The sequence below is a fragment of the Pseudomonas sp. SJZ078 genome, assembly GCF_007828255.1.
In the GTDB taxonomy this organism is placed as follows: domain Bacteria; phylum Pseudomonadota; class Gammaproteobacteria; order Pseudomonadales; family Pseudomonadaceae; genus Aquipseudomonas.
In genome coordinates this window covers 1-57,671 of sequence record NZ_VIUG01000011.1, presented here as the reverse complement: position 1 = coordinate 57,671, position 57,671 = coordinate 1, and the positions used below count along the sequence as shown (strand labels likewise).

49 protein-coding genes (1 of these 49 running past the window's edge) are annotated in these 57,671 nt (G+C 62.8%); 22 read left to right on the top strand and 27 right to left on the bottom strand.

Translation table 11 applies throughout. The features are described 5' to 3' along the window. The 19 genes from FBY02_RS12660 to FBY02_RS12565 all read left to right on the top strand — a co-directional run. Positions 1–98, top strand: the 3' end of a protein-coding gene (locus tag FBY02_RS12660; protein ID WP_024779865.1) for a phosphopantetheine-binding protein. It extends 160 nt beyond the left edge of the window; 98 of the gene's 258 nt are visible here — the last part of the coding sequence; its start codon lies beyond the left edge, outside the window; its stop codon occupies positions 96–98. 9 nt (positions 99–107) lie between these two features. Continuing rightward, entirely contained in the window at positions 108–362 is a 255-nt protein-coding gene (locus FBY02_RS12655; RefSeq protein ID WP_030140951.1) for an acyl carrier protein, read from the top strand. Continuing rightward, entirely contained in the window at positions 359–904 is a 546-nt protein-coding gene (locus FBY02_RS12650; protein WP_144927972.1) for a hypothetical protein, read from the top strand. The genes FBY02_RS12655 and FBY02_RS12650 overlap by 4 nt, the downstream gene beginning before the upstream one ends. After that, a complete protein-coding gene (locus FBY02_RS12645; RefSeq protein WP_144927969.1) occupies positions 901–2,580 on the top strand; it encodes an AMP-binding protein in 1,680 nt (559 codons plus the stop codon). Before FBY02_RS12650 ends, FBY02_RS12645 begins: the two co-directional genes overlap by 4 nt. A 191-nt stretch (positions 2,581–2,771) precedes the next feature. Continuing rightward, positions 2,772–3,506 carry a glycosyltransferase family 2 protein gene (locus tag FBY02_RS12635; RefSeq protein WP_144927966.1) on the top strand — a complete coding sequence of 245 codons (735 nt, stop codon included), beginning with the start codon at positions 2,772–2,774 and terminating at the stop codon, positions 3,504–3,506. Next, a complete protein-coding gene (locus tag FBY02_RS12630) occupies positions 3,503–4,447 on the top strand; it encodes a glycosyl transferase (RefSeq protein WP_144927963.1) in 945 nt (314 codons plus the stop codon). Before FBY02_RS12635 ends, FBY02_RS12630 begins: the two co-directional genes overlap by 4 nt. Beyond that, complete coding sequence (gene hutH / locus FBY02_RS12625; RefSeq protein WP_144927960.1) at positions 4,428–5,972, top strand: histidine ammonia-lyase; 1,545 nt, start codon at positions 4,428–4,430, stop codon at positions 5,970–5,972. Before FBY02_RS12630 ends, hutH begins: the two co-directional genes overlap by 20 nt. Next, entirely contained in the window at positions 5,965–6,390 is a 426-nt protein-coding gene (locus FBY02_RS12620) for a thioesterase family protein (protein WP_144927957.1), read from the top strand. The genes hutH and FBY02_RS12620 overlap by 8 nt, the downstream gene beginning before the upstream one ends. Beyond that, positions 6,387–6,980, top strand: a complete 594-nt coding sequence (locus FBY02_RS12615; RefSeq protein WP_144927954.1) for an outer membrane lipoprotein carrier protein LolA — start codon at positions 6,387–6,389, stop codon at positions 6,978–6,980. Before FBY02_RS12620 ends, FBY02_RS12615 begins: the two co-directional genes overlap by 4 nt. Beyond that, complete coding sequence (locus tag FBY02_RS12610; protein WP_144927951.1) at positions 6,964–9,303, top strand: MMPL family transporter; 2,340 nt, start codon at positions 6,964–6,966, stop codon at positions 9,301–9,303. The genes FBY02_RS12615 and FBY02_RS12610 overlap by 17 nt, the downstream gene beginning before the upstream one ends. A gap of 51 nt (positions 9,304–9,354) precedes the next feature. Beyond that, positions 9,355–10,602, top strand: coding sequence for an NAD(P)/FAD-dependent oxidoreductase (locus tag FBY02_RS12605; protein ID WP_144927945.1), 1,248 nt, complete (start codon positions 9,355–9,357; stop codon positions 10,600–10,602). Positions 10,603–10,607: 5 nt separating this feature from the next. Further along, positions 10,608–11,336, top strand: a complete 729-nt coding sequence (locus tag FBY02_RS12600) for a class I SAM-dependent methyltransferase (protein WP_144928163.1) — start codon at positions 10,608–10,610, stop codon at positions 11,334–11,336. Next, positions 11,333–11,827 carry a DUF3261 domain-containing protein gene (locus FBY02_RS12595; protein ID WP_144927942.1) on the top strand — a complete coding sequence of 165 codons (495 nt, stop codon included), beginning with the start codon at positions 11,333–11,335 and terminating at the stop codon, positions 11,825–11,827. The genes FBY02_RS12600 and FBY02_RS12595 overlap by 4 nt, the downstream gene beginning before the upstream one ends. Beyond that, positions 11,824–13,020: a beta-ketoacyl-[acyl-carrier-protein] synthase family protein gene (locus tag FBY02_RS12590; RefSeq protein ID WP_144927939.1), complete on the top strand. Its 1,197-nt coding sequence runs from the start codon at positions 11,824–11,826 to the stop codon at positions 13,018–13,020. The genes FBY02_RS12595 and FBY02_RS12590 overlap by 4 nt, the downstream gene beginning before the upstream one ends. After that, a complete protein-coding gene (locus FBY02_RS12585) occupies positions 13,017–13,484 on the top strand; it encodes a hotdog family protein (protein ID WP_144927936.1) in 468 nt (155 codons plus the stop codon). The genes FBY02_RS12590 and FBY02_RS12585 overlap by 4 nt, the downstream gene beginning before the upstream one ends. Beyond that, positions 13,481–14,209 (top strand): 3-oxoacyl-ACP reductase FabG, encoded by a 729-nt coding sequence (gene fabG / locus FBY02_RS12580; RefSeq protein ID WP_144927933.1) that lies wholly within the window; start codon positions 13,481–13,483, stop codon positions 14,207–14,209. Before FBY02_RS12585 ends, fabG begins: the two co-directional genes overlap by 4 nt. Beyond that, positions 14,209–15,435, top strand: coding sequence for a beta-ketoacyl-ACP synthase (locus tag FBY02_RS12575; protein ID WP_144927929.1), 1,227 nt, complete (start codon positions 14,209–14,211; stop codon positions 15,433–15,435). The genes fabG and FBY02_RS12575 overlap by 1 nt, the downstream gene beginning before the upstream one ends. Before the next feature lie 30 nt (positions 15,436–15,465). Continuing rightward, entirely contained in the window at positions 15,466–15,912 is a 447-nt protein-coding gene (locus FBY02_RS12570) for an excinuclease (protein ID WP_144927926.1), read from the top strand. A 247-nt stretch (positions 15,913–16,159) separates the two neighbouring features. Beyond that, positions 16,160–20,179: a dermonecrotic toxin domain-containing protein gene (locus FBY02_RS12565; RefSeq protein WP_144927923.1), complete on the top strand. Its 4,020-nt coding sequence runs from the start codon at positions 16,160–16,162 to the stop codon at positions 20,177–20,179. Between the two features lie 130 nt (positions 20,180–20,309). On the opposite strand, the gene FBY02_RS12560 is transcribed toward FBY02_RS12565, so the two are convergent. Continuing rightward, complete coding sequence (locus FBY02_RS12560) at positions 20,310–21,224, bottom strand: LysR family transcriptional regulator (RefSeq protein ID WP_144927920.1); 915 nt, start codon at positions 21,222–21,224, stop codon at positions 20,310–20,312. Between the two features lie 120 nt (positions 21,225–21,344). Between FBY02_RS12560 and FBY02_RS12555 the strand changes: the two genes are divergently transcribed. Then, positions 21,345–22,622, top strand: coding sequence for an MFS transporter (locus FBY02_RS12555; RefSeq protein ID WP_144927917.1), 1,278 nt, complete (start codon positions 21,345–21,347; stop codon positions 22,620–22,622). Positions 22,623–22,663: 41 nt separating this feature from the next. On the opposite strand, the gene gspM is transcribed toward FBY02_RS12555, so the two are convergent. The 23 genes from gspM to FBY02_RS12435 form a co-directional block, all read right to left on the bottom strand. Continuing rightward, complete coding sequence (gene gspM, locus FBY02_RS12550) at positions 22,664–23,119, bottom strand: type II secretion system protein GspM (RefSeq protein WP_144927914.1); 456 nt, start codon at positions 23,117–23,119, stop codon at positions 22,664–22,666. Further along, positions 23,119–24,219: a type II secretion system protein GspL gene (gene gspL, locus FBY02_RS12545; protein WP_144927911.1), complete on the bottom strand. Its 1,101-nt coding sequence runs from the start codon at positions 24,217–24,219 to the stop codon at positions 23,119–23,121. Before gspL ends, gspM begins: the two co-directional genes overlap by 1 nt. Beyond that, positions 24,219–25,064 carry a general secretion pathway protein GspK gene (locus tag FBY02_RS12540; protein ID WP_144927908.1) on the bottom strand — a complete coding sequence of 282 codons (846 nt, stop codon included), beginning with the start codon at positions 25,062–25,064 and terminating at the stop codon, positions 24,219–24,221. Before FBY02_RS12540 ends, gspL begins: the two co-directional genes overlap by 1 nt. After that, positions 25,061–25,594 (bottom strand): type II secretion system protein GspJ, encoded by a 534-nt coding sequence (locus FBY02_RS12535; RefSeq protein ID WP_144927905.1) that lies wholly within the window; start codon positions 25,592–25,594, stop codon positions 25,061–25,063. The genes FBY02_RS12540 and FBY02_RS12535 overlap by 4 nt, the downstream gene beginning before the upstream one ends. Continuing rightward, the gene (gspI, locus tag FBY02_RS12530) at positions 25,587–25,970 is read right to left on the bottom strand and encodes a type II secretion system minor pseudopilin GspI (protein ID WP_144927903.1); all 384 of its coding nucleotides are present in this window, start codon (positions 25,968–25,970) and stop codon (positions 25,587–25,589) included. The genes FBY02_RS12535 and gspI overlap by 8 nt, the downstream gene beginning before the upstream one ends. Then, positions 25,963–26,430, bottom strand: a complete 468-nt coding sequence (gspH, locus tag FBY02_RS12525; RefSeq protein WP_144927900.1) for a type II secretion system minor pseudopilin GspH — start codon at positions 26,428–26,430, stop codon at positions 25,963–25,965. The genes gspI and gspH overlap by 8 nt, the downstream gene beginning before the upstream one ends. 2 nt (positions 26,431–26,432) lie before the next feature. Beyond that, positions 26,433–26,888, bottom strand: coding sequence for a type II secretion system major pseudopilin GspG (gspG, locus tag FBY02_RS12520; protein WP_144927897.1), 456 nt, complete (start codon positions 26,886–26,888; stop codon positions 26,433–26,435). Positions 26,889–26,891: 3 nt separating this feature from the next. Further along, positions 26,892–28,100: a type II secretion system inner membrane protein GspF gene (gene gspF / locus FBY02_RS12515; protein ID WP_144927894.1), complete on the bottom strand. Its 1,209-nt coding sequence runs from the start codon at positions 28,098–28,100 to the stop codon at positions 26,892–26,894. A gap of 4 nt (positions 28,101–28,104) precedes the next feature. Then, positions 28,105–29,577, bottom strand: coding sequence for a type II secretion system ATPase GspE (gspE, locus tag FBY02_RS12510; protein ID WP_144927891.1), 1,473 nt, complete (start codon positions 29,575–29,577; stop codon positions 28,105–28,107). After that, positions 29,574–31,490, bottom strand: a complete 1,917-nt coding sequence (gene gspD / locus FBY02_RS12505) for a type II secretion system secretin GspD (RefSeq protein WP_178115361.1) — start codon at positions 31,488–31,490, stop codon at positions 29,574–29,576. The genes gspE and gspD overlap by 4 nt, the downstream gene beginning before the upstream one ends. Positions 31,491–31,498: 8 nt before the next feature. Continuing rightward, positions 31,499–32,014, bottom strand: a complete 516-nt coding sequence (locus tag FBY02_RS12500) for a type II secretion system protein N (protein ID WP_144927885.1) — start codon at positions 32,012–32,014, stop codon at positions 31,499–31,501. Positions 32,015–32,080: 66 nt separating this feature from the next. Then, on the bottom strand, positions 32,081–33,547 hold the full coding sequence (gene gbpA / locus FBY02_RS12495) for an N-acetylglucosamine-binding protein GbpA (protein ID WP_144927882.1): 1,467 nt from the start codon (positions 33,545–33,547) through the stop codon (positions 32,081–32,083). A gap of 345 nt (positions 33,548–33,892) precedes the next feature. Further along, a complete protein-coding gene (gene hemE, locus FBY02_RS12490; RefSeq protein ID WP_144927879.1) occupies positions 33,893–34,960 on the bottom strand; it encodes a uroporphyrinogen decarboxylase in 1,068 nt (355 codons plus the stop codon). A 124-nt stretch (positions 34,961–35,084) separates the two neighbouring features. Continuing rightward, complete coding sequence (locus FBY02_RS12485) at positions 35,085–36,503, bottom strand: FAD-dependent oxidoreductase (RefSeq protein WP_039592434.1); 1,419 nt, start codon at positions 36,501–36,503, stop codon at positions 35,085–35,087. Between the two features lie 124 nt (positions 36,504–36,627). Continuing rightward, the gene (gene gltB / locus FBY02_RS12480) at positions 36,628–41,076 is read right to left on the bottom strand and encodes a glutamate synthase large subunit (RefSeq protein WP_144927876.1); all 4,449 of its coding nucleotides are present in this window, start codon (positions 41,074–41,076) and stop codon (positions 36,628–36,630) included. 350 nt (positions 41,077–41,426) lie between these two features. After that, entirely contained in the window at positions 41,427–42,998 is a 1,572-nt protein-coding gene (locus FBY02_RS12470; RefSeq protein WP_144927873.1) for an AAA family ATPase, read from the bottom strand. Positions 42,999–43,008: 10 nt separating this feature from the next. Continuing rightward, positions 43,009–44,109 (bottom strand): 3-dehydroquinate synthase, encoded by a 1,101-nt coding sequence (gene aroB / locus FBY02_RS12465; protein ID WP_047700487.1) that lies wholly within the window; start codon positions 44,107–44,109, stop codon positions 43,009–43,011. Between the two features lie 149 nt (positions 44,110–44,258). Next, complete coding sequence (gene aroK, locus FBY02_RS12460) at positions 44,259–44,777, bottom strand: shikimate kinase AroK (protein WP_041020548.1); 519 nt, start codon at positions 44,775–44,777, stop codon at positions 44,259–44,261. A 4-nt stretch (positions 44,778–44,781) separates the two neighbouring features. After that, on the bottom strand, positions 44,782–46,854 hold the full coding sequence (gene pilQ / locus FBY02_RS12455) for a type IV pilus secretin PilQ (RefSeq protein ID WP_144927871.1): 2,073 nt from the start codon (positions 46,852–46,854) through the stop codon (positions 44,782–44,784). Then, positions 46,851–47,375 carry a pilus assembly protein PilP gene (locus FBY02_RS12450; RefSeq protein WP_371921420.1) on the bottom strand — a complete coding sequence of 175 codons (525 nt, stop codon included), beginning with the start codon at positions 47,373–47,375 and terminating at the stop codon, positions 46,851–46,853. Before FBY02_RS12450 ends, pilQ begins: the two co-directional genes overlap by 4 nt. 14 nt (positions 47,376–47,389) lie before the next feature. Beyond that, positions 47,390–48,013: a type 4a pilus biogenesis protein PilO gene (gene pilO, locus FBY02_RS12445; protein WP_144927865.1), complete on the bottom strand. Its 624-nt coding sequence runs from the start codon at positions 48,011–48,013 to the stop codon at positions 47,390–47,392. Beyond that, positions 48,010–48,576 (bottom strand): PilN domain-containing protein, encoded by a 567-nt coding sequence (locus FBY02_RS12440; protein WP_144927862.1) that lies wholly within the window; start codon positions 48,574–48,576, stop codon positions 48,010–48,012. Before FBY02_RS12440 ends, pilO begins: the two co-directional genes overlap by 4 nt. Next, the gene (locus tag FBY02_RS12435; protein ID WP_144927859.1) at positions 48,576–49,640 is read right to left on the bottom strand and encodes a pilus assembly protein PilM; all 1,065 of its coding nucleotides are present in this window, start codon (positions 49,638–49,640) and stop codon (positions 48,576–48,578) included. Before FBY02_RS12435 ends, FBY02_RS12440 begins: the two co-directional genes overlap by 1 nt. 206 nt (positions 49,641–49,846) lie before the next feature. Between FBY02_RS12435 and FBY02_RS12430 the strand changes: the two genes are divergently transcribed. Beyond that, the gene (locus tag FBY02_RS12430) at positions 49,847–52,291 is read left to right on the top strand and encodes a penicillin-binding protein 1A (RefSeq protein WP_371921419.1); all 2,445 of its coding nucleotides are present in this window, start codon (positions 49,847–49,849) and stop codon (positions 52,289–52,291) included. Positions 52,292–52,440: 149 nt separating this feature from the next. On the opposite strand, the gene FBY02_RS12425 is transcribed toward FBY02_RS12430, so the two are convergent. From FBY02_RS12425 to rpmE, 3 genes are all read right to left on the bottom strand, one after another. Continuing rightward, positions 52,441–53,709 carry a malic enzyme-like NAD(P)-binding protein gene (locus FBY02_RS12425; RefSeq protein WP_144927853.1) on the bottom strand — a complete coding sequence of 423 codons (1,269 nt, stop codon included), beginning with the start codon at positions 53,707–53,709 and terminating at the stop codon, positions 52,441–52,443. Positions 53,710–53,890: 181 nt separating this feature from the next. After that, entirely contained in the window at positions 53,891–54,676 is a 786-nt protein-coding gene (locus tag FBY02_RS12420; RefSeq protein ID WP_144927849.1) for a thermonuclease family protein, read from the bottom strand. 41 nt (positions 54,677–54,717) lie between these two features. Beyond that, entirely contained in the window at positions 54,718–54,936 is a 219-nt protein-coding gene (rpmE, locus tag FBY02_RS12415) for a 50S ribosomal protein L31 (RefSeq protein ID WP_007936818.1), read from the bottom strand. A 289-nt stretch (positions 54,937–55,225) separates the two neighbouring features. Between rpmE and FBY02_RS12410 the strand changes: the two genes are divergently transcribed. Then, positions 55,226–57,445, top strand: a complete 2,220-nt coding sequence (locus FBY02_RS12410) for a primosomal protein N' (RefSeq protein WP_144927846.1) — start codon at positions 55,226–55,228, stop codon at positions 57,443–57,445. The last annotated feature ends 226 nt before the right edge of the window (positions 57,446–57,671 follow it).

The window sequence follows — 57,671 nt, the reverse complement described above, 5'->3', positions numbered from 1 at the left end:
AGTACGGCATCAAGATAGATGCCGACGCCAAGGACACCCGCAACCATTTCAGCAATGTGGCAAGCCTTGCGGCCTTCGTCACTGCAAAACGCGCTTGAGACCGGACCATGCAAACTCGTGACGACATTTTCAACACCCTGCGCGATGCCCTGGTGGAGCTTTTCGAACTGGACCCTGAGCGCGTGACGCTGGAATCGAACCTGTATCAGGACCTGGAAATCGACAGCATCGACGCGGTCGATCTGATCGACCACATCAAGCGCCAGACCGGCAAGAAAATCGCGGCTGAAGAATTCAAATCAGTACGCACCGTCAACGACGTGGTCGAGGCGGTCTATCGACTGGTCCAACCGGCCGCATGAGCCGGCTGATTGGCCTTGGCCTGCTATTGGCGGGCCTGCTGTACCCCTTTGCGGTGTATTTCGGCATGGAGCACTTCGCCCCCTGGCAGTTCGGCCTGCTGCTGGGTAGCCTGTGGCTGGCCCGGGCATTGTTGGTTGACCGCGGGCCCGGCAATCTCTGGATGGCGGTCGCGGCGATCGTGTTCTGCGGGTTGCTCGCGCTGTTCGATAACCCGCTCCTGCTGCGTTGGTATCCGGTACTGATCAGTGCCTTCATGCTCGGGATGTTCGCCCTGAGCCTGAAATACGGCCCGCCGATGATCGAGCGTATAGCCCGCCTGCGTGAACCGCAGTTGCCGGTAAAAGCGGTGGTGTATACCCGCCAGGTCACAGTGGCCTGGAGTGTGTTTTTCCTGTGTAACGGTTTGCTCGCCGCTGCCCTGACCCTCTGGGCGCCGCTGAGTTGGTGGATGTTGTACACCGGCCTGATTTCCTACGGATTGATGGGGCTGCTGTTTGCCATTGAATGGCTCATACGACAAAGGGTAAGAGGCCGCCCATGAATTGGATAAAACTTGAGCAGATATTGCTCAAGGCTCAGCCGGAGCGCGCAGTGGCAGTCGATCCGGGACTCAGTCATTCACAACTGCGGGACGAGGCGCTGTGCCTGGCCGCAGGCCTGCGCGCTCGCGGTGTACAGCGTATGGCCGTGCATCTGGAAGATGCCGCCGACCTGGCGGTCGCCCTGCTCGGTGCCTGGCGTGCCGGGGTGCGCGTCCTGCTCCCCGCCGACCTGCAGGCCCAGACCCGCCAGCGCTGGTCGGCCGAGGTCGACCTATGGCTGACCGAGCAACCTGGCGACACCCATCCTGGCGACTTGCGACGGCCCCCCTTGGAGCCTGTCGAGCTGGACCTCGACCAATGCTGGCTGAGCCTGTGCACCTCCGGTTCCAGCGGCGAGCCCAAGCGCATCGAGAAAAACCTGCGCCAGTTGAGCAATGAAGTACAGGCCCTGGAGCAGTTGTGGGGCGCCGCGCTGGGCCCGGCCTGCATGATCGGCAGCGTCGCCGCCCAGCACATCTACGGCCTGCTGTTCCGGGTCCTGTGGCCGCTGTGCGCGGGGCGGCCGTTCGTGCGCCGGCAATTGGCGTTTCCGGAAGACCTGCAACGTGCCAGCCGCGAACACCCGGTCTTCGCTTGGGTCGCCAGCCCGGCGCTGCTCAAGCGCATGGGCGACAACCTCGACTGGACGGCCTTGAGCAGCGTACGCCGGGTGTTTTCCTCCGGCGGTGCCTTGCCAGCCGAAGCCGCCCAAAGCCTGCGGCAGCGCCTGGGCCAATGGCCGACGGAAATATTCGGCAGTTCGGAAACCGGCGGCATCGCCTGGCGTCAAGGCGATGAACGGTGGCAGCCCTTTGCCGGCGTCGAATTGAGCCAGGACAGCGATGGCGCCTTGCTGATCGCATCGCCCTATCTGCCGCCCGGCCATGTGGAACACACCGCCGACGCGGCGCGGATTGGCGCCGATGGGCGCTTCGAACTGCTCGGACGCCTGGACCGCATCGTCAAGCTCGAAGAAAAGCGCATCTCCCTGCCGATGCTGGAACAGGCGCTGGTGGCCCACGACTGGGTGAGCGAAGCGCGGCTGGGGGTGGTGCGGGAGAATCGTGCCTCCCTCGGCGCGCTGTTGGTACTGAATGAAACCGGCCTCCGCGCCTTGCGTAACCAGGGTCGTCGCGCCGTAACCGAAGCCTTGCGTCGCCACCTGAGCGGGCATTGCGAAACACTGGCCCTGCCACGACGCTGGCGCTGGCTGCGCCAGTTGCCGCTCAACGCTCAAGGCAAGCTGCCACAAGCAGAGGTCGAAGCCTTGCTGATAGCGCCGCGCCCAAAAACGCCTGACGTGCTGGAGCAGATCGAGACCGACGGCGAATGGAGCCTGCAATTGGTTGTGCCGCCGGACCTGGCATATTTCAGCGGCCACTTTCCTACTGCCCCGGTGTTGCCCGGCGTGGTGCAGGTCGACTGGGCCCTGAACCTGGGCCGACAACTGCTGGATCTGCCGCCGCGCTTCATCGGGATGGAAGTGCTGAAGTTCCAGCAACTGGTACGTCCCGGCGATGAAGTCCAGCTACACCTGCGCTTCGACCGCGAGCGCGGCAAGCTGTATTTCGCCTACCGCAATGATACGGCGGCGTGTTCCAGTGGGCGGATTGTGTTGGGGGCCGCTGATGCCTGAATTTCCTGAGTACATCGCCCCATTGTGGCGAGGGGATTTATCCCCGCTCGAGTGCGAAGCGCTCGCCAACAGACTGTGGTGTTGCACCGGACTTGGGGTCGCTGCGCAACCCAGCGGGGCAGTGCGACGTTTCGCTAAATCCCCTCGCCACAGGGAAGCGGTGCACAGCGGATCGGTAAGAGGCAGGAACCATGCATAACCCCTGCGCCGTCATCCCTGTCTATAACCACGAAACCGCCATCGCCTCGGTAGTCCAGGCATTGCTCGCCAACGACCTGCCCTGCGTATTGGTCGACGACGCCAGCAGCCCGGCCTGCGCCGCTGTGCTGGAGCGGCTGGCTGTGGATGGGCGGGTTCACCTGGTCAGGCTGGCGGTCAACCAGGGCAAGGGTGGCGCTGTCATGACCGGCCTGCGAGAGGCAGCACGCCTGGGTTTCAGCCATGCCTTGCAAGTGGATGCCGATGGACAGCACGACCTCAGCGACGTGAAAACCTTCATTGACCAGTCCCGCGCCCACCCGGACGCGGTGATCTGCGGCTACCCGCAATACGACGCCAGCGTGCCGAAGGGTCGCCTGTACGCTCGCTACCTGACCCACGTCATGGTCTGGATCAACAGCCTGTCCCTGCAGATCCGCGATTCCATGTGCGGTTTCCGGGTCTACCCCCTGCCGGCGACCCTGGCGCTGATCAACTCGTCGAACATTGGCAAGCGCATGGATTTCGATTCGGACATCCTCGTGCGACTGGCCTGGCGTAACCAGCCGATGTGCTGGCTACGCACCCGGGTCCACTACCCCCAGGACGGGGTTTCGCACTTCCGCCTGTTCCACGACAACGTGCTGATTTCCAGCATGCACACCCGCCTGTTCTTCGGCATGCTGGTACGTTCTCCCCTGATTCTCTGGCGACGGTGGCGGGCATGAGTCTTCAGGCAGACAAGCAGCATTGGGCAGATCGCCAGGAGCGCGGCAGTTTCTGGTTGATGAAATTCACCGCGTTCGCCGCCAGAGTGCTCGGCCGTCGTCTGCTGAGCCCGCTGCTGTACGGCATCGTCCTGTACTTCTTCATTTTCGGTCGCAGCGCTCGCCAGGCAGCCTGGCAGTATCAACAGCGCCTGGCCGACTGGAGCGGCCGTATCGAGCTGCGCCCCACCCACCGGAAAGTTTTCGAACAGTTCATGGCGTTCGCCGACTCGCTGCTGGACAAGCTCGACGTATGGAACGGCAAGCTGAGCATCGACCAGATCGAAATCGTCGATACGGCACTGCTGCGCAATCACCTGCGTGGTGCCCGCGGCCAGATGCTGGTGGGCGCGCACCTGGGCAACCTGGAAATGTGCCGGGCCCTGGCCGAGCTGGGCGAAAAAGTCACCATGAACGTGCTGGTGCACACCAAGCATGCCGAACAGTTCAATCGCCTGCTGGGTGAAGCCGGCGCCACGCACCTGCGGCTGATCCAGGTCAGCGAACTGGATCCGGCGGTGATGCTGCAACTGAGCGAGCGCCTGGAGCGTGGCGAGTGGCTGGCGATTGCCGGCGACCGCGTACCGCTGCATGGCGGACGCAGCGTGACCGTGGACTTCATGGGGCACCCGGCCGCGTTCCCCCAGGGACCGTGGCTGATGGCCGGCCTGCTGAAATGCCCGGTCAACCTGCTGATGTGCCTCAAGCACGAGGGGCGCTATCGCGTCACCCTCGAGCCCTTCGCCGATGCCGTGGTGTGGAAACGCACCGAACGCGAGCAAGTGATCGCCCACTGGGCCGGTCGCTACGCCGAGCGCCTGGCGCAGTATTGCCTCCAGGCCCCCCAACAGTGGTTCAACTTTTACCCTTTCTGGAAGACCGATGACGATGCCCACTCTTGAGCCGGTAACCTTCGGCGAACGCGCCCTGCGCATCGAAGACGTGCTGGCCCTGGCCAACCGACAGGCGCCGACACAATTGCAGGATGATCCGGCGTTCCGCCAGCGCATCGCCAAGGGTGCGCAATTTCTCGACTCCCTGCTGGACAAAGAAGGGGTGATCTACGGCGTGACCACCGGTTACGGCGACTCCTGCGTGGTGGCCGTGCCGTTGCACCACGTCGAGGCCCTGCCGCGCCACCTGTATACGTTCCACGGCTGTGGCCTGGGCAAGCTGCTGGACGCCCAGGCCACCCGCTCGGTGCTGGCCGCGCGCTTGCAGTCGCTGTGCCACGGTGTGTCCGGGGTTCGGGTGGAACTGCTGGAACGGCTCCAGGCGTTTCTCGAACACGACATCCTGCCGCTGATTCCAGAGGAAGGTTCGGTGGGCGCCAGCGGCGACCTGACGCCGCTGTCCTATGTGGCCGCGACACTCTCCGGAGAACGTGAAGTCATGTACCGTGGCGAGCGCCGGCTGGCCGCCGATGTACACCGCGAACTGGGCTGGACACCGCTGGTGCTGCGGCCCAAGGAAGCCCTGGCCTTGATGAACGGCACCGCCGTGATGACCGGCCTCGCCTGCCTGGCCTTCGCCCGGGCCGACTACCTGCTGCAACTGGCGACCCGCATCACCGCGCTGAACGTCGTCGCCTTGCAAGGCAACCCCGAACATTTCGACGAGCGCCTGTTCGCCGCCAAGCCACACCCGGGGCAGATGCAGGTCGCCGCGTGGCTGCGCAGGGACCTGGCGATCGACGCCCCGACCGCACCGCTGCACCGCCTGCAGGATCGCTACTCCCTGCGCTGCGCCCCCCATGTGCTCGGCGTGCTGGCCGACAGCCTGAGCTGGCTGCGCGCGTTCATCGAAACCGAACTCAACAGCGCCAACGACAACCCGATCATCGATGCCGAAGCCGAGCGGGTGCTGCACGGCGGGCACTTCTATGGTGGGCACATCGCCTTCGCCATGGACAGCCTGAAGAACCTGGTGGCCAATGTCGCCGACCTGCTCGACCGCCAACTCGCCCTGCTGGTGGACGAACGTTACAACCATGGCCTGCCGAGCAACCTGTCCGGCGCCAGCGCCGAGCGGGCGATGCTCAACCATGGCTTCAAGGCCGTGCAGATCGGCGCAAGCGCCTGGACCGCCGAAGCCCTGAAAAACACCATGCCGGCCAGCGTGTTTTCGCGCTCCACCGAGTGCCACAACCAGGACAAGGTGAGCATGGGCACCATCGCCGCCCGGGATGCGATCCGCGTGCTGGAGCTGACCGAACAGGTCGCCGCCGCGACACTGCTGGCGGCCAACCAGGGCGTGTGGCTGCGCAGCCGTGCCGAGGACGCGCGTCCGCTGCCACCGGCCCTGGCCACCATGCACGAACAACTGGCCGCGGATTTCCCGCCGGTCATCGAAGACCGTGCCCTGGAAGGCGAACTGCGCCTGTGCCTGCAACGTATCGCCGAGCAACACTGGAGGCTGCATGCGTAGCCAGGGCGTGCTGCATGTCGAGACGCAGATTGTCGTGCCGTTTTTCGATGTCGATTCGATGCACGTGGTCTGGCACGGCCACTACGTCAAATACCTGGAAATGGCCCGCTGCGCCTTGCTCGATGAGATCGGCCACAACTACAACGACATGCTCGCCGCCGGGTATGCATGGCCCGTGATCGACCTGCAGCTGCGCTACGTGCGCAGCGCGGTGTTCGGCCAGGCCCTGACCGTGCGCGCCAGCCTGGTGGAGTGGGAAAACCGATTGAAGATCAACTACCTGATCAGCGACTCGCTCACTGGCGAACGCCTGACCCGTGCCAGTTCGGTGCAGGTGGCCGTGGACGTCACGACCCGCGAGATGCTGCTGGCCTCGCCCAAGGTGTTTGTCGACGCCGTCGGAAGGAAACTGTCATGAAACGCCTGCCCCTCTGGTTGCTGCTGTTCTGCCTGTCGCCCCTGGCGCAGGCCTTCGACTTGCAGCAACTGAGCGAACAGCTGGCCCGCCCGGATGTCATCCACGGCCAGTTCATACAGGAAAAGCACCTGCGCGCCCTGCCCCAACCGCTCGTCAGCAAGGGGAGTTTCGTGCTGGCGAAAAAACAAGGTCTGCTGTGGCTACTGCGGACGCCGCTGCAACAGGACTACCGCATTACCCCTCAGGGCATCGCCCGACGGGATGGCAGCGCCTGGCAAATGCTGCCGAACAAGAGCGCCGGCGCCGAGCAGAACCGTCTGTTCCTGGCGGTGTTGCAGGGCGACAGCAGTGGCCTGCTGCGGGACTTCGAACTGAGCCTGTCGGGCGAGCCGCAACAGTGGAAGTTGACCCTGACCCCGCGCTCGGTGCTGCTCAAACAGGTGTTCAACCAGATCAACATCGACGGCGGCGAGCTGGTGCAGCGCATCGAGCTGCTGGAAACCCAGGGCGACCGCACGGTGCTGCGCATGCAAGATAGCGTCGCCACGCAACCCTTGAGCGAAGCGGAGCAACATGACTTTGCCGAGTGAACGCAACCTGCCACGGCTGTTCCTGATCCTGCTGCTGGCGGTGCTGGCCCTCGCCGGCTGGCAATGGCGCAGCGGTGCGCCACTGTCGGTCAATCTCATGGAGCTGGTGCCGGGCACGTCCCCCGATGCCCTGGAGCTTGTCGCAGAGCAACGCATGCAGGAACCGCTGAATCGCGAGGTGCTGGTGCTGGTCGGTCATGCCGACCGCCGGCAAGCCATCGCCCTGGCGCAAACCCTTGGCGAACAATGGCAGGCCAGCGGTCTGTTCGATAAGGTCCAATGGACACTGCAAGCCGATTTGCCGGCGCTACGCACGCAACTGCTGAACGGGCGACTGGCGATGCTCTCGATTGCAGACCGTCAGCAACTGATCGAGCAGCCCCAGGCGTTCATCCAGCAGCGGGTGCAAGCCCTGTTCGACCCGTTCAGCGGCTTCAGCCTGGTACCGAGCCAGGATGACTGGCTGGGCTTGACCGGGCGCATCCAGAACAGCCAGCCCCAGCGCGGCGCGATACAGCTGGATGTGGGCAGCGGTGCATTGATCGCCGATGCCGACGGCAAAAGCTGGGTGATGCTACGGGCTCGCGCCCAAGGCAACGCTTTCGACATGAACCTGCCGCTGCAAGTGGCCGATCTGCTGCAGCGCAGCCGCGACCAGGCAAGCCAGGCCCAGGGCCAACTGTTGGCGGCCAGCGGCCTGCTGTACGCCGCCAGCGGTCAGCAACAGGCATCCAGAGAAATCACCTGGGTCGGCGGTGGCGCCACCGTCGGCATTCTGTTGCTGTTGTTGCTGGCTTTCCGACGCCTGCGGGTATGGCTGGCGTTCGTACCGGTGCTGGTCGGCATGCTGTTCGGCGCGGTGGCCTGCGTGGCGCTGTTCGGGCGCATGCATGTCATGACTCTGGTGCTGGGCTCGAGCCTGATCGGTGTGGCGGTGGACTATCCGCTGCACTACCTGTCCAAGAGCTGGAGCCTCAAGCCGTGGCGCAGTTGGCCGGCCCTGCGCCTGACCCTGCCGGGGCTGAGCCTGAGCCTGGCGACCACTTGCATCGGCTACCTGGCCTTGGCCTGGACGCCCTTCCCGGCCCTGACCCAGATTGCGGTATTTTCCGCCGCAGGGCTGGTCGGTGCCTACCTGACGGCGGTCTGCCTGCTGCCGGCGCTGCTCAAGGGCACGGACCTGCGTCCCGCCCAATGGCCGCTGCGGCTCTGCGAACATCTGCTCAAGGTCCGCGAAGCATTGCTGGCTCGGGTTCCCACGCCGATCCTGCTGGCGTTGCTGCTGATTTTCTGCGCCGGAGGGCTTTGGCACCTGAGCACGAAGAACGACATCCGCCAGTGGATCGGCACGCCTCAGCACCTGACCGACGAGGCCCGCGATATCGCCCGTATCACCGGTTTCCAACCCACCAGCCAGTTCTTCCTGATCCGTGCCGACAATCAATCCCAACTGCTGGAACGCCAGACCGCCCTCAACGAACGACTGGAACAGTTGATCGGCCTGGATAAACTCCAGGGCTACCTGTCGCTGAACCAACTGGTCAGCCCGCCAGCCGAACAGCAGAAGGTACGTGAAGCCCTGGCGCGGCTCCCGGCGTTCTGGCAACCGTTGCTGGACCTCGGCGTGCCGGTCGCTGCCTTGCAGGCGGAACTGGCCCAATTGCAGGCCTTGCCGGTGGAAGACATCGATGCCGCACTGTCCGGTCCGTTGGCCGAGCCGTACCGTCCCCTCTGGCTCGGCCCGACGGCGCAAGGCGTAGCCGCGATGGTCAGCTTGCAAGGCTTGAACGACGCTGCGCTGCTGCGCTTGCAGGCGGTGGACCTGCCCGGTGTGCAATTGGTGGATCGCCTGGGCGATCTGAACCGGGTGTTCGCCGCCACGCAGATCAGCGCCGCCGAGCTCAAGCTGGCTTCCTGCGTACTGATCGTGCTGGTATTGATCTGGCCGTTCGGCGCCAGGGCAGCGTTGCGCATCGTCGCCCTGCCGCTGCTGGCCGCGCTGTGCAGCCTGGCGAGCCTGGGTTGGCTGGGGCAGCCGCTGACGCTGTTCAGCCTGTTCGGTCTGTTGCTGGTGACGGCCATCGGTGTCGATTACGCGATCCTGATGCGCGAGCAGATCGGCGGCGCCGCCGTGAGCCTGCTGGGCACCCTGCTCGCGGCGGTCACCACGTGGCTGTCGTTCGGCCTGCTGGCGCTTTCCAGTACGCCGGCGGTGAGCAACTTTGGCCTGGCGGTAAGCCTGGGGCTGGCATTCAGCTTCATGCTGGCACCGTGGGCCGGGCGCCAGGCGCATGCAACGCCTGTGCTGGACCCCGCCCAATGATGATTACGCCCCCTTCTCATTCGAACATCACTGCCTCGGCAAGGAGTCCAAATGCCTGCAACTGAAATGGAACGTCGCCAGGTCGTCATCATCGGTGCAGGGCCGTCCGGCGCCATCGCCGCTGCATTGCTCAAGCGCAAGGGCCACGATGTGCTGGTCATCGAACGCCAGCATTTCCCCCGGTTCTCCATCGGTGAGAGCCTGTTGTCCCATTGCCTGGACTTCGTCGAAGAGGCCGGCATGCTCGACGCGGTGAATGCCGCCGGTTTCCAGCGCAAGAACGGCGCGGCTTTCGCCTGGGGCGAGCGCTACAGTGCCTTCGATTTCGGCGACACCTTCAGCGAAGGCAAGCCCACCACTTTTCAGGTACAACGCGCCGATTTCGACAAGCTGTTGGCCGATCAGGCCGCATTGCAAGGGGTGCAGATCCGCTATGGCGAAGCCATCGCCAGGGTCGACTTCAACCTCGCCAAGCCGCAACTCGGCGTGCAGCGCGAGGACGGCAGCGAGTACCGGATCGAGGCCGATTTCGTCCTCGACGCCAGCGGTTATGGTCGAGTGCTGCCGCGCTTGCTGGATCTTGAGGCGCCGTCGAACTTCCCGGTGCGCCAGGCCGTATTCACCCATGTCGAGGACCGCATCGATACGCCGGCCTTCGATCGGGAGAAAATCCTCATCACCACCCACCCGACCCAGCGCGACGTCTGGTTCTGGACCATTCCGTTCAGTGGCGGGCGCTGCTCGGTTGGCGTGGTCGCGGCGGCGGAACATTTTGCCGGCCGTACCGACGACCTCGACGCCTGCCTGCGGGGTTTCATCGATGAGACTCCAAGCCTGGCCAAGGTGCTGCAGAACGCCGTGTGGGACACCCCGGCACGGACCATCGGCGGCTACTCGGCCAACGTCACAACCCTGCATGGCCCAGGTTTCGCCCTGCTGGGCAACGCCGCGGAATTCCTCGACCCGGTGTTTTCCTCCGGCGTGACCATCGCCATGCGTTCGGCAAGCATGGCGGCCGACGTATTGCATCGTCAGTTGCAAGGCGAAAGCGTGGACTGGCAAAGTGAATTCGCCGAACCGCTCAAGCGCGGCGTCGATACCTTCCGCTGCTACGTCGAAGGCTGGTACGCCGGCACCTTCCAGGACGTGATCTTCTATACCGAAGGTTCTGCCGATATCCGCCGCATGATCAGCTCGATCCTGGCCGGTTATGCCTGGGATCAACGCAACCCGTTCGTCAGCGAACCCAAGCGTCGCCTGCGCATGCTCTCGGAAATCTGTGCGAGCCCGGCCCCATGAACGAGATGAACTACCTCAGCGACAACTACGTCGAAGAAACCCGCTTCGGTTTCTGGTTCCTGCGCAGCCACACCTGGCAACACCATGTGCTGCGCGTGGCGATCAATGACCTGCGCAGCCTGTTCAGCACACCATTGCCGGCCGCCCCGGTGCTGCTGGATGCCGGCTGCGGCCAGGGCAAATCGTTCCAGTACCTGCGCCAGGTGTTCGCGCCACAACGGCTGATCGGCGTCGATGCCGATCCCCACAGCCTGGCGCTGAGCGCCGAAGAAGCGGCCCGCCAGAGCATGGCCGTGGAGCTGATCGGCAGCGACTGCGCGACCCTGGCGGTACCGGATGCCAGCGTCGACCTGCTGTTCTGCCACCAGACCTTTCATCACCTGGTGGAACAGGAGAAAGCCCTGGCCGAGTTCTATCGCGTGCTCAAGCCCGGCGGTTACCTGATGTTCGCCGAGTCCACCGAGGCCTATATCGATACCTGGGTCATCCGCTGGCTGTTCCGCCATCCCATGCATGTACAGAAAAGTGCCGCGCAGTACCTGGAGATGATCCGCCGGCAAGGGTTCCAATTCGAAGCCGGCAACGTGTCCTATCCCTACCTGTGGTGGAGTCGCGCCAAGGACTTCGGCCTGCTGGAGCGTTTTGGCCTGCGCCGCCCCCGGCCGTTCGGCGAGCGGGAGGAGACCCTGGTCAACGTCGTGGCCCGCAAGCCCTCCGAAGGGGTTGGAGGATGAGCCGTACCTGCCTCAGCGGCCTGCTGATCGGCTGCCTGTTGTTGCTCGGCGCCTGCGCCAGCCACGCGCCGCTGCCCGAGCGCACGCCCACCCTGGCGCTGCCGCTGCAATTGCACATCGAGCGACAACTGGCCGGGCAGCGCCAAGACTGGCTGCTGGTGATCCAACGCGAAGACGCAGGCATTCGCTGGTCGATGATGGATCCGCTGGGTATTCCCCTGGCCCGTCAGCGCCTGATCGACGGCCAGTGGCAAGCCGACGGCCTGCTGCCACCCAACGCCGAAGCGCGGGAGCTGTTCGCCGCGCTATTGTTCGCCCTGACTCCTGAAACCGAACTGTCCGGCAATTACCCGACGGCCCGGCAACAGGCTGCGCAACGAACCCTGGATTCCCGCTGGCAGGTGCGCTACAAGCAGCCGCTGGATTTCCAACTGAGCCTGCCCCAAGGCCCCCATTACCGCATCACACCGCTGACCGAGAGCGCGCCATGACCGCCTATTTGAATGCCCTCGGTGTGATCTGTGCCCTGGGCCGCGACAAACATGAAGTGGCGCGCAACCTGTTCGCCGGCGATTGCTCGGGCCTGCGTGTCGAAGCCGGGTGGGTGGCCGAGCGTGCCTTGCCGGTGGCCTCGGTGACGGGTGTTCTGGCCCCCATCCCCGAACCCCTGGCCGCCCATGACAGCCGCAACAATCAGTTGTTGCTGGAAGCCGGGTTGCAGATTCGTGCCGAGATCGACCGGGCCATCCAGGCTTACGGTGGTGCGCGCATCGGCATTGTCCTGGGTACCAGCACCTCGGGGATCGACGAGGCCAGCCAGGGCATTGCCCACTACCTGCGCGAGCAGCGCTTCCCGGACGGTTACGACTACCAGCAGCAGGAACTCAGCGCGCCGGCCAATTTCCTCTCCGACTGGCTCGGCCTGAGCGGCCCGTCCTATGTGATCTCCACCGCCTGCACTTCCAGCGCCCGCGCCTTGATGAGCGCCCGGCGCCTGCTCGACCTGGGCCTGTGCGATGCGGTGCTGTGTGGCGGGGTGGACAGCCTGTGCAAGCTGACCCTCAATGGTTTTTCGGCGCTGGAAGCGGTATCGGACGAACGCTGCAATCCGTTTTCGGTGAACCGCAGCGGCATCAACATCGGCGAGGCGGCCGTGCTGTTTCTGATGAGCAAGACGCCGGGCAATGGGACGCCGATTGCCTTGCTCGGTGATGGCGCCAGTTCCGACGCCCATCATATTTCCGCCCCGGAGCCTAGCGGCCGCGGTGCTCGCCAGGCCATGGAAAAAGCCTTGCTCTGCGCGGGCCTGGAGGCCAGCCAGATCGACTACCTGAACCTGCACGGCACCGCCACGCAACACAACGACGCCATGGAAAGCCATGCGGTGGCCGGCCTGTTTCCCCACGGGGTACCCTGTTCCTCCACCAAACCCATGACCGGCCACACCCTGGGCGCGGCCGGAGCGTTGGAAGCGGCCTTCTGCTGGCTGAGCCTGAGCGCCGAAAACCCTGACGGGGCGCTACCGCCTCATGTCTGGGACGGCCAGGCCGACCCTGCATTGCCGGCCCTGGCCTGGACCCGCGCCGACAGCCGCCTGAACCCGACCGCCCCCCGTCGCCTGATGAGCAATTCGTTTGCCTTCGGTGGCAACAACGTCAGCCTGATTATCGGAGATGCCCCATGATTGACTGGCCACTCGCCGAGCTGCTGCCCCACGCAGGCGACATGATCCTCATCGACCGCGTCGTAGCCTTCGATGACGAACAGATCCACACCCATACCACCATCAAGCCCGGTGGCTTGTTCAACCGCGATGACGGTAGCCTGCCGGCCTGGGTCGGCATCGAACTGATGGCCCAGAGCGTTGCCGCTTTTGCCGGTTGCCACGCGCGTCGACGCGGGGACGCCGTTGAACTGGGCTTCCTGCTCGGCACCCGCAAGTTCGAATGCAACGTCGACTGTTTTCCTGCCGGCGCCGAATTGGACATCCGTGGCGTGCGCTCGCTGGAAGACGACAACGGCATGGGTGTATTCGAGTGTCATATCGAAGCGCCCGGCATCCATGCCACGGCCCGGCTGAACGTGTTCCGTCCACCCCAGTCCGCCCACTACCTCCATGAACCGTCCGCAACAGGAAACCAGCCATGACTGAATCCGTACTGGTCACCGGCTCCAGCCGTGGCATCGGCCGCGCCATCGCCCTGCGTCTGGCCCAGGCCGGGCATGACATCGTGCTGCACTGCCGCAGCGGTCGCGCCGAAGCCGAAGCCGTCCAGGCCGAGATCCAGGCCCTCGGTCGCCAGGCTCGGGTCCTGCAATTCGACGTGTCCGACCGTGCCGCCTCTAAAGCCATTCTCGAGGCCGACGTCGAAACCCACGGCGCCTATTATGGCGTGGTGCTCAACGCAGGCCTGACCCGCGACGGTGCGTTTCCAGCGCTGAGCGAAGAAGATTGGGACACGGTGATGCGCACCAACCTCGACGGTTTCTACAACGTGCTGCATCCGGTGATGATGCCGATGATCCGTCGTCGCGCCGCCGGACGGATCGTCTGCATCACCTCGGTTTCGGGGTTGATCGGCAACCGTGGTCAGGTCAATTACAGTGCCTCGAAGGCCGGGCTGATCGGTGCGGCCAAGGCGTTGGCAATCGAACTCGGCAAGCGCAGGATCACCGTCAACTGCGTCGCGCCAGGGCTGATCGACACCGCCATGCTCGATGAAAACGTACCCGTGGAAGAACTGATGAAAATGATTCCCGCCCAGCGCATGGGCACTCCGGAAGAAGTGGCCGGCGCGGTGAACTTCCTGATGTCCGCCGAGGCCGGCTACATCACCCGGCAGGTCCTGGCCGTCAATGGAGGCTTGTGCTGATGAAGCGTGTCGTCGTCACCGGCATGGCCGGCATCACCTCCGTGGGTAGCGATTGGGAGACCATCGCCGCCAACTTCGCCGCCAACCGCAGCGGCATTCGGCGCATGAACGAATGGGACCGCTTCACGGAACTGAACACCCGTCTGGCCGGCCCCATCGACGATTTCCAGGTCCCGACCCACTGGACGCGCAAACAGTTGCGCAGCATGGGTCGGGTCTCGCGCCTGGCGGTCGCCGCGGCGGAACAAGCCCTGGCCGACGCCGGCCTGTTGGGCGACGAGTCGATCAAGGACGGGCGCATGGGCGTGTCCTGCGGCTCGTCCACTGGCAGTACCGACGAGGTCAAGGCGTTCGGCAACATGCTGCTCAACAGCGTGGCCGAAGGCCTGAACGCCAACTCCTATGTGCGAATGATGCCCCATACCACGGCGGCCAATATCAGCATTTTTTTCGGGCTTACCGGACGGATGATTCCCACCTCCAGCGCCTGTACCAGTGGCAGCCACGGCATCGGCTATGCCTACGAGGCCATCAAGTTCGGGCGCCTGCCGTTGATGATTGCCGGCGGCGCGGAAGAACTGTGCCCGACCGAAGCGATGGTCTTCGATGCGCTCTACGCCACCAGCCTGAAGAACGATGCGCCGCAGACCAGCCCACGCCCTTACGACAAGGGCCGCGATGGCTTGGTGATCGGCGAAGGTGCCGGCATGCTGGTCCTTGAAGAACTGGAACATGCCCTGGCTCGCGGCGCGCGAATCCACGCCGAGATCGTCGGCTTCGGCAGCAACGCCGATGGCCAGCATGCCACCCGTCCCGAGCTGGTCACCATGCGCCGGGCCATGGAGCTGGCCCTGGAAGATGCGGGCCTCGAACCCTCTGCCATCGGCTACGTCAACGGGCACGGCACCGCCACCGAACAGGGCGACATTGCCGAAACCCTGGCCACCAGCAGCCTGTTCGGTGAACACATGCCCATCAGTTCGCAGAAAAGCTTCCTGGGCCATACCTTGGGTGCTTGCGGGGCATTGGAGTCCTGGTTCAGCATCGAGATGATGAACCGCGACCGGTATGTGCATACCTGCAATCTCGACGAAATCGACCCTCAATGCGGCCAGCTCGATTATCTGCGCAACGAGTTCCGGTCGATGAGCAACGAGTATGTGATGAATAACAACTTCGCCTTTGGCGGGGTCAACACTTCGTTGATCTTCCGTCGCTGGCACTGACTTCCCTTCCCTCTGGTCAAGGAGACCATGATGTCGCTGAAGAAAATCGCTGTTTGCGCCGCCCTGTTGCTCAGCACCCTGCCGACCCTCAGCCAGGCCCGTGATACCGCGCTGTACCTGCCTTTCGACAAGGTCGTCGCCGAAGCCATCCGCACCGGCAAGATCGATGGCAGCGTGAAGTTCTACCTGGCGGGCAACAAGCCGGCCGGCAACGTCACCGTGATCAGTCCCGGGGCGGTGACCAACAAGAAAACCAATGCCTTCAACAAGTCCGACGAAGCGGCCTGCGAATGGGTGCTGCAATCGGCGCTGATCAGTCTGCACCAGGCGGCCAAGAATGCTGGCGCCAACGCCGTGACCAACATCGTCAGCTTCTACAAGAGCAACGAGCGCAAGGACGCTACAACCTATGAATGCCATGCCGGTGCGATCATGGCGGGGGTTGCATTGAAAGGGGATCTGTCAAAGGTGCAGTGAGCCTTCCGGCATTGATGTAGCCTGGCCTGCCGCCATCGCGAGCAGGCTCGCTCCCACAGGGGTTCTGTGCCCGGCTCAGGCGTTTGGCCCACTGAGAATCCACTGTGGGAGCGAGCAAGCTCGGTTCCACAACGATCCACTGTCCCTCCTACCCTGCCCGACACCGCCACGTGCGGTATCTATCTACCACCCAGTCATCTCCTATCTCCAATAGGTTGTTCTTCCGAAAACCTCTCAGGAAGAGCACATGTTGGAGAACACCCCCTCACGGACTGATAGCCCGACAAACCCGAGTACCCCACTGTTAAACCTGCTGGAAACTTCGCAGCAACAGATGATCCGCCTGAACGGTGCCTTCCCACGTGCCTCCAGGGTGCTGGAGGAGCATCTTGATGACTGGTTCAACAGAACCTTCCCCGCCCTGCCTGACAACGTCATTGCCAAGGAAATATTCGTGTGCAGGCGAAAGGAAAAGGGCAAGACCACGACCCGCCTGGACACGCTTTTCTGGCGAGCGATTGCGGGTAAGTTGAACGTGCGCGAGTTCTTCGACGAGCCTGGCAACATTAACCTCGTCATTCATCAGAATGACGCCACGGACATGCCAGCTGCCCTGAATAGCAGCGATGCGAAGCACGAACTCAAGCAGCTGTTAAGCATCACGCCAGCCGCGTGCAAACAACTGTTGGCCCTGGCGCTGGATGACTTCTGGACCGGGCCTGCCGATTTCAGCCAGGGACGCAGCGTCAGCATCTGGCTGACCGAAGAATTGGCCGTACAACTCAAGGCCCAGGCAGACCTCCACAAGCTGGACGGCACGTTGAGCCCGTCGATGCATAAGGCCTTGGTGGAGCGCGTCTTGTCGGCGCCAGACGCGGCGTCTCGCGCGCGGATGGCGCATTACCAGCGACCCGGCGTCCATGGCTTGAGCGTGATTCCCCAGGGGTGGGCCGTCAGCGTGCCGGTACCGATGTGCGTGGCGCTGACCCAGCATGACGATGCCAGCCATTCGGGAGGCGCAGTGCTGTACCGTCCGGGCGAACCGCTGTACATCCACGAGGACCTTGCTGCGCTCAAGGCCAGCCTGCAAGAAGACGGCGACCCGGGAGACGAGATCGAAACGGCACCGATCACCGAGCACTTTCTCATGCGCTTGGTCAGCGAACTACGGACCGCGCAAAAGAACGCCGTAGGTGGCGTCTTTCTCTATGGTCCTGCAGAAACGGAGGAAATCGACGCCTGGGTGAGCAGGCTGGATGCGACGGCGAAATTGGCGAATCGGCTGGATCTGGCGGCCGCCCTGGATGAACGCGAACTGCGGCTGGGCCTGAAAAAACTCGATGATTGGTTGCACGCCAACCGCCACGTCACCGGCAGCGACCGTCTGGCGTGGTGGGAGGCGACCCGGGCATTGCAGACGACCATGGCGGAAACGGTTCCCGCGCAAGACCCCGTGGCGCTGGCGACCCCGGATGCGCTGCATGCCCGGACCCGCACCTTGTTGGCCGGCGTCATCCGCGAGAAATACCTACCGGTCGACCCTGAAGACGTGTCATTGAGTATCAGAAAACAGGTGATCGATCCGCATGCCCCCACCGGCGGTTCGCCGTTTGGCTCCGGGATATCCCAAGGCAGCGTGAGGGGGGTCATCGATGACCGTCGCTCCCTGACAGAGTGGGCGATGTCCAACCTGACGCTGGATGAACGCAATGCCTCTCGGCCCACCGTAGAAGGGCCGATGAGTTTTGCGCAGATTGTAGAGATCATCGAAAGGGCCAATGTCGGCGCCCGGCTGCCGACCGAGCTGCAGGCTGTCGCCCGGCAAACGCAGGCGCAATGGATGACCCTGAAAGCACAACAGATGCGAGCCCAGGTGTGGGCGGCCCACATCTCCGGCGACCTGCGGCACGACCGTGACAATACCGGGCTGAAACTGGTGCTGGCGGCGTTGGACAGCCCCACGGCGACAGGCCGCGGCAAGGTCGGCGGGCACGAAGTGGTGGTCCATCAACTGCACTGGGGCGATAGCGTACTGAAAGAAATACTGGCGTTTGGAGTCAAGGCCCTGGCGAGCCGCCCCTCGCTGACGCTGTACACGCCGGGCGCGCCGGACGGCAAAACGTTCCGTGACGTGGATGCGACCAGCAGCCGGACCTTGGAAGCCACCCTGGTGCAGACGCTTACCGCCACCCCGGAGATGACCCGCTGGCTCATCTCGCAGTTGCCATTACTGGAACAGGCCGAGCAGTTCGCGAGCCTGGTACCGCTGTCGGAAGACCTGACATTCGAGCAGAAGATCAAGAAAGTCGCGCAGTCCGTCTTCGCCTGGGTGAAGGACCGGGCTCAGAACGATTTCGCCAGGAAGATCGCTTCACCCGCGGTTGAAGCGAACCTGCTCCAGGTGCTGCATGAAACCCAGATAACCCACGCAATTAAAACCACGGAAATGCTGACGGTGAGCAATGCCGAGCGCGACAGCGCTGCCGCGCAGGAGGGACGCCGAAACGGGGTCATGCTGTTGACCGGCGCCATGTCGATGTTCCCGGTAGGGCGTTTGGGCGGTCTGTTGGGTCGCGCGATCCTGCCGACAATGGCGGGCGGTGCCGCGGTGTCGGCGATAAATGATGAAAATGGCAGCCTTCGCCAGTGGACGTCTGATTTCCTCAGCGGGCTGGGAGAGGTCATGGCCGAGGCCGGACAGGATCTGATCATGGCCCGCGCGGGACGTCGCCGCAGGCAAGCACGCCCGGCCCTGTCTTCCCTTCCCCGCATGCCGGATCCAGAGCTGGAGCCCTATCGTCTCAAAGGGTTTGACGGACATGAATTGATAGCCGAGGGACGCCACCGCTACCGCGACGCAAGCGGACAGGGCTACCTGAAGCTGGGCAAGGGTTACTACAAAACGGCGGTCCAGGCAGGCGAGCAAATCATTTACTCACCGAACAATCGCACGGACCAGCGGACAGTCACTTGGGAAAATGACGGCTGGCGCGTTGAAGAGCGGTATCGGTTACGCGGAGGCGGTGCGATCCAGAGCCTGCTCGGCCGGTCTCCGGAAACCCCGCAACAACGAACCTGCAATGCGTTGGTGGAGGGCGTGCTGGTCATGAATCGCTACCCCTCCCTCGAAGCAGTCAATACCGCCAGGGACATTTTCCAGTCCATGCCTGAAGCACTGGCCGAACGCCTTCTTCGCGAGAGCATGGCGGATATAGGTGCACTCGACATAAACCGCTACCACACCCAAATACTCGATTGGACTCAGGGGCGAGGCAACCTGTCCAGGCGCAAAGCCTTCCAGCAGGAATTATTGGACAAGATGAACACGTGGAGCATCGTGGCCCTTAGCAGTAAGGATATCGAAGCAAACGTATTCAACGTTACCCTGAACGACATTCAGAAAATAAAAATCTACGACACGATACTCTCACACAGGAGCATGTTCTTTACCGAAGACCGGATTCGGGTCAATACAACGATCATCACGGATAACATCACTGGCGCCGTATTCATGGCTTTCACCTCCAAAGGCAGCAGGAAGAAGGTGGCCATGGACAAGATCGCGCAAGACACCCGGGAAATGCTCAATGCCGTGGAGGCCAAGCTGGCTGCCAAGGCACAGGCGCTATTCCCGGGTAATGAGCCAGAAGCAAAGGCCGCCCGGAAAAAATACCTGGCCTCGGACGAATGCTATGACGAGTTGATCGCTGCTCTTCGGGAGGAAAAACAGCGCCGGCACAAGCCCGGGCTGCTGACGGAGATCAGAAACAATCGAGTGCCCTACATCATCGCCAACAAAGGCCGGACCCAACGCAACGTCATGTTGCTCACCGGCGAAGACATCACGAACTTCAGCCGTACACTCGCCAACTACGAACCGTTCGATATCGAGATCGTGACCCAGGCTCGAACCCACAAAGTGGAAGGTACCCTGCCCACCGTTACTCCCCCGACTCTACCCACCCCATCGCCGGCACCGGACAAGTTCACCGTCACCAACAGCCCATTGGCCGAAGCCCAGATGTCATACGCCAGCTTCTCGGAGGCGGCTAAAACCAGAATCGGAGTCATCACGGAAGATATCCGCGCGGGAAGGGTCACCACCAAGAAGATCAACCGATATTACTGGTACACCATGGCCCAACTGACTCCAGGAGGAGGCAAAGGCGCATGGCGCGCCGCGTTTGAACGCGAGGGCGATAGCTGGATACTCCGAGGGTTCTACGATTACCACGCCAATGGCCCAGCAACGGTTTGGGAAGGCTAAGAAAAAGGGCGCCGAAAGGCGAATAATGCCAGTCAGTTAAAGATCAAACGGCACAAACCCTGTGGGAGTAAAGCTTGCTCCCACAGGTTTATGGCTTAACTGATCGGCATTAGCCGAAAGGCACCCTTTTTCAAGCCGTCCTTCCAGAACCGGAAATACCCGTATTTTTAGCCAATAACTCCACAAACGCCTTCGCCATCGGCGAACGCTGGTCCTTACGCTGCACCAGCCACACCGCCGACACCGCCGCCGGATCGAGCAATGGCCGGTAGACCACGCCATCGACCCGTATCCGCTGATAGGACGCCGGCAGTACCGAGACGCCCAGCCCCGCCGCCACCAGACCGATGATGGTCATGGCTTCGCCGGCTTCCTGGGCAAAGTGGGGACTGAAACCGGCATCGCGGGCCAGGCTCAGTAGTTGCGCATAGAGACCGCTGCCGTAGCTGCGGGGGAAGAACACGAATGGCTCCTGGGCCAGTGCCGAGAGAAACAGTCCCTCGCCACTGCCCTGCGCCAGAGCGTGCTTGGAACTGAGCACCGCCACCAGCGGTTCGCGGCTGAGTTCGATTTCGGCCAAGGCATCGGGCAGCGGCAGGGGCCGCATGATGCCGATCTCGATTGTTTCGTCCAGCAACGCATCGGCCACCTGGGTACTGCTCATTTCCCGCAGGTTCAAGTGCACGGCCGGGAACCGCTGACGGAACGCAAAGATCGCCTGGGGAATGGTGGAGTTGAACGGCGCCGAAGAGGTGAAACCGATCTTCAGCTCACCCAGCTCCCCCTGTTGGGCACGACGAGCCACGTCGGCGGCCTTGTCAACCTGGGCCAGTACCCGCCGGGCCTCTTCGAGGAACAGCCGCCCGGCTTGGCTCAACTCGACCCGACGATTGGTACGTTCAAACAGACGTGCGCCGATCTCCTGTTCCAGCGCCTGGATCTGCTGGCTCAGAGGCGGCTGGGAAATCCCCAACGCCAGCGCCGCGCGGCCGAAATGCAGCTCTTCAGCCACGGCGATGAAGTAACGCAGGTGACGCAATTCCATAGGCTATCCAATAGGTCGAAGAACGTCTTAAACAGGTCGAACAATATATTGGATAGAAACATTAGCCGGCTATATGCTTTTTTCACTGCCTGCCCTGATCGTGCTCCTGCGAGGTCCATCGTGAAAACTGCTGTCGCGCCACTGGCCCATGAAATACCACCCCGCGTGCAGGGCGACGTCGTTACCGAATTGAAGGACATCTACATCGAGAAAGGCACGCCGATGTTCACGCGTACGGTCCTGGCGTTGTTCTGCGGTGGTTTTGCGACCTTTGCCCTGTTGTATTGCGTGCAACCGATGATGCCGTTGCTGTCCAGGGAGTTTTCCGTCAATGCGGCGCAAAGCAGCCTGATCCTGTCGGTGGCCACTGGCCTACTCGCCGTCGGCCTGTTGATCACCGGACCGATATCCGATCGCATCGGCCGCAAGTCGGTGATGGTCACCGCACTGTTCGCCGCCGCATTGTGCACGGTGGCCAGCGCCATGATGCCGACTTGGCATGGCGTACTACTGCTCCGGGCCTTGGTGGGGCTGTCTTTGAGTGGATTGGCCGCCGTCGCGATGACCTACCTGAGTGAAGAGATCCATCCCAAGCACATCGGCCTGGCGATGGGTCTGTACATCGCCGGCAATGCCATCGGTGGCATGTGCGGACGCCTGATCACCGGCGTGCTGATCGATTTCGTCAGCTGGCACACCGCGATGCTGGTGATTGGCGGCCTCGCCCTGATTGCCGCGGCGGTGTTCTGGAGGATCCTGCCCGAGTCGCGCAACTTCCGCCCGCGCTCGCTGCACCCACGCAGCTTGCTGGACGGCTTCACCCGGCACTTTCGCGATGCTGGCTTACCATTGCTGTTCCTCGAAGCCTTCGTGCTGATGGGCGCCTTCGTGACGCTGTTCAATTACATCGGCTATCGCCTGCTGGCCGAGCCTTATCATCTGGATCAGGCCTTCGTTGGACTGCTGTCGGTGGTGTACCTGTCGGGCATCTACAGCTCGGCCAAAGTCGGCGCACTGGCTGACAAGCTTGGCCGACGCAAGATGCTCTGGGCCACCATCGCACTGATGCTCGCCGGGCTCGCCCTGACCATGGCCACACCCCTGGTGCTGGTGATCCCGGGCATGCTGGTCTTCACGTTCGGGTTCTTCGGCGCCCACTCGGTCGCCAGCAGCTGGATCGGCCGTCGCGCCCTGACCGCCAAGGGGCAGGCATCGTCGCTTTATCTGTTCAGCTATTACGCTGGCTCGAGCGTGGCCGGCACCGCTGGCGGCGTGGCCTGGCACCTGGGTGGATGGAACGGTGTCGGCCTGTTCATCGGCGCGTTGCTGCTGGTGGCGTTGTCGGTGGCGCTAAAACTGGCGAAGTTGCCGGTGTTGCCAGGTAACACCCAAGTCTGACCCCTGTGGTGAAGGGATATGATGGACACCTGTCCAGCCAATCATTGACGCAACATCACCCGCGCTTCCAGCACGCCATCACGGGTTTCCAAGGCCAGCGATCGCACGACCGCGCCGTCCCGCTCGTGACGATCCAACCAATGGAGCAATGGATTGGCATCGCCCGTGACGGTCAGCCGCAACGCATCGCCCTCGATCTCCATTTCGGCTATTTCCAAGCCCGCCGCGGTCGCACTGTCGTTGACTCGTACCGACAACGGACGCAGCGCGGCGCCGGCATCCCGGTCGGGCTCGGCGCGCTGGATTCGTGCAGTCAGTTGCACCTGTTGGCGGTACTGTCGCTCAGCGATCTCCAGGCGTTGACGGGTGGGTTGCCAGACCGAGGTATAACCCACGACCACCAGGACCAGCCCGGCGAGGCCCAGCAACAACCGTTGCTCGCGGCAGGACATGCTTTCCCAGGCCTGCTTCAGGTGTGTCCATCCATTGAGGCTCATCAACTGTCCTCCAGGGTAAGCGTCGCCTGTACCCGGTTGTTGTGCTTGCTGGCGCTGCCCAAGGTGAGCGGCAGACCGTTTTGCTGCCCGCGCTCACGCAGTTGCTCAAGTTCGATGAAGCTGTTGGCGGTCAGCTGGATTTTCCAGCCTTCTTGCTCGCGAAACTCAATGTGCTGTACCTCGACATGGCTGGCGCCAACCACCTGTTCCGTCAGGCGGACCAGCCGAGCGACCTGGGTGAGCGGATTCTCAACACGGCGCTGCTGCAATGCCTGGAACTGAGCTGCCAGGTCAACGACAGGATCCTGTCCGGGATACAGCGACTTGAATTGCTGTTCGGCTTGCACATGCAGACGGCGGGTTTCGTTTTGCAGAAAACCGATGCGAACTTCAGTGAACGCCCAGGCAAGCAGGAACATGCCCAGCGCGGCCGCCGCCGCACCGCGCCAGGGTAGACGCTGACGCCGCCGGAACTCGCCCTGCAGCAGATCGATGGGATGCCCCTCGTTGCTCAGTAGCCACTCGTCGATGCCAGGGCGGTCGGTGGCCTCGTCCAGCCAGTGGATGTCTGCGGACAGGCTCGGCTTGAGTGTTGCCAAGGCTTGGGCCGACAGCGCCATCCGCGCCGGCAACGCCCCGCCCAACAGCCAGCGGCCGAACCAGCGCACCCCGAAAGCCTTGTCCTCGGCGATCAGCTCGGCATCGACATGTATCGCTCGTGCATCGATGCCATGTTCGTCGAGCAACGCCAGCAGCGCCTGGAACCGGGCCCGCTGGATCACCAGCAGCGGATAGCGCTGCTGACGGTCCCGTAGACCGATGCCGATGTGCAGCACCTCCAGGTTCTCGCTCAACTGCTCTTCGATGGCGAATGCCAGGGCCTGAGGTCGGGGCTGGCGTCGAGAGGGCCAGGGATCGCTGCGCATCCAGCTGCACATTTCCATCGGCAACAGGACATCGACGAGCCGCCCGCTCAACTCGCGAGCGGCTTCGTGCAAAGGCAGGCAACGGCGTTCACCCGAGGGCGACCACACACAACAACGCCAATTCGCACTTGGGATGCCCATGCCTTCGGCGGTCAGGTAAAGCCAGGTTTTCATCAAGGAAGCTCACTGGAGTTGATGGGTAAGAAACGGCGCTGACGAATATTCCACTGCCCCGTCACGGGATCGCGTTCGATGTCCGAGGCCAGGCGCAGGTGACGGTCCGCGTGAGTCACGCTCACGGTGATCCGGAACCAGCGGCTGCTCACACCCAGGCCATGGCTGCTCAGGCCCAGGCCGGACAACAACGGGTCACTGGTGAAGGCCTGGACACTCGTGTAGGGAGTGTCGGCACGCCGCGCAATCACGGCGTTTGCAGCGCCGGCATCCATGCCGTCCAGGGTCATCAGGACACGCTGCGGTGCGGTATTGATATTCAGCTGCGCGTCCATGGGCAACACCGCCACCCAAGGTTCCAGGCGTTGCAGGGTCTGACCGTCGATACCCGGCAACAGACGCAACTGACTCAACTCCTGAACGGCGCCGACCTGGGGCAACAACAGCTCCGGTAAATCCAGCAGGCTGAGCAACCGGGCCCAGCGTCCCAAGGTCACTTGATCGACTTGCCCGCGGGCCAACAATGGACTGAGGTTCAGGCGCCCGGACAGGTCTTCGATATCGACCTCGATCCCGGCGTCGTCCAGCGTCAGGACAGGCGCCAGCCGGGCCCAGTCCTGGCTCAGGCCAATGGGCCCGGCCTGGGTGTTCACGCTGTCTTCCAGCACTGCGTGCGCCCAGGCCTCAGCGGCCAGCCCCAATTGGCGCAACTGGACCTGCTGCAACTGCTGCGCGCTGCTGCTCAACAACAGGCGATGGCTGCGCAGCATTCCACCGACCAGCAGCAACGCCAGACTCAACACCAGCAGCACACTGATCAATGCCACCCCACGTTGATGCGTCATGGCAACACTCCCGGCAACAGCAGCACCCGACGGATCTGTTCGAAGCGCCCTGCCGATACATTCAGTTCCAATGCCAGCGGCCAGTCGTCGCCCGCGGTTTCGCCGTGCCAACCCCGTTGCGGGTCAAACAGGCGCCAGCTCAAACTGCGTACATCATCGAGCAGTTTCTGCCGCTGCACGGTGGCCGCTCCCTCGCCAAAGCTGTCGCGCCACAACGCTGCGTCTTCGAGTCGATAGCTCACCATCTGCCGTTCGCTGCGGGGCTGGTCCAGCGGATTGCGCCAATGGCTACGCTGCAATTGCAGTTGCCCCGGCGCGAGCACGACGGACCCGGCCACGGCCTGCCATACATCGCGCTCGATCACGCCCACGGCGCGCTGCAACGCCCTGATGTCCCGCTCATGCTGACCAGCCCCTTGCTGAGTACGCACGACGGTGTCGAACAGACGCCAACCGGCGAGGCCGAGCAGCGCAAAGAGAGCGATGGCGATGACCAGTTCAAACAAGGTGAACCCCGACTGTCTATTCATGACGATTGCGGATCCACCCGGTCATTTGATGTACGGCGGACGAGCCGCCGGCGCGACTGACCTGGATCTCGACTTGAAGCAGACGCGGGTCGCGGACCGGGACAATGCGCTGTTGCAGCGTCCAGTCGCGACGATCCAGAGACCGGGTCAGCTGCTGTCGGCCCGGTGCAGTGGCGGCTTGCAGGCGCAGCTCGCTCAACTGGTTGTCGGCCAGCCAGGCACCGAACAGACGGTCCTCAAGCGCGACACTTTGTCTGAGCACGAATTGGCTGGCCGACAGCGCTGCCGCTGCCACCGTGGCAAAAATCGTCAGGGCGATCATGACCTCCAGCAAGGTAAATCCCTTGCAAGCGGCCGGTCCGCGAATCTCACTCATCGATCGACGGCTCCGCCAGTCCATCGCTCGACACCCGCGCAATACGCTGACCGGCGACTTTAACCAGCAACCTGAACGGGCTGATCTCATCGCTGCTGAGCATCAGCAATTGCGGTGCGCCTGATGTCTCGTCGAGGCCCCAGGCGTGGCCGTCCTGCTCCAACCCGAATGTCATGCCTTCAGGTAACCGGTGCATGGGCGCCACCGCGGTCCAGCTCCGGGCATCGAGTCGCAATGCCTGATAGCCACGAGGCTGTACCCGCACACCGTATTCCAACCCATCCAATACCGCCCGCTCGCGCAACTGCTGCACCACACCAATGAAGTCCTGGGCTTGCTGCCGGGCCTCACGCGCCGGGCTCGGCCCGATGGCGAGGCTGACCATGCCCGCCAACACGCCGATCAGGACGATGACCACCATCAACTCCAGCAGGGTGAAACCCCGACAGCGACGGTGCATGCTCATTCGCTCCAGTTGCCGATGTCGGCCGCCGCGCCGTCACCGCCCGGTTCGCCATCGGCCCCCAGCGAGTACAGGTCGTAGCTGCCATCGGCGGCCTTGAGACCAGGGTTGAGGTACTGATAGGGCGTGCCCCAGGGATCGATCGGCAGGCTCTTCAGATAGCCCTGGGGGTTCCAGTTTCTTGCCGCCGGCGTGCCGGACGGACGTTTACTCAGTGCCTCCAGACCCTGCCGGGTCGAGGGATAATGGAAGTTGTCGAGCCGGTACATTTCCAGCGCAGTGGAAATTGCCTGGATATCGGTGCGGGCGGCCGTGACCTTGGCTTGATCGGGTCGGCTCATGAACTGTGGCACCACCATGGCGCCCAGCACGCCGATGATGACCACCACCACCATGATTTCGATCAGCGTAAAGCCGCGTTGTAGCCGTGCGGGCCGGTTGTTTTGAAGTTTCATCGATCAATTCACCAATTGGTTGAGGCTCAAGATAGGCAGGAGAATGGCCATGACGATCAGCAGCACAACGCCGCCCATCACCACCAACATGGCCGGTTCGAAAAGGCTCACCACCAGCGCGATCCGCGCCGCGAGGCTGGCCTCCTGTTGTTCGGCGGCACGGGCCAGCATGCGATCCAGTTCACCGACCCGTTCACCGCTGGCGATCATGTGCAGCATCAGCGGCGGAATATCGCCGCCGAGTTCCAGGCCTCGGGTCAGGGTTCCGCCCTCACGCACCGAACGGGCGACATCGGCCATGCGGGCGCGGATAGTCAGGTTGCCGATGACCTGTGCGGCGATGTGCAAGGCCTCGACCAGGGGCACGGCGCTTTGGCTCAGAATCGCCAGGGTGCTGGCGAATCGGGCGGCTTCCATCGCCCGTAACCCGTCGCCCAACAACGGCAACCTGAGCAGCAGACGATGCCAGCGCAGGCGCCACAGCGGTTGGCGCAGGCTCCAGCGCCACAACCCGAGCCCTCCGACCAGGGCCATGAACATCAGCGCCCCATAGCGGCGCAACCCATCGCTCACCGCGATCAGCGCCTGGGTGAGCCAGGGCAATCGCTGGCCACTGTCGATGAAAATCTTCACCACGTCCGGCACCACATAGCCCAGCAGGAAAGCGACAATCGCAACGCAGGCCAGCAGCAGAATCAGCGGATACACCAGCGCCAACTGAATGCGCTGGCGAGACGCCTGGCGCGCCTGGGTATAAGTCGCCAGCTGCTCCAGCACCTGGCCCAGATGACCGGACTGTTCGCCCGCCGCGACGGTGGCGCAGAACAGTTCAGGAAATGCCTGGGGAAACGCTTTCAATGCCGTGGCCAATGCGTGGCCTTCCATTACCCGCGTGCGCACCGCCGACAACAGGTGGACGACGCGACGCTTCTGGCTCTGTTGCGCCACGGCCCGCAGGGACTCTTCGAGGGGTAGCCCGGCCTGGATCAGCGTGGAGAGCTGCAACGTCAACAACGCCAGGTCGGCCGAGCTCAGACGCCCTCCGACGAAGCCCGCGCCCAGGGTGGCTTGCGCCTCGCCCTCGCGCAGCTCCCAAGGCAGCAACCCGCGTTCGCGCAATAACTGACGGGCATGACGGGCACTATCGGCCTCCACCCGCCCCTTGCAGCGCCGCCCTTGGGCATCCTCGGCCCGATAGTCGAAAGTCGGCATCGCGCTAATCCTCCTGAGTGATGCGTAGCAGTTCATCGACACTGGTCAGGCCTTCCAGGACCCGCTGGCGCCCGTCCTGGAACAGGCTGCGGGAGGTCTTGCGCGCCTCGGCCGCCAGCGCCGGTTCGGCAGCCCCCTGGTGAATCAGTTGCGACAACGGGCCGCTGACACTGACCAGCTCATAAATGCCGAAACGCCCCCGGTAACCTGCCTGGCATTCATCGCACCCCCGGGCCCTGAACAGCCGAGGTCCAGCCTCGGCCTCGAGCCCGAGGCGCCGACAGGTGGCGGCATCGGCGACATAGGGCGTCTTGCAGGATGGGCACAGGGCTCGCAACAATCGTTGAGCGACGATGCCGGCCAGGGACGAGGCCAGCAGGTAGGCGTCCACGCCCATGTCCACCAGCCGCGTGATCGCGCCGACGGCGCTGTTGGTATGCAGGGTCGACAACACCAGGTGACCGGTCAGGGAAGCCTGGACCGCGATTTCGGCCGTCTCGCGGTCACGGATCTCGCCCACCATCACCACATCCGGGTCCTGGCGCAAAATGGCTCGCAGGCCACGGGCGAAGGTCATGTCGACCTTCTGATTGACCGGCATCTGGCCGATGCCCGGCAAGTGGTATTCGATCGGGTCTTCGACGGTGAGGATGTTGCGGCTCTGGTGGTTGAGGCTGCTGAGCGCCGCGTACAGGCTGGTGGTTTTCCCCGAGCCCGTGGGGCCGGTCACCAACACGATACCGTGGGGTTTGGCGAGCAACCGACGCAGGCTCGCCAGGGTATCGTCCGGCAGGCCCAGGCGTGGCAGATCCAGGCGCCCGGCCTGCTTGTCGAGCAGGCGCAACACCACTCGCTCGCCATGGGCCGACGGCAGCGTCGAGACCCGTACATCGACCTCATGCCCGGCCAGCCGCAACGCCATCCGACCGTCCTGAGGCAGGCGTTTTTCAGCGATATCCAAGTGCGCCATGACCTTGATCCGCGAGACCAGCAGGCTGGCCAGCTCACGGCGCGGACGCAGCATTTCCCGCAGTTGGCCGTCGACCCGCATGCGGACCGACAGGTATTGCTCGTAGGTTTCCAGATGCACGTCCGACGCCTGTTCGCGGACCGCTTCGCTGAGCAGTGCGTTGATCAAGCGGATGATCGGTGCATCGCCCTGCTGCTCCAGCAAATCGGCGGTCTGTGGCAGCTGATCAGCCAGGCTGAGCAAGTCCAGTTCCTCGTCCAGCCCTTGAGCCACCTGTTCGGCAGCGCTCTGGCCCTGGCGATAGACACAGGCCAGGCGCGTGGCGAATTGCGCAGGTTCCAGCACCTGGATCGGCAGTTCCCGACCACATCGCCGGCGAACCTCAGCCAGCGCAGTCAGCGGCGTATCGCAACGCATCACCAGACTCGCGGTCGCCCCTTCGCCGTCCAGCAGCACGCCGTGGCGCCGGGCAAAACCAAAGGGCAGCGGGGCCAGGGACTCGCTCACAGATTCCCCCGATTCTGCAGCAGCGGATCTGTCGACGACGGCTCCATGGAGGACTCGAACAGCTGGCGAGCGTCGCGGGGCAGCAACAGCGAATTATTCTGCCGCGCGCCCGGCTTGCTCAATTCCCGAAGCGCGTCGTAGCGCTGGCGACTGACATCCGCGAGGTCTTCCTTGCCGCGCACGATGGTCGGCCGCAGAAACACCATCAGGTTGCTTTTGGTCTGGGTGTCGCGGGTCCAGCGAAACAGCGCACCCAGGTACGGAATGCTGCGCAACAGCGGAACGCCGCTTTCCTGGGAACGGACATCGTCGCGGATCAGACCGCCGATCACGATGATCTCGCCGTCGTCCGCCAGGATCGTGCTCTTCAGGGCACGCTTGTTGGTGATCAGGTCCGAGGAATCCACGCCAGCAACAGACGGGGCGATGTCCGAGACTTCCTGCTGGACCTCGAGACGCAAGGAGGAACCCTGGTTGATGTAGGGCTTGATCTTGAGGCTGATGCCGACGTCCTTGCGCTCCACCGTGGTAAAGGGATTGTCCGCACCGCTACCGCTGGTGGAGTAAGAGCCGGTCTTGAACGGCACGTTCTTGCCGACCATGATCTCCGCCTCCTGGTTATCCAGAGTCAGCAGGCTGGGCGTAGACAGCAGGTTGCTGCGGGTATTGCTCGCCAGGGCCGATATCAGCGCACTGAAGCGATCGCCGCCCAACCGCAGGAGTACGCCATCGACGTCCTTGGGGTTCAGCTCGCCGATGATCGGAGTGTTGGTTCCCGAAAAATTGATGAACCCCTCCGCGCTGCCACTCTTGATCCCCCACTGCACCCCCAGCGCTTCGGCTATGTCTCCGGAAATTTCAACGATGGCGGCATGGATGAGCACCTGGGCCCGGGGTTGGTCCAACTCCCGGACGATATTTTCGATGGTGCGGACCTGGGCCGGTTCGGCGATCAACACCAGGGCATTCTGGCTTTCGTCGGCCTTGATCATGAACGGGTTGGCGGCAGTGCTTTCCCGGAGACCGGCCTGGGTCGGTGCGGCCTTCTTGTCTTGCCCGACGCCTTCCAGCACCTCGGCCAATTGCTTGGCATCGCTGTGGCGCAGGCGGATGACCCGCGCAGTGTCCTCGGCTACAGAGGCCGGAACGTCCAGGGTCCGGGCCAGCTCGGACAGGCGCTGACGCACCCGCGGTGCGCCGATGATCACCAGGCGATTGCCGCGCGCGTCGGCAATCACCGAGCCGGCGGTATCGCCCTCGCGCTTACTGCCGGAAGCTTCCAGGATCGACGCGACATCCCCCGCCCTGGCATGACGCAACTGCACCACCTCATGATTGCGGTTGCGTCCCGAGTCCAGCTGCTGCGCGACCCGGGTGATGCGCTGCACATTGGCGGCCGTGTCGGTTACCACCAGCGCGTTGGAGGAAACCGAAGGCCCGATGTAGCCCGCGCCCGATACCAGCGGGCGGATCAGTCCGGCAACGTCGGCCGCAACGGTCGACTGCAAGTCGATGACCCGAGTGACGAACTGCGAGGGTGCCGGGTCCTTCGTATCGTCGGCACCGGCCCGGGTCCTGCCATCGGCAACCGGAGTGATCAGGATCCGCTCGCCTTCATCGATCACGGTGAAGTTGTGGGCATCGAGTACCGAATAAAACAACCGCCGCACGCCTTCGCGATCCAAGGCTTCACGAGACATGACGGAGATGCGCCCTGACACCCTCGGATCGAGCACTACGGTCTTGCCCAGGATTGCGGATATTTCTTCGACCACGTCGCGCAATTCGGCATTGTTCATCGCCAATTGCCAACGCGCCTCCTCGGCCCGCGCCACGTCGGCAAACACCCACGGACAGGACACGACAAGACAGAGCAACACGTGGGAAACACGGCTGCGGATAACGCTGTTCATCAATTCGATCACTCTGAATGCCCGGCCACCGGGCGTATGTATTGCGAGGAATAGGCTGTTGCAGGGCGCTCATCTTCGAGACCCACCCGGCGCAGCCAAGGCTTTGCCTCTTGTTTCAGGGCCAGGCGTTCTTCACGCCCGTTGCGCCACAACGTCACATGATCGGCCTCCACCCGGCGCAGCACGCTGCCACTGGGCAGGCGCTCGCCCACCCGGTAGATGCGCGCGCCCGCAGCGTCAGCCAGCAACGCCCGCGACAAGCCCTGGGCGACGACAAAACTGGCTTGCAAGGTCATCGTCTCGGTGCTGGGTGCATGGACGCCTGCAGGCGTGAGGCCGAGCACGGTCGCCACGGCTTGGACGTTGGGCGAGCGGTCAACCGGAACGGCCGGCGACTCGGCGACCACCGGTACTTCATGATCCAATGCCTGGCGAAAACGCCACTCCTGCCCGGCCAGGAATACGCCATGCAACAGCGGCACGAGCCACAGTGCGTGCCGTGCGAAAAAATAACTTGAATGCATCACCGCGCTCTCGCTTGAAGACGCCAGGCAACCCCTACGGATTGCCTGGCGTCGTCCTGTCAGGACTTACAGCTTGTCCCAGGCGCTCTGCCAGGAAGCACCGACCCCGGGCTCGAAACCGTTCGCCGTCGGGCTGTACTGCTTGCAGTAACCGGACGCGGGGAACGGCTTGCACTCGAAGACCTCGTTGGTCTTGGGCTGCAGCACCTTGGTACCGGCGGTGTATTCACCGAGGTTTTCAGGGAATACGAAATCGTATTCGACGTCTGCGCCCTCGCCGGTCAGGGTGACACTGCGAGTCTCCTGGCGCGTGGTCCGCCCGTCCTCGGTGGTACCCACCAGCGTCAGGGTGTGGACACCCGGGGCACTGCGCACGTCCATGCTCAGCCCGGTGTTGCCTTCACCTGCGGATTGGCTCACAACCCCGACCGGCTTGTTCTTCTCATCGAGCAACGTGGCTTCCAGGTTCATCCTGCGGTTTGTCTGCGCAGCGAACGTCATGTTGACGCGGCCCTTGTCGAGTACATATTCCGGTTGCAGGGAAGCAATCGTCATGCTGGCGCCAGCGTCTTCCTGCATATCCAGTTGCACTTCATACCGGCTTACGCCGCTTTCTTTCTGGGCATACAGATTGTTGGTACCTCGAACCGGGGTGATATTGCCCTCATCGTCGCGAATACCCGCACGAATCAGCGGATGGGCCGTGTTGATCGCTTCGGCCAGTTTGAACGACCAGTTCTCAGGCCGGCCTTCCTCGGCGGAGTCAATGCCGATAGTCACGCTGTAGGGGGGATTTTCGCCAGTGGCGGAGAACGCCCGCGCCTTGACCTTGTCACCCACCAGCAATGGGGTCGACGACGCAATGCTGCCCACCGGCGACCAACCGCCCGGCAGCGCGGCTTCGGCGAGGATGTTCACATCCGCCGGGTCGTAGAATGCATTGTCAGTGTCCCCCACCGTCCAGACCGCCAGGATCACATGATGTCCCGTCTTGCTGTCGGGTATGACGCAGTTGTGCCTGTCACCCGGCTTCGGGGTCTGGTTGCCGCCATCCACGGTGCAGAACGGCGTACTGTCGAACGAAGCACGCTTGAGCGCTTCGTTCGGGTTCCAGCCATCGCGGGTAATGAAGTATTCATGCCGGGTCGCCGGGTGTACGGCGGTGTATTGCCACTGGAAAGCGATGTTGCGATCGCGGATCTCGGTCAGGTGCCAACGCGTGGCCGACTGCGCATCGAGGGCGGAAAACAGCGGGTGACCACCGCTGGCAATTTTTCCGTCGATGGGCCCTTGCAGGGGAGCACCGCCCGCTCCGTTGGGGAATCCCTTGAAGGTTTCACCCGTGCTCTGGGGCTCGAATTGCGCACCACCGCAGTTCTGGTTTTCACCTTTCTGGCACAACAGAGCACGCGAAGGCGGAACCTCAAGGAAGCCATGGGCAAGCGTTCCCTGGGACACCATCAAGCTTGATAGGAGAACTAAGGAAGAAGCACATCCCTTTAGTATCGTGCTCTTGTTGAAGTTGTTTTTCATATAAGTTCCAGACTAGTCATTCGAGATTGGGAAAGACGTATCACCGTCGTCTTGAAAGGCAAGCAGGAGTGCTCAGCACCGTACCTCTCAAGCGCCGAACCTTATCGAAAACTTAAAACTTGCTATGTAGGGTAAATCTCTCTAGATAGAAGGAAGGATCTCTGAATCTGTTTTTCTTACATGGCGAAAGAAACTTCTTACACATAAGACGCTAACCAGCATAAACAACAAACACGCTGGCTTTAATAACCGGCTAGTTGACGTTGAATAGATAAACAGCACACACAAAAAAAGCCTGTCCGACACAGGGCCGGACAGGCTTTTGGGCGGGATCCGCGCAGGCTGCTAGGCGTGATATTGCGCCGACAACTCATGCACCGCCCGCAGGAATGCACCAGCATGTTCCGGATCGACTTCCGGGGTAATGCCATGGCCGAGGTTGAACACATGACCGCTGCCCTTGCCATAACTGGCGAGGATACGCCCGACTTCAGCGCGGATGGCTTCAGGCTTGGCGTAGAGCACGGTGGGGTCCATGTTGCCTTGCAGGGCGACCTTGTGACCGACACGCTCGCGGGCATTGCCGATGTCGCAGGTCCAATCCAGGCCCAAGGCGTCGGCACCGGCCTCGGCGATGCTTTCCAGCCACAGGCCGCCGTTCTTGGTGAACAGGATCACCGGGACTTTGCGACCCTCATGCTCGCGGATCAGGCCGCTGACGATCTTGCGCATGTAAGCCAGGGAAAATTCCTGGTATGCCGCCGCCGACAGGTTGCCGCCCCAGGTATCGAAGATCTGCACCGCTTGTGCACCGGCCAGGATCTGGCCGTTGAGGTAGGCCGTCACCGACTGCGCCAGCTTGTCCAGCAACAGGTGCATGGCTTGCGGATTGTCGTAGAGCATGGCCTTGGTCTTGCGGAAATCCTTCGACGAGCCGCCTTCGACCATGTAGGTGGCCAGGGTCCACGGGCTGCCGGAGAAGCCGATCAGCGGCACGCGACCGTTGAGTTCGCGGCGGATGGTACTGACCGCGTCCATGACATAGCCCAGGTCCTTCTGCGGATCGGGAATCGGCAGCGCTTCGATATCGGCCAGGGTGCTGACGACTTTCTTGAAACGCGGACCCTCGCCCGTCTCGAAGTACAGGCCCTGCCCCATGGCGTCGGGAATGGTGAGGATGTCGGAGAACAGGATGGCCGCGTCCAGCTGCGGGTAGCGATCCAGCGGTTGCATGGTCACTTCGCAGGCGAACTGGGCGTTCATGCACAGGCTCATGAAGTCACCGGCCTTGGCGCGGCTGGCGCGGTACTCTGGCAGGTAGCGGCCGGCCTGGCGCATCATCCACACAGGGGTAACGTCTACGGGTTGCTTGAGCAGGGCGCGCAGGAAACGGTCGTTCTTCAGGGCAGTCATGTCGGCATCCGGAAAAAAAGTGCGGGCATGGTCTCAAAAGACAGCGGCAAGCGGCAAGCTACAAGCCGCAAGTTAAAAGCAAGAGAGCTTCAATCTTGCAGCTTGCAGCTTGCCGCTGGGGTCTTTAGACCCCCAGATAATCCAGGATCCCTTCCGCCGCATTGCGGCCTTCGAAGATCGCCGTCACCACCAGGTCGGAACCACGGACCATGTCGCCACCGGCGAAGATCTTCGGGTTGCTGGTCTGGTGCTTGTACTGGCCTTGTTCCGGGGCAACGACGCGGCCCTGGCTGTCGGTCTGGATGCTGAACTGCTCGAACCATGGCGCCGGGCTTGGACGGAAGCCGAAGGCGATGACCACGGCGTCGGCCGGGATGATCTCTTCGGAGCCGGGGATCGGCTCGGGGCTGCGGCGGCCACGGGCGTCCGGCTCGCCAAGACGGGTCTCGACCACTTTCACGCCTTCGACCTTGTCTTCACCCACGATGGCAATCGGCTGGCGGTTGTAGAGGAACTTCACGCCTTCTTCCTTGGCGTTCTTCACCTCTTTGCGCGAGCCGGGCATGTTGGCTTCGTCACGACGGTAGGCACAGGTCACCGACTTGGCACCCTGGCGGATCGAAGTACGGTTACAGTCCATCGCCGTATCGCCACCACCGAGCACCACCACCTTCTTGCCCTTCATGTCGACGAAATCTTCCGGCGACTTTTCAAAGCCCAGGTTGCGGTTGACGTTGGCGATCAGGAAGTCCAGCGCGTCATACACGCCCGGCAGGTCCTCACCGGCAAAACCGCCCTTCATGTAGGTGTAGGTGCCCATGCCCATGAACACGGCGTCGTATTCTTCGAGCAGTTGCTCCATGGTCACGTCCTTGCCCACTTCGGTGTTCAGGCGGAACTCGATGCCCATGCCGGTGAAGACTTCGCGACGGTTGCTCAGCACGGTCTTTTCCAGCTTGAACTCGGGGATGCCGAACGTCAGCAGACCACCGATTTCCGGGTTCTTGTCGAACACCACCGGGGTCACGCCGCCGCGCACCAGCACGTCGGCGCAACCCAGGCCCGCCGGGCCCGCACCGATGATGGCCACACGCTTACCGGTTGGCTTGACCTTGGACATGTCCGGGCGCCAGCCCATGGCGAACGCGGTGTCGGTGATGTACTTCTCCACCGAACCGATGGTCACCGCGCCAAAACCGTCGTTCAGGGTGCAGGCGCCTTCGCACAGGCGATCCTGCGGGCACACCCGGCCGCAGACTTCCGGCAGGGTGTTGGTCTGGTGGGACAACTCGGCGGCCTGGAGGATATTGCCCTCGGCCACCAGTTTCAGCCAGTTGGGAATGAAGTTGTGCACCGGGCACTTCCATTCGCAATACGGGTTACCGCACCCCAGGCAGCGGTGGGCCTGGTCGGCCGACTGCTGGGGTTTGAAAGGCTCGTAGATCTCGACGAACTCTTTCTTGCGTTGACGCAACAGTTTCTTCTTCGGATCCTTGCGCCCGACATCGATGAACTGGAAGTCGTTATTCAGACGTTCAGCCATTGTTAAAACCTCATCACAGCAGCTTCAAGCTACGAGCTTCAAGCTGCAAGAAAATCACTGTGCAGGCACATCGCGCACTGCTGTTAGCTTGCGGCTTGTAGCTTGCCGCTTGCAGCTGCGTCGTTTACTGCGGGTTGGCACGAGTGCTGGAAAGCAACGACTTCAGGTTGGCAGCCTTCGGCTTGACCAGCCAGAAACGACGCACGTAGTCATCGAGGTTTTCCGCAAGTTCACGACCCCACTCGCTGTCGGTTTCCTCGACGTACTCATCCAGCACGCGTTGCAGGTGGCTGCGGTAGGCTTCCATCGCCTCGCCGCTGATCCGCTGGATTTCCACCAACTCGTGGTTAACCCGGTCAACGAAGCTGTTGTCCTGGTCGAGCACGTAGGCGAAACCGCCGGTCATGCCAGAGCCGAAGTTGTAACCGGTCTTGCCCAGCACGCAGACAAAACCACCAGTCATGTATTCGCAGCAGTGATCGCCGGTGCCTTCCACCACGGTGTGGGCCCCGGAGTTACGCACGGCAAAACGCTCGCCCGCGGTGCCGGCGGCGAACAGCTTGCCACCCGTGGCGCCGTACAGGCAGGTGTTGCCGATGATGGCACTGTTCTGGGTCTTGTAGACGCTGCCCTTGGGCGGAACGATGACCAGTTTGCCGCCGGTCATGCCTTTGCCCACGTAGTCGTTGGCATCGCCTTCCAGGTACATGTTCAAGCCGCCGGCGTTCCAGACGCCGAAGCTCTGACCGGCAGTGCCCTTGAAGCGGAATGTGATCGGCGCCTGGGCCATGCCCTGGTTGCCGTGCTTGCGGGCGATTTCGCCGGAGATCCGCGCGCCGATGGAACGGTCGCAGTTGCAGATGTCCAGGCTGAACTCGGCACCGCTCAGGTCGTTGATCGCCGAAGCGGCCATGTCGACCATCTTCTCGGCCAGCTCGCCCTTGTCGAACGGCGGGTTGCGGTCGACCTGGCAGAACTGCGGCTTGTCTGCCGGGATCAGGTCGCTGCCCAGTAGCGGAGTCAGGTCCAGGTGATGCTGCTTGGCGGTCTGGCCTTCGATCACTTCCAGCAGATCGGTACGGCCGATCAGCTCTTCGAGGGAGCGCACGCCCAGCTTCGCCAGCCACTCGCGGGTTTCTTCGGCCACGTAGGTGAAGAAATTCACCACCATGTCCACGGTACCGATGTAGTGGTCCTTGCGCAGCTTCTCGTTCTGGGTCGCCACGCCGGTGGCGCAGTTGTTCAGGTGGCAGATGCGCAGGTACTTGCAGCCCAGGGCAATCATCGGCGCGGTGCCGAAGCCGAAGCTCTCGGCGCCGAGGATGGCTGCCTTGATCACGTCGAGACCGGTTTTCAGGCCACCGTCGGTCTGCACCCGGACCTTGCCGCGCAAGTCGTTGCCGCGCAGGGTCTGGTGGGTTTCCGCCAGGCCCAGTTCCCACGGTGCGCCGGCGTACTTGATAGACGTAAGCGGCGAAGCGCCGGTGCCACCGTCATAGCCGGAAATCGTGATCAGGTCGGCATAGGCCTTCGCCACACCGGCGGCGATGGTGCCCACGCCGGCTTCCGCGACCAGCTTCACCGAGACCAGTGCCTGCGGGTTCACCTGCTTGAGATCGAAGATCAGTTGCGACAAGTCTTCGATCGAGTAGATGTCGTGATGGGGCGGTGGCGAAATCAGAGTCACGCCGGGAACCGCGTAGCGCAGCTTGGCGATCAGACCGTTGACCTTGCCGCCGGGCAGTTGGCCGCCTTCACCAGGCTTGGCGCCCTGGGCGACCTTGATCTGCAGCACCTCGGCGTTGACCAGGTACTCCGGTGTCACACCGAAGCGGCCGGTGGCAACCTGTTTGATTTTCGAACTCTTGATGGTGCCGTAGCGCGCCGGATCCTCGCCGCCTTCACCGGAGTTGGAACGCGCACCTAGGCGGTTCATGGCTTCGGCCAGGGCTTCGTGGGCTTCCGGGGACAGGGCGCCAAGGGAAATACCGGCGGAGTCGAAGCGCTTGAGCACCGATTCCAGCGGTTCCACTTCGCTGATGTCCAGCGGGGTATCGAGGGTCTTGACCTTGAGCAGGTCGCGAATCATCGACACCGGGCGATTGTCCACCAGCGCCGTGTATTCCTTGAACTTGCCGTAGTCACCCTGCTGCACAGCGGCTTGCAGGGTGTTCACAACATCCGGGTTGTAGGCGTGGTATTCGCCGCCGTGGACGAACTTCAGCAGGCCACCTTGCTGGATCGGCTTGCGCGGACTCCAGGCTTCGGCGGCCAGGGCTTTCTGCTCGGCTTCGATGTCAACGAAACGCGCACCCTTGATGCGGCTCGGCACGCCCCGGAAGCTCAGCTCGCAGACTTCTTCGGACAGGCCGATGGCCTCGAACAGTTGCGCACCGCGGTACGAGGCGATGGTCGAGATGCCCATTTTCGAGAGGATCTTGAGCAGGCCCTTGGTGATACCCCGGCGGTAGTTCTTGAACACCTCGTAGAGATCGCCCAGCACTTCACCGGTACGGATCAGGTCGCCGAGCACTTCGTAGGCCAGGAACGGATACACCGCCGAGGCACCGAAACCGATCAGTACCGCGAAATGATGTGGATCGCGGGCGGTGGCGGTTTCGACAAGGATGTTGGAATCGCAGCGCAGGCCTTTCTCGGTCAGGCGATGATGCACCGCCCCCGTAGCCAGGGATGCATGGATCGGCAACTTGCCCGGCGCAATGTGACGGTCGCTGAGCACGATCTGGGTGCGACCGGCGCGCGCGGCTTCTTCAGCCTGATCGGCCACATTGCGGATGGCCGCTTCGAGGCCGACGCTTTCGTCGTAGTTCAGGTCGATGACCTGACGCGCGAAGCCCGGACGGTCAAGGTTGGTCAGCGAACGCCACTTGGCCGGGGAAATGACCGGCGAGCTGAGGATCACCCGCGAGGCGTGCTCCGGCGACTCCTGGAAAATGTTGCGTTCAGCGCCCAGGCAGATTTCCAACGACATCACGATCGCTTCGCGCAGCGGGTCGATCGGCGGGTTGGTCACCTGGGCGAACTGCTGGCGGAAATAGTCGTATGGCGTGCGCACGCGCTGCGACAGCACCGCCATCGGCGTGTCGTCACCCATCGAGCCGACCGCTTCGTAGCCCTGCTCACCCAACGGACGCAGCACTTGGTCACGCTCTTCGAACGTCACCTGGTACATCTTCATGTACTGCTTGAGCTGATCGACGTCGTAGAAAGCCGAGCCGTGGTCGTTGTCTTCCATGGTCGCCTGGATGCGCAGGGCGTTCTTGCGCAGCCATTGCTTGTATGGATGACGGGACTTGAGGCGGTTGTCGATGGCGTCGGTGTCAAGGATCTGGCCGGTTTCGGTGTCCACGGCAAAGATCTGGCCCGGGCCCACGCGGCCCTTGGCAATAACGTCTTCGGGCTGGTAGTTCCAAACGCCGATTTCCGAAGCCAGGGTGATGAAACCGTTGGTGGTGGTGACCCAGCGCGCCGGGCGCAGACCGTTACGGTCCAGCAGGCACACGGCATAGCGACCATCGGTCATGACGATACCGGCCGGGCCGTCCCACGGCTCCATGTGCATGGAGTTGTATTCGTAGAACGCCCGCAGGTCCGGGTCCATGGTCTCGACGTTCTGCCACGCTGGTGGAACCAGCATGCGCACGCCACGGAACAGGTCGATGCCACCGGTCACCATCAGTTCGAGCATGTTGTCCATGCTCGAGGAGTCCGAGCCCACGCGGTTGACCAGCGGGCCGAGCTCCTCGAGGTCGGGCATCAGGTCGTTGGCGAACTTGGTGCGACGGGCCAGAGCCCAGTTACGGTTGCCGGTGATGGTGTTGATCTCGCCGTTGTGGGCGAGGAAGCGGAATGGCTGCGCCAACGGCCATTTCGGCAGGGTATTGGTGGAGAAGCGCTGGTGGAACACGCAGATCGCGGTTTTCAGGCGCTCGTCGCTCAGGTCCGGATAGAAGGCGGTGAGGTCCGCCGGCATCATCAGGCCTTTATAGATGATGGTCTTGTTGGAAAAGCTGCAGATGTAGTGGTCGGTGTCGGCGGCGTTGGCCACGGACGAGCGACGACGGGAGCTGAACAGCTTGATCGCCATTTCCTGGTCGCTCAGGCCTTCGCCGGCGATGAACACTTGTTCGATCTGCGGCAGGCGCGCCAGGGCCAGGCTACCGAGGACACTGGTGTCGATCGGCACTTTGCGCCAGCCGACCAGTTGCAGACCGGCGGCCAGGATCTCGCGGTCCATATTCTCGCGAGCGGCCTGGGCCTTCACCGGGTCCTGGTTGAAGAACACCATGCCTACGGCGTACTGCTTGGGCAGGGTGACGCCGAACGTTTCCTGGGCAATGGCACGCAGGAACTCATCAGGCTTTTGAATCAGCAAGCCACAACCGTCACCAGTCTTGCCGTCGGCGTTGATCCCACCACGGTGGGTCATGCAGGTCAGGGCCTCAATGGCCGTTTGCAAAAGGGTATGGCTAGGCTCGCCCTGCATGTGGGCTATCAGGCCAAAACCACAGTTATCCTTGAATTCATCTGGTTGGTACAGACCTGCTTTCATAGACACTTTCTCACCAGGCTGCCTCTTTTCGAGACAAATTTCTTTTCAATTCAGCCAGTTGCATGTCGCGCCGAACGTACGCCGGCTTTGCGGGGGCAAAAGGGAGGTCATTGTACATGCCGACACAGACGCCCACAAATTTGACGACGAAACGTCGCAAATTCATGTCGCATTTGTGAAAGGTTTAAAGCTATATGCTGTGCTAGTCAAAACTTTTTTGGGTTCGACCGCTACGACTCAAACGCTACTGTGACGCAGACACCACAAGGCGCGCGGCCTGACAGGTCGCTCGCTCTTGCGGAAATGTTGAGGTTGCCGGGAGAGGCGGCCTGGGTAAGGCCGCCGAATCTTCAGCGGGTTGCAGCCAGTTCCTGTTGGACGCTGGCGACAGTGCGAGGCCAAGGTTTACCAGCCTGAACCTTCGCTGGCAAGGCCTTGATAGCGGAAACAGCTGCATCACGGTTGGCAAAACTGCCATAAGTGATGACATACAGTGGCTTGCCGTTGAGGACTTTCTTGAAATAACGATACTCGCCGCCCTGCTCCTTGACGAAGTTCTGCGCGGTGGCTTCGGAGCTGGTGCCGAGAATCTGTACGACGTAGTTGCCCGGTGCCTGACCGGCATACCAGTTGCCACCCGCGGCCTTGGCCGGTGCTGCAGGCTTGGCCGCCGGGGCAGGTGTCGGCTTGGCGGCCGGCGCCGGGGCAGGCTTGGCCGTCGCCACCTGGGTCGGCGCCGGGGTCGGCTTGGCGGCCGGAGCAGGCGTGGGTGTCGGAGCCGGACCGGCAGGCACGCCCTCAGGCGGCGCCGTGGTGGTCACGGTCGGCGGCGTGTCGCCGTCGTCGATCGGTGGCGCCGCGCCATCGTCGCCCTCGGTGATTCCACCGGCGGCTTCAGCCAATGGCCCGCGCATGACCGGTTGCGACTGGCCGACCAGCGGCAGCGGCATCGGCTGGGTGCTGCCGGCAAATTCCACCGCTGGCGCACCGCCATTGGGCTTCGGCGCCCCCTGGCCGAGGGGCAGTTGTGCCTGTTCGTTGGCAGGCGCGCCGGTCGTCGGCGCCTTGTTGCGACCCGGCATCAGCCAGGCCGCGACGACCGCGACCACGACGACGGCGGAAATCGCCAATACGTGTTTCTTCGGCATGTTGAACCCCATGGTTGGACGCTTCACCGCTGAGCGGCTGGCAATCATGACTTCGATCAAGGCATCACGAGCGACCTGGTTGATGTTGCCAGGCCAGCCGCCGGAACCTTCGTGAATCTCAGAGATCTGATCGGCGGTAAAAAGTTCGATACCCCGACCCGCGCCTTCAAGACGCTGATCCAGGTATTCGCGGGTCTCTTCTTCGGTGTAGGGCGCCAGCTCGATGATATGGAAGCGCTCTTCCTCGAGCTCCAGCTGGTCCAGATCGGCGATCAGCGACGACTCGCCAAACAGGAACACATGGGGACGCCCTTCAGGCGCACCGGCCGCCAGCGCCAGCAGGGCCTCCAGGGCCGACTCGTCGAGCTGCTCGGCGTCATCCACCAGCAGATAGACCTCCTGCCCGGTCAGCGCCAACTGGACGATCTGGTCGAGAATCGCGCCCACTTCGGCCTGGGCCAGGTTCAGCGCCTGTGCGACCTGGCGCAACACACCGGCGGCATCTCCGGCACCACGGGCCGAGACCACCACGCTTTGCACCGACTGTTTGTTGGTGCTGGCCACCAGCGCCTGGCGCAGCAAGGTCTTGCCACTGCCCTGAGGACCGGTGACGACCAGCAGCAATTGGCTGTAGCGCGCCAGGTGATGCAACTGACCCAGCACCGGTTTGCGCTGGGCCGGGAAAAACTTGAAGCCGGGGACCCGTGGAGCGAAGGGGTCGTGACTCAATTGGAAATGGCCGAGGAAAGCCTCGTCGGCATGCAAACTAGTCATCGGAATCTCATTAACCTTTAAGCTGAGCCAGGGCGTGGTAATCCGCGCCCAGCGTGGCCTGTAGAACCTCTTTCGGATAATCGTCGGTCACCACCGCTTCGCCCATGCGGCGCAGCAGCACCAGACGCAGACGACCATCGATCACTTTCTTGTCGATTGCCATGTGTTCGAGGAAATCGGCCTCGGTCATTTCCTCGGGAGGCACCACCGGCAGCCCGGCGCGCTGGAAGAGACGAATGCCGCGATCACGCTCTTGCTCGCTGATCCAGCCCAGGCGCGCGGACATTTCCAGGGCCATGACCGTACCGGCCGCTACCGCCTCGCCATGTAGCCAGACACCATACCCCATGTGGGTCTCGATGGCGTGCCCAAAGGTGTGGCCCAGGTTGAGCGTGGCCCGTACACCCGACTCCCGCTCATCGGCTCCGACCACCGCGGCTTTGGCCGCGCAGGAGCGCTCGATGGCGTAGGTCAGGGCTGCCTGGTCCAGCGCCCGCAGGCGATCGACGTTCTCTTCGAGCCAGCCCAGGAACGGTTCGTCGCAGATCAGCCCATACTTGATGACCTCAGCGAGCCCTGCGGACAGCTCACGGGACGGCAAGGTATTGAGGGTAGCGGTATCAATCAGCACCACGTTGGGCTGATAGAAAGCGCCGACCATGTTCTTGCCCAGCGGATGGTTGATCCCGGTCTTGCCGCCCACTGACGAGTCGACCTGGGACAGCAACGTGGTAGGGATCTGGATGAAGTCGACGCCGCGCTGGTAGCAGGCCGCGGCAAAACCGGCCATGTCGCCGATCACCCCACCGCCCAAGGCCACCACCGTGGTGCGCCGGTCATGCCGCGCGGTCAGCAGGCCGTCGAAAATCAGTTGCAGGGTTTCCCAGTTCTTGAACGCCTCGCCGTCTGGCAACACCACGGAAATGACCGAGAAGGCCGACAGACTGCGGGTCAGGCGCTCCAGATACAAAGGGGCGACGGTTTCGTTGGAGATGATCGCCACTTGCCGCCCGGCGATATGCGGCACCAGCAGTTGTGGCTGGTCCAGCAAGCCTTCGCCAATGTGAATCGGGTAGCTGCGCTCGCCCAGGTCAACCTTTAGTGTCTGCATGTGTCCCCACGGTCAAAGATGGAATCAGGCGTCCTGCCTGCAGTTAACGAAAAGTCCACGGTGTCTGCTCTGACGCCACTCGACGGCCATCTGCTACATCCGGGCGGATGACGGCGAGACGCCGAGGATAGCGCATTTCCCGTGGTGCATTAACGGGGAGGCAGTTGCTGCAGACGTTCGAGAATCTCCAGCACTACCATCCTCGGGGGCCGTTCGTCGGTTTCCACCACCAGATCGGCGATCTCCCGGTACAGCGGATCACGCAGCTCCAGCAGGTCCCGCAGGGTCTTGGCCGGATCGGCGGTACGCAGCAGCGGACGGTTGCGGTCCCGGGCGGTACGACCGACCTGCTGTTCGACGGAGGCGTGCAGGTAGACCACCCGTCCGCCGGCATGCAATTCCCGACGGTTGGCTTCGCGCATCACGGCGCCGCCGCCAGTGGCCAGCACCACACCTTCGAATGCGCACAGCTCAGCGATCATCGCCTGCTCGCGATCACGAAAGCCTGGTTCGCCTTCCTTGTCGAAAATCCACGGGATATTCGCGCCCGTGCGCAATTCAATTTCCTTGTCGGAATCTTTGAACGGCAGGCGCAGCTCTTTGGCCAGCAAACGGCCGATGGTGCTTTTTCCAGCGCCCATCGGCCCAACAAGAATCAAATTTCGCACAGAATCAACGACTCACAGCAATCGCCTGGTTGTTCATGATACGCGGAGTGAGGAATACCAGCAGCTCGGATTTTTTCTCCGAAACCAGATCACGCCGGAAAAGGCGGCCAAGATACGGCACATCGCCAAGAAATGGCACCTTATCTACAACCTTGCTCTGAGTATTTGAGAAAACCCCGCCAATCACAATGGTCTCGCCGTCATTGACCAGCACCTTGGCGTTGACTTCGTTCTTCTTGATCGGTGGCACCTCCTGCACCTTGTTCAGGTAGTCCGGTTCATCCTTGGTGACCTTGACCTCCATGATGATGCGGTTGTCCGGGGTGATCTGCGGGGTCACCTCCAGCGACAACGAGGCTTCCTTGAACGACACCGAAGTGGCCCCACTGGAACTGGCTTCCTGGTAGGGGATTTCCGTGCCCTTGAGGATTTTTGCAGTCTCCTTGTCCGACGTCACCACCTTGGGCTGGGAAACGATTTCCCCATTGCCGGTTTTCTCCATGGCCGTCAGCTCCAGGTCCAGCAATACGTTGTCGGTGATGAACGCAATGCCAATGCCCGAGGTATTGCCCGTCGCGCCCATGTCGACGAATGGCTGGTTGGTGCTGGTACTGCCCGGCGTGCCGATAGTGGTGGAGCTGCCGGTGGTCACACCGGAAGAGTTCCAGTTGCCCTGGTTCTGCACCGAGCCGCCCCAACGCACGCCCAGACTCTTGTCGTAATCGACGTTGGCCTCGACGATCCGAGCCTCGATCATCACCTGGCGCACCGGAATATCCAGCTGCGCCACGATACGGCGCAATTCGTCGAGGCGGTCCTGGGTCTGGTAGGCAATGATGTTGTTGGTTCGCTCATCCACCGTGATCGTGCCGCGTTCATCGGCTTTCGCCTCGGCGCTGGTCACCGACTGGAACAGCTTGGCGATGTCCGCCGCCTTCGCATAGTTGACCTGCAACAGCTCTCGCCGCAGCGGCGCCAGGTCGGCAATCTGCTTCTGGGACTCCAGTTCCTGGCGCTCGCGAGCCGCAATCTCATCGGCGGGGGCGACCAGCAACACATTGCCGACCTTGCGCTTGTCCAGCCCCTTGGTCTTCAGCACCAGGTCCAGCGCCTGGTCCCACGGAACATTCTGCAACCGCAAGGTGATACCGCCCTGCACCGTGTCGCTTGCCACCAGGTTCAGGTTGGTGAAGTCGGCAATCAGTTGCAGGACCGAGCGCACTTCGATGTCCTGGAAATTCAGGGACAGCTTTTCACCGTTGTAGGCGGCACGGTCAGTGTCGCGCTTGCGCAAGTCCTCGACCGTCATGGGCCGGACGCTGACGGTCAGTTTGTTGTCGGTCTGGTAGGTCGAATAATCGAAGGTACCGCCGGGCTCGATGCTGATGGTGGCCCGGTCGGAGCCGGCGCTGGCGTTGACGAACTGCACCGGGGTGGCGAAGTCCTTGACGTCCAGGCGCACCCGCAGTGGTTCAGGCAATTGGGTTCTGGCGAAGTTGAGAATGATCTTGCCTTCCCTCTCCTGGATATCCGGTGCGATGGAGGGGTCCGACAGGTCGATCACTACATTGCCTTCACCCTGGGTCCCGCGCTGAAAGTCCACGCCACGGATGGCCCTGCCCACCGGCGCGTTGCTCCTGGCAGGCACCACCCCGGCCGCCGCCGGGCGCGGGGCCTGGGCGGCACTCCTGGGCTCCGCGCCCTTGCCGACCACCACGAACAGATTATTGCCCTCGACCCGAGCGTTATACGGCACCAATTGGGTGAGGCCGATGATCAACCGGGTGCGGTTCCCCGCCTCGACCACCGTGGCGTTGCGCGCATTGCCGCTGCCAAGGTCCTGGGTCTTGCGCGCCAACTGGTTGGTCACCCCTGGCAGGTCCAGGGCGATCCGGGCCGGTTGTTCGGTGGTATAGCCCCGCGGGGTGGGGGGTGGCCCGTCGAAAGTGAGCTTCAACTCGACCCGGCCCCCCGGCAAAGCCGCGACATCCAGCGTCTTCAGGCTCGCCCCAAGCACCATCGGTGACATCAGCGCCATCCATAGCGAAACACCGAAGGCGGTAAAAATCCTGTTCATTGTTCGAGTTCCACTGAGTGCTCTTTCAAAGGAATGGTCCGTGGTCGCTCCAGCCAGGCACCTTCGCCATCGGGAACGATTTCGACCACATCGACCTGGGTGGCACCGATGGCGACGATTCGCCCGTCATTGCGCCCCAGGTAGTCACCGACCTTGAGCCGGTGCACCCCGCCCGCACCGCGCAGCAGCGCATAGGCGCCACTGGCATTGGCGATCGTGCCAACCATTTCAAACTGTTCGATGTTGAAGCCTTCGAGGTATTGCTTGACCCGGTTCGGATCGGGCTGGACATTGCGCGAACCTTTTTGCCGCTCAGCCTGATCCACCCGGACCTGCCGTGAGAACGGGCTGCGCAGGTCGGATGCGTTGTAGGTGAAGGTTTCGTTTGGCCTGAAGGTCGGCGTCGGCTCGATCTTGCCGGGCGGACGCAACCGCACTTCATTCATGTAGGCGTCCAGGTCCTCGAAGCCAGTGTCGTTGTTACAGCCGGTCAGCACCACCAGCCCCGCCAGCAGGCCCATGCAGTGGAGCGGCTTCATGGCTGCGTCCCCTGCTCGTTGTACCGGTAGGTTTTGGCCTGGATGCTCATGCGCAGCTTCGATCCCCCTTCGGGATCCGCGGGGGCGATATCAAAATCGTGCAACGTGACAATGCGGGGCAGCCCGGCAACCCCGCTGACGAATGTCGCCAGGTCATGGTAGCCACCGGTCACGGTGATCTGGATCGGCAGTTCGATGTAAAACGGCTGGGTCACTTCGGGCAGCAGTTTGATTTCCTCGAACTCCAGTCCGCTGCCCAGGCCGGTGCGAGTGATGTCTTCCAACAGGCCAGGTACCTCGGTGTCGCTGGGCAATTGCCGCAACAGCACACCAAAGGAGGTTTCCATCTGCTTCATCTGCTCGATGTAGCGCTCCAGGTTCGCGGCCATGTGGGCCTTGCCCGCGAATTGCGCCTTGAGGGTATTTTCTTCCTCGCGCACCTGCTGCAACTGATCCTCCAGATCGCTCACGGCGAAGTTATAGCCCAACCCCAGGACCAGGACGACCAGCAGGACGCCGGCCAGCCATTTGACCGGCATCGGCCAGGAGCCGACGTTATTGGTGTCCAGGTCGCTGAAGTCGACCTTGCGCAGCGCGTCGAACCACTCCCCCGGTTTCATTGGGCGTCCTCCGCGTCGGCCGGCTGGGTCTGGCGGACCGTCAGCTGGAACACGTTGGCCTGGTCGAGCTGCCCAGCCGTCGTGGCCTTGACTTCGGTCAGGCTGGGCGCGTCGAACAGATCCGACGCGTCCAGGTTGCGCATCAGGTCCGAGACCCGATGGTTGGACTCCGCCGCGCCCTTGATGGAGAGCGTCCGGTCTTCCATTTTCACCTCGGTGAAATACACCCCGTCCGGCAACGTCCGCACCAATTGATCGAAGATACGCCCGCTGACCGGGCGGTTGCCCTGCAGGTCCTGGATGATGCGCATGCGCTCCAACAATTGTTGGCGCCGGGCCTTCAGCTCGCTGATCTGCTTGATTCGCTCGTCCAGTACCGCTATCTGCTCGGAAATATGTCCGTTACGCGCCAGTTGGTGGTTGATGGCGCCGTGCAGGTATTGCACCCCGATCAAGGTCACCCCTACCGCACCGACCAGCGCCCCCACCAACGCCAGCAGGAAGCGCTTGCGGCGCTCTTCGCGCAACTCTTCGCGCCAGGGAAGAAGGTTGATCCGTGCCATCAGTCGAAACTCCTGAGGGCCAGCCCGCAGGCGATCATCAGCGCCGGCGCATCACTGGCCAGGGCACCGGCATTGACCTTGCTGCCCAGGGCCATGTTGGAAAACGGGTTGGCCACCTGGGTCGGCGTGCCCAGGCGCTGTTCGATCAGCCGGTCCAGCCCGGCCACAGACGCCGTGCCCCCCGCCAACAGGATGTGGTCCACTGCACAGTACTGGCCCGAAGCGAAGAAAAACTGCAGGGACCGCGAAACCTGCTGCACCAACGCCTCGCGAAAGGGCTGCAACACCTCGCTGAGGTAATCGTCCGGCAGGCCGCCCTGCTTCTTTGCCAGGCCGGCCTGTTCGAGGGTCAGGCCGTAGCGCCGCTGGATTTCCTCGGTGAGCTGGCGACCGCCGAACAATTGCTCGCGGGTATAGATGATGCGTCCGTTGTGCAGCACGCTCAGGGTGGTCATGGTGGCGCCGATATCGATCACCGCGACGGTCAGCCGCTCCTGGGAGGCGGCCAGTTGCGTGGCGAGCAGGCCGAAGGCGCGCTCCAACGCATAGGCTTCCACGTCGACCACCCGGGCCGTCAGCCCCGCCAATGCCAGCGCCGCCTCGCGCACCTCGACGTTTTCCTTGCGACAGGCCGCCAACAGCACCTCGACCCGCTCGCTGTTGCGCGGCGACACACCCAGGACCTCGAAATCGATGGCCACTTCATCCAGCGGATAAGGAATGTACTGGTCCGCCTCGATCTTGAGCTGGTTCTCCATCTCGTCGTCGGACAGCCCGGCGTCCATCTCGATGGTCTTGGTGATCACCGCCGAGCCCGCTACGGCTACCGCGACGCTGCGCAAAGGCGTCCTGGCCTTGACCAGGACCCGGGACAGCGCCTGCCCGACCCCCTCGAGCTCGGCGATGTTCTTCTCGATCACGGCATTGGCCGGCAACGGTTCGACCGCGTAGGACTCGACACGGTAACGGTCGCCCTGGCGGCTCAACTCGAGCAGCTTCACCGATGTGGAGCTGATGTCGATGCCCAAAAGCGTATGGGCTTTTTTATTGAAGAGTCGTAGCACTACCAATTCCCTATGACTATCCGTGAGTTACGGACTCTCTAATACGCATTGCGTTCAATCACCCCAGCCCGACGGACGTCCGGATGGCGTTTCCGACGGAAAAAAATGCTTATAATGCGCAGCGCTTTTTCGCTTTGCTGCAAGCACGGGTCCTTCCCTGCACCTGACGCCTTTTTCATTCTTTGCCTGGATATCCAAAAGCCTTGATTCGTCTGCTGAAATTTTTCGGATGGTCCGTCATCGCCGTTTTCTGCGGACTGCTCCTGGGTCTGAGCGGTGCGTTTCTTTACCTTAGTCCGGGTTTGCCATCCGTGGAGGCGCTGAGAAGTATTCAGTTGCAGATTCCTTTGCGGGTGTACAGCAGCGACAACAAGCTGATCGCCGAATTTGGCGAGATGCGCCGCACACCGATCCGTTTCGCCGACATCCCGCCCAACTTTATCAATGCGTTACTCAGTGCCGAAGACGACAATTTCGCCAACCACTATGGCGTCGATCCAGGCAGCCTGATGCGTGCCGCCAGCCAGTTGGTCAAGAGCGGGCACATCCAGTCCGGCGGCAGCACCATCACCATGCAGGTGGCCAAGAACTTCTTCCTGACCAGCGAGCGCAGCTTCTCGCGCAAGACCACCGAGATCCTCCTGGCCCTGCAGATCGAACGGCAGCTGACCAAGGATGAAATCCTCGAGCTGTACGTGAACAAGATCTACCTGGGCAACCGCGCCTATGGCATCGAGGCGGCGGCCCAGGTGTACTACGGCAAGTCGATCCGTGATGTGAGCCTGGCGCAAATGGCAATGATCGCCGGCCTGCCGAAGGCGCCATCGCGCTTCAACCCGCTGGCCAACCCGGCGCGCAGCAAGGAGCGGCGCGACTGGATCCTGGGGCGCATGTACAAGCTCGGCAAGATCAGCGAAGCCGACTACACCGCTGCGATCAATGAGCCGTTGAACGCCAGCTATCACGTGCCGACACCGGAAGTGAACGCCCCGTACATCGCCGAAATGGCTCGGGCCGAGATGGTCGGACGCTATGGCAGCGACGCCTATACGGAAGGGTTCCGCGTCACCACCACAGTGCCGAGCAACCTGCAGGAAATGGCCAATACCGCGTTGCACGAAGGCCTGATGACTTACGATCAGCGCCACGGCTACCGCGGCCCCGAGTCGCGCCTGCCGGGCAAGACCAAGGAGGCCTGGGCCCTTGAACTGACCAAGCAGCGCACCATCAGCAGCCTGGAACCGGCGATTGTCACCCAGGTGGACAAGGACGGCATCAAGGTCCTGACGCGCAATGGTGAGCTTGAGGAACACGTGAAATGGGACACCATGAAATGGGCCCGTCCGTTCCTCAACACCAACAGCATGGGGGCCGCCCCCCGGCAGCCGTCGGACGTGGCCCAGGTCGGCGACCTGATCCGGGTGCAGCGCCAGCCGGACAACACTCTCAAGTTCAGCCAGATCCCGGCCGCCCAGGGCGCACTGGTATCCCTCGACCCGCAGGACGGTGCGATCCGTTCCCTGGTGGGCGGCTTCGCCTTCGAACAGAGCAACTACAATCGTGCATTGCAGGCCAAGCGCCAGCCGGGCTCGAGTTTCAAGCCGTTCGTCTACAGCGCCGCCCTGGATAATGGCTATACCGCGGCCAGCCTGGTGAACGACGCGCCGATCGTGTTTGTCGACGAGTACCTGGACAAGGTCTGGCGACCGAAGAACGACACCAACACCTTCCTCGGTCCGATCCGTTTGCGCGAGGCGCTGTACAAATCGCGCAACCTGGTGTCGATCCGCCTGTTGCAGGCGCTGGGGGTGGATCGCACCATCGACTACATCGCCCGGTTCGGCTTCAACAAGCAGGACCTGCCCCGCAACCTGTCCCTGGCCCTGGGCACCGCGACCCTGACCCCGATGGAAATCGCCACAGGCTGGAGCACGTTCGCCAATGGCGGGTACAAGATCACCCCGTACATCATCGACAAGATCGAGAGCCGCAACGGCGAGACACTGTTCGTGGCCAACCCGCCGCGGGTGCCTACCGGCGAGCAAGCCAGCGACGGCATCGCCGCACCGTCCGCCGAGACGTTCACGGTGAATCCGACGCCGGGCGAAGCCACCACCGCCACTCCAGCGACCCAGGCACCTGCTGTCGCCGAACGCATCGTTGACGGGCGCACCACCTACATTCTCAACAGCATGCTGGAAGACGTGATCAAGCTCGGCACCGGCCGTCGCGCACTGGCCCTGGGCCGTACCGACCTGGCAGGCAAGACCGGTACCACCAACGAATCCAAGGACGCCTGGTTCTCCGGCTACAACGGCGACTACGTGACCACCGTCTGGACCGGTTTCGACCAGCCCGAGAGCCTGGGTCGCCGTGAGTTCGGCGGTACCGTGGCACTGCCGATCTGGATGAGCTACATGGGTGCCGCCCTCAAGGACAAACCGCCGCACACCCAGCCGGAACCGGAAGGCATCCTCAGCCTGCGGGTCGACCCGGTCAGCGGTCGCGCGGCCACTCCAGGCACCCCCGGCGCCTACTTCGAACTGTTCAAGAGCGAAGACACCCCGCCGTCAGTCAATGAACTGGGCAACGGCGTTGCGCCGGGCAGCCCGCTGCCGGCGGATGAAGCGGCGCCGATCGATTTGTTCTAGGAAAGCAGCGGCGAGCTTCAAGCCGCAAGCTTCAAGTAAAGCCAAAGCAAGCGCGGTATGCCTCGCTTCTAACTTGCAGCTTGAAGCTTGCCGCTCGAAGCCCATAAAAAAACCTGGCCGAGGCCAGGTTTTTTTATGGGCGACTGCTTTTAACCGTTGAACACGTCATCCACGCTCTTGAGCGGGTAGTTCTTCGGATACGGCAGGGTTGCCACGCCAGTCTCGATCGCAGCCTTGGCCACGGCGTCGGAGATCAGGGTGATCAGGCGGGCGTCCATTGGCTTCGGAATGATGTACTCACGACCGAATTCCAGCTTGATGCCACCGTAGGCGTCGCACACTTCCTGAGGCACCGGCAGCTTGGCCAGTTCGCGCAGGGCGTTGGCGGCCGCGACTTTCATCTCTTCGTTGATGCGCTTGGCGCGAACGTCCAGGGCACCGCGGAAGATGAATGGGAAACCCAGCACGTTGTTGACCTGGTTCGGGTAGTCCGAACGGCCGGTGGCCATGATCACGTCGCTGCGGGTGGCGTGAGCCAGTTCCGGGGCGATTTCCGGATCCGGGTTCGAGCAAGCGAACACAATCGGGTTCGGCGCCATGCGCAGCAGGTTCTCCGGGCTCAGCAGGTTCGGGCCCGACAGACCGACGAACACGTCGGCGCCGTCCAGTGCGTCCGCCAGGGTGCGCTTGTCGGTCGCGTGGGCGAAGACAGCCTTGTACTGGTTCAGGTCGCTACGACCGGAATGGATCACGCCGGTACGGTCGATCATGAAGATGTTTTCGATCTTCGCGCCCATGCTCACCAGCAATTTCATGCAGGAAATGGCCGCAGCACCAGCGCCCAGGCAGACGATCTTGGCTTCCGGCAAGGTTTTGCCAGCGATTTCCAGGGCGTTGATCATGCCGGCCGCAGTCACGATTGCGGTACCGTGCTGGTCATCGTGGAACACCGGAATGTCGCACTGCTCGATCAGGGCGCGTTCGATTTCAAAGCACTCAGGTGCCTTGATGTCTTCCAGGTTGATGCCACCGAAGGTGATGGAGATGCGCTTGACGGTGTCGATGAAGGCTTGCGGGCTTTCGGAGTCGACTTCGATGTCGAACACGTCGATACCGGCGAAACGCTTGAACAGCACACCCTTGCCTTCCATGACCGGCTTGGAGGCCAATGGCCCCAGGTCACCCAGGCCGAGAATCGCGGTGCCATCGGAAATGACTGCAACCAGGTTGCCCTTGCCCGTGTATCGGTAGGCCAGTTCAGGGTCGCGAGCGATTTCGCGGACTGGTTCGGCTACGCCGGGGCTGTAGGCCAGCGACAGATCGCGGGCAGTAGCGGTGGCCTTGGTGAGCTCGACACTCAGCTTTCCTGGACGAGGATTAGCGTGATATTCGAGAGCGGCAGTTTTCAGATCAGACATGTGGGCATTCCGCTTTTTACTGTGTTGGACAGACGGACCGCCGAGGATACGCGCCTCGCAAAGTCCCTACAAGACTGACCGGTCACCGCTGTCAAGCGCCCTGCCCTACGACTTTGGGCCAAGGGCCACGAAACACAAGGGCTCAATGCATACAATCAACAGAAAAAATGTCGACAATTTCTTATCCGGGCAAGGGACTCAGCATCATTGGATCGGTCAATGGCAGTAACCATCGGCCTTGCCCCTGCCCGGTGCTCCCACGTCGCGAACGGTCGATCACCCAGCCCCGTGCCTCGATCTGTCTGCCGACAAGGCGCTCAAGGGAAGCCACATCGAAGCGATCCAGCAGATTGGGCGCAACGCGCAATACAACCGAATCGTCCAATTGCAGCCAAACACCGCCACGATTGCGCCTGACCGCGTTGACACGGCCGCTCAGCACGGCGAAACCGGACGCTTTGACCTGCCCGGCCTTGAGCACGGGTGAACGCCCCCACAGCCCCAGACGCGCCTTGCGCGCCTGGCGTTCGGCTGATCGCTGGCAATCCGCCAGGTCGACATTCGGTGCCACCGCCACCTGGAAACCCAGGCCCTCGGCGAGCATCTGCGCCTCGAGGTTGCGGCCATCGACACCGTAGGCATGGGCCAGTGTCCGACCATAGCGATCCTTGCTTTCCTTGCCGGGAACCAGCCCTACACGCCTGTCACTGGCAGCCACCAAGGCCTCCAGGCGACGGCGGGCCACAACGGCAAAAGGCTCGTCGGAACGCCCCTGCCGACCCAGCTCAGGTGTATTGAGCCCGATCAAGCGCACGCTGCGACCATCTGCCAGGCGCAGGGTATCGCCATCCACCACCCGCCGGACCGTCACCTCGGTCGCGCCCGTCGGTGCCGGGCAAAAAGCCTGGGCGCCGGTCAGCCAAATCGCGGACACAAAAAAGGCGCCCGCAAGGGACGCCTTCTTCATCACTTCGCAGCCGTCGAAACGACCCGTCAAAATGATCAGTCTCAGGCCTTCTTGGCGCCGAAAGCACCGAAACGGTCGGCGAACTTCTGAACGCGACCACCGGTATCCAGAGTCTTTTGCTTACCGGTGTAGAACGGGTGGCATTCGTTGCAAACGTCGATCGCCAGGGCTTTGCCGTAGGTCGAACGGGTTTCGAACTTGTTGCCGCAGCTGCAGGTTACAGCAACGGCTGGGTATTCCGGATGGATATCGGCTTTCATGGTGTTTTCCTCAGGCTAGCGTGCCGCCATCCAACACTATTGTTGAATACCGCACGTAATTAGGGCGCGAATTCTACCAGACATCGACGATGACGCAAGCTATGCCTTGTACCAACCGTCTGCTAGGCTCCCGGCCTCATGCACGATGCCAATGTGGGAGCGGGCTTGCTCGCGAAGGCGGTGAATCAGTTTGCAGCAATGCCGACTGTGCCACCGCTTTCGCGAGCAAGCCCGCTCCCACAGGGATTGCGCCCAGCCTTTTGAACATGCCTGTCATTGAGATCCCCGCGTGCCCGACGCCATCCTGCGCCTCGCCCTGCCTTCGCCCCTGCGCCGCCTGTTCGACTACCGCGCCCCGGCCGGAGTCCCGCGTGCCCGGCTGCAACCGGGCATGCGCTTGCGGGTGCCCTTCGGTCGGCGGGAGATGATCGGCATCCTGGTGGAAGTCACCGACCACAGCGAGGTCCCGGCCGACAAGCTCAAACCGGCCCTGGCGTTGCTCGATGCCACGCCACCGCTGCCGGCCTCGTTGTTCAAGCTATGCCTGTGGACCGCCCAGTATTACCAGCACAGCCTCGGCGATACCCTGAGCTGGGCATTGCCGGTGTTGCTGCGCCAGGGCGAACCGGCCGAAGCACGCCAGGAGCGGTTCTGGTCGGTGGCGCCGGGGGCTTCGCTGGATGACCCGCGCATCGCCCGCGCCCCGCGCCAGCGCGAAGCCCTGACGACACTTGCCCAGCATCCCCATGGCGTGGCGCATCAGTTGCTGAGCAAGCTGATGCTCAGCAAGGACAGCCTCGACCTGCTGTTGACCAAGGGCCTGGTCCAGGTGGAAGTCCGCCGGCATGCCCCGGGCGCTCGTCACGAACATTGGCTGGCCCAGCCGGAACTGCCGCTCAACGCCGAACAACGAGCGGCTTGCGAAGCGATCCGCGCAGGCTTCGACAGTTATCACGCCTTCCTGCTGGCAGGCGTCACCGGCAGCGGCAAGACCGAAGTCTATCTCCAGCTCATCCGCCAGACCCTGGAAGCAGGCAAGCAGGCCCTGGTGCTGATTCCGGAAATCAACCTCGGCCCACAGACCCTCGCGCGTTTCGAACAACGTTTCAACGCCCGCATCGCCCTGGTGCATTCGGCGGTCAATGACCGCGAACGCCTGGAAGCCTGGCTGGCCGCCCGAGACGGCGAAGCCGATATCATCATCGGCACCCGCTCAGCCCTGTTTACGCCGATGAAGAACCCCGGCCTGATCATCATCGACGAAGAACACGACGGCTCGTATAAACAGCAAGAAGGCTTGCGCTACCACGCCCGCGACCTGGCCCTGGTACGGGCCCGCCAAGAGGACATTCCCATTGTCCTCGGCTCGGCGACGCCCTCCCTGGAGAGCCTGCACAACGCCTACACCGGCCGCTACGGGCTCCTGCGCCTGAACGAACGGGCCGGCGGCGCCAAACAGCCGCGGTTCCTGCGCCTGGACGTGAAGAGCCGCCCACTGGACAGCGGCATTTCCGGGCCGATGCAACAAGCCATCGGCCAGACGTTGGCTGCCGGCCAGCAGGTTCTGGTGTTTCTCAACCGCCGAGGCTTCGCCCCGACCCTGCTGTGCCATGACTGCGGCTGGATGTCCGGCTGCGAACGCTGCGACGCGCGGATGACCGTGCATCAACGCTACGGCGAGCTGCGCTGCCATCACTGCGGCCACACCGAGCGGGTGCCGAGGCACTGCCCGCAGTGCGGCAAAGTAGACCTGCGCCCGGTGGGCGCCGGCACCGAACGCGCCGAAGAACGGCTGGGCATTCTCTTTCCCGATTACCCGGTACTGCGGGTGGATCGCGACAGCACCTCGCGCAAGGACGCGATGAACCAGCTGTTCGCCACGATCCAGAAGGGCCAGCCCTGCATCCTGGTGGGCACGCAGATGCTCGCCAAGGGACACCACTTTCCCCGGGTCACGCTGGTGTCGATCCTGGATGCCGACGGCGGGCTGTTCTCCGGCGACTTCCGCGCCAGCGAACGCATGGCTCAGTTGATCGTCCAGGTCGCCGGTCGGGCCGGACGGGCCGAGGAACCGGGCAAGGTGATTATCCAGACCCACCTGGCGGACCATCCGCTGCTGATACAACTGACCGAGCAAGGCTACTTCGCCTTCGCCGAGCAGGCCTTGAGCGAACGCCGCAGCGCCGGTTTGCCGCCGTTTGCCCATCTGGCACTGTTGCGGGCCGAGGCCCACAAGCCGGGGCAGGCCGAAGGCTTTCTTGACGATGCCTGCAGCGAGGCCGAACGTTTGCTGGCCGAGCAGAACCTGAGCGGAATCGAGCTACTGGGCCCGGTACCGGCTCCGATGGAACGGCGAGCGGGGCGTTATCGGGCGCAACTCTTGTTACAAGCCAATGCCCGGGCGCCGCTGCATCGCCTGCTGAGCGCCTGGCTGCTGGTACTGGAACAGATGCCCAGCGGACGAGCGGTACGTTGGTCGCTGGATGTGGACCCGGTGGATTTGTATTGATCAGATCGCAAGCTTTGCCCCCTGTGGGAGCGGGCTTGCTCGCGAAAGCGGCGGCACAGCCAACATCACCACAACTGACCCACCGCCTTCCCGGGCAAGCCCGCTTGTATGGTAGGACTTGAAGGGAGGAAGAGGGACAAGGCTCGATTCTGACTGTTAGCCGCAGTACAGACCGTGGGAGATTTCATCCCTCCTCCTTTCACCCAAGCGCCGATAAAGAATGCAT

Excerpts from the sequence above, each read along its gene's own strand:
- FBY02_RS12655 (WP_030140951.1), top strand. The coding sequence starts at position 108 with ATGCAAACTCGTGACGACATTTTCAACACCCTGCGCGATGCCCTGGTG.
- FBY02_RS12650 (WP_144927972.1), top strand. The coding sequence starts at position 359 with ATGAGCCGGCTGATTGGCCTTGGCCTGCTATTGGCGGGCCTGCTGTAC.
- FBY02_RS12645 (WP_144927969.1), top strand. The coding sequence starts at position 901 with ATGAATTGGATAAAACTTGAGCAGATATTGCTCAAGGCTCAGCCGGAG.
- FBY02_RS12635 (WP_144927966.1), top strand. The coding sequence starts at position 2,772 with ATGCATAACCCCTGCGCCGTCATCCCTGTCTATAACCACGAAACCGCC.
- FBY02_RS12630 (WP_144927963.1), top strand. The coding sequence starts at position 3,503 with ATGAGTCTTCAGGCAGACAAGCAGCATTGGGCAGATCGCCAGGAGCGC.
- hutH (WP_144927960.1), top strand. The coding sequence starts at position 4,428 with ATGACGATGCCCACTCTTGAGCCGGTAACCTTCGGCGAACGCGCCCTG.
- FBY02_RS12620 (WP_144927957.1), top strand. The coding sequence starts at position 5,965 with ATGCGTAGCCAGGGCGTGCTGCATGTCGAGACGCAGATTGTCGTGCCG.
- FBY02_RS12615 (WP_144927954.1), top strand. The coding sequence starts at position 6,387 with ATGAAACGCCTGCCCCTCTGGTTGCTGCTGTTCTGCCTGTCGCCCCTG.
- FBY02_RS12610 (WP_144927951.1), top strand. The coding sequence starts at position 6,964 with ATGACTTTGCCGAGTGAACGCAACCTGCCACGGCTGTTCCTGATCCTG.
- FBY02_RS12605 (WP_144927945.1), top strand. The coding sequence starts at position 9,355 with ATGCCTGCAACTGAAATGGAACGTCGCCAGGTCGTCATCATCGGTGCA.
- FBY02_RS12600 (WP_144928163.1), top strand. The coding sequence starts at position 10,608 with ATGAACTACCTCAGCGACAACTACGTCGAAGAAACCCGCTTCGGTTTC.
- FBY02_RS12595 (WP_144927942.1), top strand. The coding sequence starts at position 11,333 with ATGAGCCGTACCTGCCTCAGCGGCCTGCTGATCGGCTGCCTGTTGTTG.
- FBY02_RS12590 (WP_144927939.1), top strand. The coding sequence starts at position 11,824 with ATGACCGCCTATTTGAATGCCCTCGGTGTGATCTGTGCCCTGGGCCGC.
- FBY02_RS12585 (WP_144927936.1), top strand. The coding sequence starts at position 13,017 with ATGATTGACTGGCCACTCGCCGAGCTGCTGCCCCACGCAGGCGACATG.
- fabG (WP_144927933.1), top strand. The coding sequence starts at position 13,481 with ATGACTGAATCCGTACTGGTCACCGGCTCCAGCCGTGGCATCGGCCGC.
- FBY02_RS12575 (WP_144927929.1), top strand. The coding sequence starts at position 14,209 with ATGAAGCGTGTCGTCGTCACCGGCATGGCCGGCATCACCTCCGTGGGT.
- FBY02_RS12570 (WP_144927926.1), top strand. The coding sequence starts at position 15,466 with ATGTCGCTGAAGAAAATCGCTGTTTGCGCCGCCCTGTTGCTCAGCACC.
- FBY02_RS12565 (WP_144927923.1), top strand. The coding sequence starts at position 16,160 with ATGTTGGAGAACACCCCCTCACGGACTGATAGCCCGACAAACCCGAGT.
- FBY02_RS12560 (WP_144927920.1), bottom strand. The coding sequence starts at position 21,224 with ATGGAATTGCGTCACCTGCGTTACTTCATCGCCGTGGCTGAAGAGCTG.
- gspM (WP_144927914.1), bottom strand. The coding sequence starts at position 23,119 with ATGAGCCTCAATGGATGGACACACCTGAAGCAGGCCTGGGAAAGCATG.
- gspL (WP_144927911.1), bottom strand. The coding sequence starts at position 24,219 with ATGAAAACCTGGCTTTACCTGACCGCCGAAGGCATGGGCATCCCAAGT.
- FBY02_RS12540 (WP_144927908.1), bottom strand. The coding sequence starts at position 25,064 with ATGACGCATCAACGTGGGGTGGCATTGATCAGTGTGCTGCTGGTGTTG.
- FBY02_RS12535 (WP_144927905.1), bottom strand. The coding sequence starts at position 25,594 with ATGAATAGACAGTCGGGGTTCACCTTGTTTGAACTGGTCATCGCCATC.
- gspI (WP_144927903.1), bottom strand. The coding sequence starts at position 25,970 with ATGAGTGAGATTCGCGGACCGGCCGCTTGCAAGGGATTTACCTTGCTG.
- gspH (WP_144927900.1), bottom strand. The coding sequence starts at position 26,430 with ATGCACCGTCGCTGTCGGGGTTTCACCCTGCTGGAGTTGATGGTGGTC.
- gspG (WP_144927897.1), bottom strand. The coding sequence starts at position 26,888 with ATGAAACTTCAAAACAACCGGCCCGCACGGCTACAACGCGGCTTTACG.
- gspF (WP_144927894.1), bottom strand. The coding sequence starts at position 28,100 with ATGCCGACTTTCGACTATCGGGCCGAGGATGCCCAAGGGCGGCGCTGC.
- gspD (WP_178115361.1), bottom strand. The coding sequence starts at position 31,490 with ATGAACAGCGTTATCCGCAGCCGTGTTTCCCACGTGTTGCTCTGTCTT.
- FBY02_RS12500 (WP_144927885.1), bottom strand. The coding sequence starts at position 32,014 with ATGCATTCAAGTTATTTTTTCGCACGGCACGCACTGTGGCTCGTGCCG.
- gbpA (WP_144927882.1), bottom strand. The coding sequence starts at position 33,547 with ATGAAAAACAACTTCAACAAGAGCACGATACTAAAGGGATGTGCTTCT.
- hemE (WP_144927879.1), bottom strand. The coding sequence starts at position 34,960 with ATGACTGCCCTGAAGAACGACCGTTTCCTGCGCGCCCTGCTCAAGCAA.
- FBY02_RS12485 (WP_039592434.1), bottom strand. The coding sequence starts at position 36,503 with ATGGCTGAACGTCTGAATAACGACTTCCAGTTCATCGATGTCGGGCGC.
- gltB (WP_144927876.1), bottom strand. The coding sequence starts at position 41,076 with ATGAAAGCAGGTCTGTACCAACCAGATGAATTCAAGGATAACTGTGGT.
- FBY02_RS12470 (WP_144927873.1), bottom strand. The coding sequence starts at position 42,998 with ATGACTAGTTTGCATGCCGACGAGGCTTTCCTCGGCCATTTCCAATTG.
- aroB (WP_047700487.1), bottom strand. The coding sequence starts at position 44,109 with ATGCAGACACTAAAGGTTGACCTGGGCGAGCGCAGCTACCCGATTCAC.
- pilQ (WP_144927871.1), bottom strand. The coding sequence starts at position 46,854 with ATGAACAGGATTTTTACCGCCTTCGGTGTTTCGCTATGGATGGCGCTG.
- FBY02_RS12450 (WP_371921420.1), bottom strand. The coding sequence starts at position 47,375 with ATGGGCCTGCTGGCGGGGCTGGTGGTGCTGACCGGCTGTAACAACGAC.
- pilO (WP_144927865.1), bottom strand. The coding sequence starts at position 48,013 with ATGAAACCGGGGGAGTGGTTCGACGCGCTGCGCAAGGTCGACTTCAGC.
- FBY02_RS12440 (WP_144927862.1), bottom strand. The coding sequence starts at position 48,576 with ATGGCACGGATCAACCTTCTTCCCTGGCGCGAAGAGTTGCGCGAAGAG.
- FBY02_RS12425 (WP_144927853.1), bottom strand. The coding sequence starts at position 53,709 with ATGTCTGATCTGAAAACTGCCGCTCTCGAATATCACGCTAATCCTCGT.
- FBY02_RS12420 (WP_144927849.1), bottom strand. The coding sequence starts at position 54,676 with ATGAAGAAGGCGTCCCTTGCGGGCGCCTTTTTTGTGTCCGCGATTTGG.
- rpmE (WP_007936818.1), bottom strand. The coding sequence starts at position 54,936 with ATGAAAGCCGATATCCATCCGGAATACCCAGCCGTTGCTGTAACCTGC.